Source organism: Mesorhizobium sp. M0011, assembly GCF_040324155.1.
Taxonomy (GTDB): domain Bacteria; phylum Pseudomonadota; class Alphaproteobacteria; order Rhizobiales; family Rhizobiaceae; genus Mesorhizobium.
Genome location: NZ_JAMYVQ010000021.1, coordinates 52596 through 109473 on the forward strand (window position 1 = coordinate 52596; position 56878 = coordinate 109473).

The window sequence follows — 56878 nt, forward strand, 5'->3', positions numbered from 1 at the left end:
CCTCCTGCGCCATCTTGCGGCTGAGCAGGATGGTGTCGATGCCGGCGAAGACGGCGTTGAAGTCCTGCTTCAACTCGTCGTCCCAGGCGCCCTCGTCACCCCATTCCCAGAGCTGCCAGGCATGGTCCTCATTGGCGCCGACAAAGCCGTCGACCGACATCTGCATCTGAAGGATCAGTTTTTTCATCGTCGTTCTCCTCGTCTTGTCCGGCTCAAAGCGTGCAGGCGAAATTGCGGGGCAGCATGGTCAGTGTTAAATGGTTTACATTTGGAACCATTGACATAGGACGAGAACAGTATCAATAGTAAAGTGATTTAAAAATGGAACCATAGATGTCGACGCGCGAAAAATCCGGCTGCCCGATCAACCTGTCGCTCGAACTGATCGGCGACCGCTGGACGCTGCTCATCATCCGCGACATGGTCTTCGCCGGGAAAAAGCACTTTCGCGAATTCCTGCAATCCGACGAAGGCATCTCCTCGCGCTCGTTGGCCGAGCGGCTGCAAACGCTTCAGGAGGAAGGCATCCTCACCCGAAGCGACGACCCGACGCATGGCTTGAGAACGGTCTACCGGCTGACCGAGGCAGGCATCGACCTCTTGCCGGTGCTGGCGACGCTCGGCGCCTGGGGCAGCAAGCACCGCAAGGCCGACGACAAGCTGGCCAGGATTGCCGACGAACTGGTGGCAGGCGGCGAAGCGGCGCTGGAAAAGATGAAAGCGGCGCTGCGAGCGGAGCATATTGTCTAGGCGGTTGCGTTCAGGCCGAACCGGCATGGCTGTTGCCGCACAAATCGCCCTTCCCTTGACAATGATCCATCTTTGTTCTTTATTTGTTCCAATCTATCAGCAACTGCGGATGTGCGGTCGATGGAAACGTCAGCCACCATCCTGCATGCCGATCTCGACGCTTTCTACGCCTCGGTCGAGCAGTTGCTCGATCCATCGCTGCGCGGCAAGCCGATCGCGGTGGGCGGCGGCGTCGTGCTCGCCGCTTCCTACGAGGCCCGCGCCTTTGGCGTGCGCGGCGGCATGCCCGGGCGCAAGGCGCGCGAACTCTGCCCGCATCTGATCTTCGTCGGCGGTAATTTCAGCCATTACCAGCGACTGGGCGACGCGGCGATCAAGGTGCTCGACGATTTTACCCCGGTGGTCGAGCGCATCTCCATCGACGAGGCCTTTGCCGATGTCGCCGGCTGCACGCATCTGTTCGGCTCGCCCCAAGAGATCGCGGCGACCATCCGCCGCCGCGTGCGAGCCGAACTCGGCCTGCCGATCTCGATCGGCGTGGCGCGCACCAAGCATCTGGCCAAGATCGCCTCTCAGGTGGCAAAACCCGACGGGCTGGTGGTGGTCGACCCCGGCAGCGAGCTCGCTTTCCTGCACGACCTGCCGGTCGGGCTGATGTGGGGCGTCGGCCCGGCGACCAGGGCGCGGCTGGCGGAAATCGGCGTCGAGACCATCGGCCAGCTGGCCAGGACGCACAGCGGCGCGCTGACGCGGCTGCTCGGTCCCGCCGCCGGCGAAAAGCTCGCCGCGCTGTCATGGAACCGCGACCCGCGAAAGCTCGAAACGCATCGCCGCGCGCGTTCGGCCGGCGCCCAATCGGCGCTGGGCCAAAAACCCGCAATGGCACGGATCATCGTACCGACTCTGCTGCATCTGGCCGACCGCGTCGCCAGCCGGCTGCGCGCCAAGGCGCGGCCCGGCCGCACGGTGACAGTGCGCGTGCGCTTTGCCGATTTCAGCGCGGTCACCCGCTCGATCACGCTTGACCAGCCGATCTCGGCGACCGCGATGCTGGCCGAGATCGCCGGCGATCTGGTGCGCGGGGTGCTTGCCGACAACCCCCACGAGAGAACGATCTCGCTGCTGGCGATCTCGGTCTCGCATCTCGAGGAAAGCTTCGAATTACAGCTCGAACTGCCGCTCGATCTCGCCGACGAGAAGCAGAGGCCCGGCACCAGGAAAGGCCTGGCACGCTTCGACGCCGACCGCGCCATCGACAAGATCCGCGAACGCTTCGGCAAACAGGCGGTCGGCTACGGCACGGTGGCACTGGAAGCGGCGCGCTCGGTGCCCGACGAATTCAGGAAGCTGGCGGAGAAGGAACTGTGAACCCGGGACCGCCGGGCGCTATTTCGTCTCCTCGCCATCCCAGTATCGCCTCACTGCAGCCATGTCGAAAATGCTGTCGCGCCGGCGCAAGGCGTCGACCGCCATCTTGTTGGAATCGGGATAGACGCAGACCTCGTTGGGATTTTTCTCGCCGATCATCAGATAGCGGCACGGTTCCGTACCGCTGTTGAGGAAGGAATGCCCGACCGCCAGGCCGGCGGGAAAGCAGACATAATCGCCGGCCTTCATCTCGTGGCGCTCCTCGCCAAGCAGCAGCGTCACCTGCCCTTCCAGGATCAGCGCATGCTCCTCTTCGAGCATGTGGTAGTGCCTGGGCGCCAGACGCATGCCGGGCGCCGGCGCCTCGATCAGCATGCCGACGTGATAATCGGACGGTCCCAGAGCGGCATAGGTCAGATGCCTGGAGCGGCCGCCGAACCGCGGGCCGTCACCCTCGACTTTCCATTCGATGGCATCGCTGACGATCGGCGGGATCGGCGCGGCCGGGGGTTTGGTGACACCGGTCGTTACATCCGGCGGCAACGGGTCGCCGGCGGCAAGGCCGGTGTCCTCGCCGTCCCAGTAGGTTCGGGTCGCCGCCAGATCGAAGATCGCGCGGCTGCCCAAGGCGCGCACCAGCACCTTGTTGGAGGCGGTGTAGACGACAACGTCGTTCGGGTTGCGCTCGCCGACGAGGACGTAGCGGCAGGGTGCGTCGCTGGTGTTGATGAGGCAATGCCCCGCCGCTGCACCTGCCGGAAAGCAGATGTAGTCGCCGGCCTTCATGGCGTAGGCGGCGTCGCCGACATGCGCGGTAAGCATCCCCTCGAGGATGAAGACATGCTCTTCCTCGAAAATATGGTAATGCGCCGGCGAAGTCTGCTTGCCCGCCGGCAACTCCTCGATCGCCACGCCGACATGGTAGTTTTCGCCAAGCGCGGCCAGCGACAAATGCCGATAGCGCACGCCGAAGCGCGGCACATCGGACCATTCCGTCCACGGCACCTCATCCGATGCGAATGGCACGGGCGCTTTCTCGTCAGCCATTGGGGCCTCCTGATCCTGTCGCCCTGCCCTCGTCGCAAGCCGCAGGAGGGTCTACGACAGAACAAAGCTGCCAGCTTCCGGCATCATCGCCAAGCGGTGTTCGCCACGCTCCTGACAGAGCCCGACAGGAGCCGCTCGCTTCAGCCTCGGATGGCCCTGCCGGCCTGCTGCAGCAGCTCGAACGCCGCGAAGCGCTTCGCGTGCCAGCCGGCCAGCGTAGCGTCGGGATGATAGACCTCGCCGAGTTCCGACATGCCGGCCATTGCCGCCGCCACATCCTTGTAGGTCCCGGCGGCGACGGCGCCCAGCATCGCCGAGCCGAGCAGCACCGGTTCCGGCGAAGTCGACGCCACCACCACCATGCCTGTCGTGTCGGCAAGCAGCTGGCGCACCAGCGGACTTTGCCCGGCGCCGCCACTGATGACGATGGTGTCGACGGCAATGCCTTTGTCATGCTCGGCCCGCACGATCTGGCGCGCGCCATAGCCCAGCCCGCAGACCCCGGCGACATAGAGCCCGACCAGGCTGTCGAGGCTGGTGTCGAGATCGAGCCCGGCGATCAGCGCGCGTGCGTCCGGGTCGGCGAAAGGCGCGCGGTTGCCAAGGAATTCCGGCACGACATGGATGCCGCCGACCAAGGCCGGCGTCGCCGCTGCCCCGTTGCGGCTCTGCGCCTGCAGCGACAGCCAGGCGCTGAGGCTGAGCCCCTCGGCCTGCGCCTTGGCGGTCGCTTCGCCGGCCGCCGGATGCATGCGCACTAGATGGTCGATGGCCGCACCCGCCGCAGATTGGCCGCCCTCGTTCAGCCACAGGCCCGGCACCATGGCCGAGAAATACGGACCCCAGACGCCGTCGACGAAGGCCGGCTCGGCGGTCGACGACATGGTGCAGGCTGAGGTGCCGAAGACATAGGCCATGCGCGACAGAACGCTGCCGAACGCGCCGCGCGCGCCGACCGTACCGACGCCGCCGGCATGCGCGTCGATCAGCCCCGCCGCCACGGCCGTGCCGGGGCGCAGGCCCAGATCCGATGCCGCCTGCGCGGTCAGTCCGCCGCCGAGCGCGGCACCCGCCGGCACGATCTGCGTGCCGATGCGCGCGAACCCCTCGTCGGCCAGGCTCCCTAGTCCGATGGTGCGGAAATAGGCCTCGTCCCAGCGGCTTTCATGCGCCAGATAGGTCCATTTGCAAGTCACCGTGCAGACCGAGCGGGCAAGGCTGCCGGTCGCGCGCCAGGTGAGGAAATCGGCGAGGTCCATGAACTGCCAGGCGGCGTTGAACGTGTCGGGCAGGTTTTCGGCCAGCCAAAGGAGTTTCGGCGTTTCCATTTCCGGCGAGATGACGCCGCCGACATAGTTCAGCACCGCCTCGCCGCTGCGGTTGATGCGGCGCGTCTGCTCGACCGCGCGGTGATCCATCCAGACGATGATGTTGCGTTCCGAATTGCCGGACTTGCTTACCGGCAGCGGCACGCCGCCCTCGCCCAGCACCACCAGCGAACAAGTGGCGTCGAACCCGATGCCGGCGATGGCCTCAGCTGCCACGCCCGATTGAGCGACCGCTTCCCGCGTGGCCGCGCACACCGCCCGCCAGATGTCGTTGCTCGACTGCTCGACAATGTCGCCGGCCTCGCGCCAGACCTCGATGTCCCGCTTGGCCGAGGCGAGCAAGGTGCCGGTGTGGTCGAACACCCCGGCCCGCGCGCTGCCGGTGCCGACATCGATGCCGAGATAATGGGGCATGAGGAACCTCCGGTTCAGGGAATAGGGGATAGGCAGTAGGCAGTAAGCGATTAGTTAGTAGGATAGGACGCGCGAAGCACTTTTGAGCGGGGCCTGTAAGACTGTGTCTACATCTTCCTATTGCCTATTGCCTATTGCCTATTCCCCATTGCCTACTGCCTCACAAATCATTGCTCTGCGGCAAAATCACCAAATCCCGGATCGTCACGTTGCGCGGGCGGGTCAGCATGAACATCACCGCTTCGGCCACTTCGCGCGGCTGCATCAGGCCGCCGGCGGCGAGTTCCTCTTCGAGCTTGGCCTTCGGCCAGTCGTCGACCAGCGCCGTCACCACCGGACCCGGCGCCACCGCACCGACGCGCAGGCCGTGCTTGGCGACCTGGCGGCGCACCGTGTGGACGAAGGCCTGCACCGCGTGCTTGGAAGCCGTGTAGATCGGCTCCCAGACCACCGGGACCAGACCGGCGATCGAACTGGTGACGATGATGTCGCCGGTCTTGCGTTCGATCATGTGCGGCAGCACCGCCTGGATCGAGCGGAAGCAGGCATTGATGTTGAGGTTGAGCATCCGGTCCCAGGCGTCGGGATCGCCGGTCGCTACCTCGCCGCCGACATAGGCGCCGGCATTGGCATGGAAGATGTCGAGCTGGCCGGCTTTCTCCAGAATCTGCGGCATCATGGTGGCGACGCTTGCCGGCTGCATCAGGTCGATCACCAACGGGATCGCCTTCGAACCGAGCTCGGCGCACAGTTTGTTCAGCGTCGCCTCGGCACGGTCGACCAGCACCACTGTGGCGCCGGCCGCCAGCATGTGCCTGGCGCATTCGAGGCCGATGCCTGATGCCGCGCCGGTGACGGCGGCAACTTTTCCGGACAGTTCTTCGCTCATGTCTTGCTTCCTGTTGATGGGTTCAGGCCCGGCCATGCGAGACACGCGAGCGGCGTGCCAGCGAGTCGACGATGACCGCGATGGCAAGCACGGCGCCGGTGATCATGTACCGAAGCGACGAGGACAGATCGAGCAGCGTCAGGCCGCTGGCGATCGACTGGATGACGATGATGCCGAGCAGTGCCGAATAGGCGCTGCCGCGGCCGCCGAACAGGCTGGTGCCGCCAATGACCGCCGCCGCGATGGCGTTGAGGTTCACGTCGCCGGTGCCGGCCTGCTGGCTGGCCGAGGCAAGGCGGGCCGCCGACAGCACGCCGCCGAAAGCGGCCAGCATCGAGCACAGCACGAAGGCGCTCGAATAGATCAGTCGCACATTGATGCCGGCGCGCCTCGCCGCCTCGCGGTTGCCGCCAACCGCCGACATCGAGCGGCCCCATTTGGTCCGCGTCAGCGCGTAATGCATTGATATGACCAGGCCGACGAACAGGCCGAACATCCACGGAATGCCGCGCGCCTGGTTGAGATAGAAGACGATGAGTTCGAGGATGACCGTGATCACCACCGCGCGCGTGACGAGCCCGCCGGTCGACGGCGCCGACAGATTGGCGGCGCGGCGGCGCGCGACGGTGCGCAGGCCGGTGACCAGCATGACGATGCCGGGCACGGCCGCCAGAGCGAACGAAACAAACTTCGGCATCATCAGCAGCTGGCCGAAATTCACCAGGTTCGAGCCATAGGGCAGATTGATCGAGCCGGTCGAGCCGAGGATATAGAGCTGCAGGCCGAGCACCGCCAGCAGGCCGGCAAGCGTCGAAACGAAACTCGGCATGCCGAGCCGATTGAACAGCAGCGCATAGAGCGCGCCGATGAAGCCGCCGACGGCCACAGCGGCGAGGATGGCGAGCGCCACCGGCCAGCCCTGATTGACCCACAGCGTGCCGACCATCGCCGAGGCAAAGCCGCTGATCGAACCGACAGACAGGTCGATCTCGCCGACCATCAAAACGCAGACGATGCCGAGCGCAATGACGCCGACGGTGGAGCAATCGAACAGCAGATTGACCAGATTGCTGCTCGACAGGAAGATCGGGTTGATGCTGGCGAACACCGTCCAGATGATGACCAGCCCGACGATCACCGGCAGCGAGCCGAGATCGCCCGAGCGGACCCGGTCGAAGAACCTACGGATGGCGCCGCCGAGCCCCGCCTCATGCTTGACGCGCACATCGGCGCGGTCGAGCTGCGGCGGCACGGAGGCCGCCTGTTCGGCTTCACGGCTCATGGGCGTGGCTCCCCTTTTTGATCTTGCAGGGTGGTTTGATCCTGTCGCGACTGCTTGCGCTCGGCGCGCCGTGACACCGAATTGTTCGACGCGCCGGTGATGGCGCTGACAAGTTCCTGGTTCGAGGCGTCGGGCGAGAAGATGCCGTTGTTGCGGCCAAGCCGCAGCACGACGATGCGGTCGGCGACGGCGCGCACGTCTTCCATATTGTGGCTGATGATGACGACGCCGAGGCCGCGGTCGCGCACCCGCTCGATCAGGTTGAGCACTTCCGCCGTCTGTGCCACGCCTAGCGCCGCCGTCGGCTCGTCAAGCAGGATGAGCTTGGGTTCGAGCAGCAGCGAGCGGGCGATCGCCACCGTCTGGCGCTGGCCGCCCGACAGCGACGCGACGACTTCGCGGACACTGGGGATGCGCGCCGAAAGCTCGTTGAGCAACGTCCAGGCGCGCACCTCCATCGCCACCTCGTCCAGGCGCAGCGGGTTGAGCTCACGGCCGAGAAAGATGTTGGCGACGATGTCGAGGTTCTCGCACAGCGCCAGGTCCTGGAACACGGTGGCTATGCCGAGCGTCAGCGCCGCACTCGGATCTGCAAGCGTCACCTGCTTGCCGCGAAAACTGATCGTGCCTGAGCTCGGCTGATGCACGCCGGCCAGGATCTTGACCAGGGTCGACTTGCCGGCGCCATTGTCGCCGACCAGCGCCACCACCTCCCCAGCATGGACATCGAGATCGATGTCGGTGAGCGCTGAAACGGCGCCGAAATTCTTCGAAACGCCGCGCAGGCTGAGCACCAGCTCGCCTGCCGGAACCGGTTCGTCCGGGGTATCGATCATGCCAGGAAGCCTTTCAAAACCGGTTCAAAATGTCGGATGAGCGCTGCCTGGCCACCGCGTGGGCGGCCAGGCAGCGGAGCGGGCAAGGGTCGCGGTCAGTTCCCGATGCCCAGCTTCTTGCAGCCTTCCGCATAACGATCGACGCAGAGTTCAGCCGCAGTGTTGATCTTCTTGTCGATGATCTCGGCCTTCAGGTTTTCCTGCGTCACCACGGCCGGCGTGAACAGCTGCGAGGGCGTGTCGTACAGCGTCATCTCGGCCTTCGGCGTTTCGCCCGAAAGCAGCTTGATGGCGATGTTGGCGGCGGCCGCCGCCACGATCTCGCTCGGCTTGGAGATGGTGTTGTACTGGTCGCCGGCGATGATCAGCTGCAGTGCCGCGATCGTCGCGTCATTGCCGGTCACCGGCGGCACCGGATCGACGCCGGCCGCCTTGAAGGCGGCGATGGCGCCGCCACCGGTGCCGTCATTGGCGGCGACGACGCCGAGGATTTTTGGTCCGAAGCGGGTGATCTGGCCGCCGGCCCATTGCTGCGCCTTCGGCGGCGCCCATTCCGGCGTGTCGTATTCGGCCAGGATCTTGTAGCCGCTGTTGTCAAGGCCGGCATGGATGCCCTTCTTGATCAGGCCGGCCGCCGCATCGGTCGGCGAGCCGTTGATCTGCAGCACACCGCCGCTGGCCGGATCGACCTTCAGCGCCTTCAGGTGCTCGACCAGCGAGTCGGCGATGGCCTTGCCGATGCCTTCATTGTTGAACGACACATAGAAATCGGCCGGCGCAGTCGGGATCGGCCGGTCGTAGGCGATGACCTTGATGCCCTGGCTCTGCGCCAGCTTGACCAGCGAGGCGGCGGCGGTCGAGTCGACCGGGTCGAGCACGATCGCCTTGGCGCCCTGCGAGATCACCGAGTTGAACTGCTGCTGCTGGCGCGAGGCGTCGGCATCGGCATTCTGGTAGAGCACCTTGCAGCCCGGGCACAGCTTCTTCATCTCGGCGGCGAAGCCGGGATAATCATGCTGCTCGTAGCGGGTCGAGGCCTGGTCGGGCATCAGGAAGGCGACGGTGGCGTCGGTGACTTCGGCGGCCCTGGCGATCGCGGCGGTGCCGGCCAGCAGCGACAGCGCAAGGGCTGCCATGGCGGCGGACTTCCCAGCGGACTTTAATGAAATTGAAAGTTTGGTCATTCGGTCTTCTCCGTTTTTGGATATGGTTGTAAGAAGGTCGTTGACTGCTTTGGTCTGAAGACACCCATCCGCCCTCGCCCAACTGCATTGGGAACCGGGACCCGGCGCCGGCCTTTCGAGCCGCGCCGACAACCTCCGCCGACGGAGGAATTCGAGACAAGCGTTCTCTATCGTGAACCGCTCCACGCGGCTCACGTCGTCATGCAAAAGAAAAATCCTCCCTTGGTTCCTCCCTGGCTCCTCCGTTAAGCGGCTTTGCCCGCGTTGATGTTGTCGGCCAGCAGGCGCCTGAAGCGCGAGGGCGGCATGCCCTTCTCCGCCAGGAACTGCCGGTTGAAATTGGACAGATTGTTGAAGCCGACCTCGTAGCAGATGTCGGTGATCGAGGCCTGCTCGTCGCTCATCAGTATCTGGCAGGCGAGATTGATGCGCAGCCGTTTGACATACTGCACCAGCGACATGCCGGTGTGACGGCGAAACGAGCGCGAGAAGGCGCCGGTCGACTGGCCGGCGATGGTGGCGAGGTCCGCCTCGTCGAACAGCTGCGTCAGGTTTTCCCTGATATAGGCGAGCGCCTTGTTCATGCCGGCCGTCATGTAGCCCGAGGGATCGGGCCGGTAGCTGGCACTGGCCAAAAGCTGGAATTCCTGGGCGCGGCTGAGCAGGCCGGCGATCATCATGAACAGCTCGATGCGGCGCACGCCTTGCGCCTGCATCATTTCTTCCATCAGCGGCGCCAGCGCCTTGCTGGTGCGATTGGAAAACAGCACGCCACGCCGCGACGCTTCGAGCAGATGGCCAAGCCCCGCCAGCTCCGGCAGCACATGCATGGCATCGCCGATGAAACTTTCGGAAAATTGGATGATGCGGCCGCGCAGCGGGATCGAGCTGTCCCTGGGGATGTCGCTGACCCAGTTGTGCGGCAGGTTCGGCCCGGTCAGCACCAGATTGCCCGGCTCGAACTCGCCGATGAAATCGCCGACGAAATAGCGTCCGTTGGTGAAGATCACCTGATGCAGTTCATATTCGGGATGGAAGTGCCAACGCACCGTGTGGAAGGGGTAGCCATGCGACCACGCCTTGAAGGACTCACCGCGTCGTATCTGGACTACTTCCAGGTCCGGTTCCATGTCCGTTTCCTCCCAGGCCAGCACGGATATTTGCCGCGTTCGGCCCAATTCCCTAAACCGGCCGAATTGGTTTCGGCTCTGCATTTCAAGAGCCAAGGTACCGGCTCATGACAACAGGCGCCACCACGATTCAAGACAACGGATGATACTTTTTTAACCGGGAGGCGGCGCTCAGAGGCGTTATTCGGGCAGAACAGGTCAGTCTTGCTGACACGTTCGCTCAATTGACCGACGACGATGCCGCCCGCCCGGGAAGGAATTCCGGCGTCTCCGTGTTCGCCTGGCTTATCTCAAGAACATGGTCTGCAAGCGCTGTTGAAGCGCCGCATCCGTCAGTTCACCTCGTGCACAGCACCACCGGCCGCCGTCGCGAGCGGCGTAACCATATCAGGCACCAGTATGTCGTGGCGGCGCGCGAAGCTGATCAGCGTGGCCCGCACCGTCTCCGGATCGATCTCGCCGACGATGCCCGCCTTGCAAGCGTTGAGCGCGACGGCATGGGCGCCGTTGCGGCCGGCGCTCGGCCAGTCCTGCAGCAGTGCATAGGCTTCCATCACGCTGTCGATCTTCCTCGGAAAGCCCATTCCGACCAGAAGTGTGACCGGTTCCTCAAATTGCCCGCGATTCATGGCTTGTGCCTCCTCTCGATTGTTCAGGGCCTGCAGCGGACCGAACACCGGGCAGCACGGCCCGCCGCGGATAGGTGAATGGACTGGCCGATTTCCGTTCAGCCGCTGCCGGCGGATACCTCGGATGTTGCCGACACTTGCTGTGCTGCGAGGAACATCAGTGCCGACGCCGCGGTTCGCCGATTCCAGCCGGCGGCTTCAGCCATGTCGAGCAGCCCTGCCAGCAGCGGCTTCAGCACGTTCCTGCATTCTGTTTCATAGGCCAGGAATTCCTTCGCTTGGTGCGTAGGAGCCGGTACGGATTCGATGCCAGCCATTGCGTCCATCTTTACCTCCACTCTCTCTCGACTGACGCCCGCTCCCCGCCAGGGAAGCGGGCGGATTGGCCGCGACCTCAAAAGTCCATGCCGGCGCCGGCGGGCATTGCCGGGGCGGCGGCTTCCTTCTTCGGCTTCTCGGCCACCATCGCCTCCGTGGTCACCAGCAGGCCTGCGACCGATGCCGCGTCCTGGAGAGCGGTGCGCACCACCTTGGCCGGGTCGATGACGCCCTGGCCGTAGAGATCGCCGAATTCGTTGGTCTGGGCGTTCCAGCCCCAGCCGAATTCGGTTTTCTCGCGCAGTTTGCCGACGATGATCGAGCCTTCGGCGCCGGCATTCTCGGCGATCTGCCGGACCGGCGTTTCGATGGCACGGCGCACGATGTCGACGCCAGTCTTCTGGTCCGCATTGTCGGTCTGCACGGCATCGAGCGCCTTTGCTGCCCGCAGCAACGCGACGCCGCCGCCGGGCAGCACGCCCTCCTCGACGGCCGCGCGGGTCGCATGCAGCGCATCGTCGACGCGGTCCTTACGCTCCTTGACCTCGACCTCGGTCGAGCCGCCGACCCGGATCACCGCAACGCCGCCAGCGAGCTTGGCCAGCCGCTCCTGCAGCTTCTCGCGGTCGTAGTCGGAGGTGGTCTCCTCGATCTGCGCCTTGATCTGTGCGACACGGCCCTGGATCTCTTCCTTGCGGCCGACACCGTCGACGATGGTGGTGTTTTCCTTCTCGATCACCACCTTCTTGGCGCGGCCCAGCATCTGCAGCGTCACATTATCCAGCTTGATGCCGAGATCTTCCGAGATCGCGGTGCCGCCGGTGAGAATGGCGATGTCTTCCAGCATGGCCTTGCGGCGGTCGCCGAAGCCTGGCGCCTTGACAGCCGCGACCTTGAGGCCGCCCCGCAGCTTGTTGACGACCAGCGTGGCAAGCGCCTCGCCTTCCACATCCTCGGCGATAATTAGGAGCGGCTTGCCCGACTGCACCACGGCTTCGAGCACGGGCAGCATCGCTTGCAGATTGGAGAGCTTCTTCTCGTGGATCACCACAAAAGGCTCGTCGAGTTCGACGCGCATCTTGTCCTGGTTGGTGACGAAATAGGGCGAGAGATAGCCGCGGTCGAACTGCATACCTTCCACGACTTCCAGTTCGGTCTCGGCGGTCTTGGCCTCTTCCACCGTAATGACGCCTTCATTGCCGACCTTCTCCATCGCCTCGGCGAGGAAACGGCCGATCTCGGCATCGCCATTGGCGGAGATTGTGCCGACCTGCGCGATCTCGTCGTTTCGGGTGACCTTGCGGGCATTGGTCTTCAGCTCGGCGACCACCGCGTCGACCGCCTTGTCGATGCCGCGCTTCAGATCCATCGGGTTCATGCCCGAGGCAACCGCCTTGGCCCCTTCCCTGACGATCGCCTGTGCAAGCACGGTTGCGGTCGTCGTGCCGTCGCCGGCAAGGTCGTTTGTCTTGGAGGCCACCTCGCGCACCATCTGGGCGCCCATATTCTCGAACTTGTCCTCCAGTTCGATCTCCTTGGCGACGGTAACGCCATCCTTGGTGATGCGCGGCGCGCCGAACGACTTGTCGATGACGACATTGCGCCCCTTGGGACCGAGCGTCACCTTCACCGCATTGGCAAGGATGTCGACGCCGCGCAGCATCTTCTCGCGCGCTTCGGTATGGAATTTCACTTCTTTGGCAGCCATTGGATCACTCCTCTATCTAGGCAGCATTCGTTGACTGGTTGGATACGAGGAAGCCGTCAGGCGGCCTTCTTCACTTCGACGATCTTATCGATGACACCCATCACGTCGCTTTCCTTCATGATGAGCAGGTCCTCGCCGTCGAGTTTGATTTCGGTGCCGGACCATTTGCCGAACAGGATGCGGTCGCCGACCTTGACATCAAGTTCGACAAGCTTGCCGCTGTCGTCGCGCGCGCCGGGACCGACGGCGAGCACTTCGCCTTCCTGCGGTTTTTCTTTTGCGGTATCGGGGATGATGATGCCGCCGGAGGTCTTCTCCTCGGCTTCAAGGCGGCGGACCAGAATACGGTCATGCAATGGACGGAACGCCATGTCGTTCTCCTCGTGGACAAACAGGTTTTTGAGGTTCCTCCGCACCGAACCGGCAATATCGGACCGGTGCGGAACGCCGGGACCCTTCGTCAGGCATCGCGGCGCATATCGAGCTAGTTTTGCCGTTTTCCGATTTCAAGAGACCGGCGAAAAAATTTTTACATTCGACCAGAAAGGGCGCCAACGCACTGTTATGGCGCGGCTATTTTCGGAACCCCCGAGCTTCTCGTGGCGTTGTTCGAAGACGGACCGACAGACCGATCGTCCCGGCCCGGCATCGGGCGGGTTCAATACAAATGTCGCAGGCTGGATGCCTGAACGGAGAGAGAAGGAGAAAGATATGGCCGATACGGTCAGCAGCGAATTCCGCCTGCAAATGGAAGGTTATGGCCTGACGACGGCCGAAATCCACTATCACCTGCCCGATCATCCGAGCCTGCTTCAGCTCTATGTCTGGCAGGACTATGATCTCGCTCCGGCCTTCCCCGAACTCAAGGGCTTTCTCCAATATTGGGAGCGCGAACTCGACGGTCCGCTGCACTCGGTCCGCGTTGCTCATCACCGGCTCATCCAGCCTTCGGAATGGCGGGCCGTCGAGGGCATCATCACGGTCCACTAGGGTCTTTGCGACGGCCTCCGCTCCTGCTTCGCCTGGAGCGGCGGCGTTAGGGCAGGCTCTCGCCGGCCTCACGCAGCAACAGCCAACAGCCTCCCCTCCAAAATTTCCAATTTCCATGTTGTAAAACGATCGTGCCGCGCTAGCCTGAAACCAGATGCGATGCGGGGAAGAGGAATGGAGCTTCAACTCAATGGCAAGGTGGCGCTGGTCACCGGCTCGACGCAAGGCATTGGCCGCGCCATCGCCGAGACCTTGGCGCGTTCCGGCGCCGGCGGCCTGCTCGTCACCGGGCGTGATAAGGCCCGCGGCGATGCGGTGGCGGCGGAGCTTTCGCAGCTTGGCACACCAACGCTCTTCGTCGCCACCGACCTCGCCGACCCGGCCGCCCCTGCCCTTTTGGCGCAAGCGTGCATCGAGCGCTTCGGCCGCATCGATGCGCTGGTCAACGCCGCAGGGCTGACCGACCGGGCCTCGTTCCTCGATGCCGATCTCGACGGCTGGGCCTCGCTGTTCGCCGTTAACGCGCGGGCGCCGTTCTTCCTCATGCAGGCGGCCATCGCCGACATGAAGAAGCGCGGTCAGGGCGGCGCCATCGTCAACATCCTGTCGATCAACGCCCATTGCGGCTCGCCGGAGCTCGCCGTCTATTCCGCCAGCAAGGGCGCGCTGGCCACGCTGACCAAGAACGCCGCCAACGCCCATCGCTTCGATCGCATCCGCGTCAACGGCATCAATGTCGGCTGGACCGACACGCCGGCCGAACGTGCCATGCAGGCCGACACGCTGGGCAACGGGCCGGGCTGGCTCGATGCCGCGAACGCCTCGCAACCCTTCGGCCGCCTGTTCTCGACGAGCGATATCGCCAACCTCGCCGTCTTCCTGCTCTCGGATGCTGCCGGGCCGATGACCGGCACGCTCGTCGACCAGGAACAGTGGGTGATCGGGGCGAACCGGTGAGCGCCATCGAAACGCATGCGCCCTGCATGACGCATTTCGGCGTCGGCGCTTTCACCGTTGCCCTCAGAAGTTGGTCGATGACGGTGACTGAAAACGCCTATCGCCCCATTCGCTCAAAGCACCCGCGCCGCCTCACAGCGCCAGGCTCCCCTGCTCCACCTCCTCGGCATTCGGATCTCCCGGTGCGGTGGCCCAGGCCAATTCGACCAGCGTCACGGTGCGCCGGCCTGTCCCGTCGAGTTGGCAGACGATGAGCCCCTGCTCCTCGATATAGGTCAAGAGGCGCCGGGCGCGGCGCAGCGAGTGCGAGCCGTAGGCGCGGGCGATCGCGGCGTCGCTCGGGCACGGCCAGCCCTCTTTCGCCGCACGGGCGATCATCATGAACACGCCCTGCATGTCGTCGGGCAGCAGCGACGCGCGGACAGAAACGTCCCGCCACGCGTCATCCTGCGTCGTCTCGGAACCAAGGCCGGCACGGGCGCGCGTCAGCATGCGGCGGAACTCCGGCAGGTCCGGCACAACCGACGCGAGGCCTTCTATGCGGCAGCGGACCACGAATTCCTGATAGAGCACGCCGATCACGCGAAAACCCGCATCGGGTTGCGCCAGGATGGCGCGCAGCACACGGTCGACGCGCTCGCGGCGCTCGGCCAGATCCTCCGCGCTGATTTGCGGCTCCGCCGGCTCGGGACGCATTTCCAGTGCCGCCGATTTGGCCGCCATCAGCTGGTCGAGCAGGTCCGGCGACGCCGGGCGGCGCGGCGTGCGCACCGTCTCGGGGGGCGGCGCCGCCAGGATGATCGCGCGTGCGTCTTCCAGCGCGGATTCCGGCATTGCCATGAGCCGCGGCGTGCCGTTGCGCGGGCTGGTGTCGGTCGGGCCGATGCGCAGCCCCAGCGGACGGCGCGACAGCGCCGGACCGAGCGCCATGAACTGCCCGCGTTCCAGATCGCGGAACGCTTCCGCCTGGCGCCGTTCCATGCCCAGAAGATCGGCGGCACGCGCCATGTCGATATCGAGGAAGGTGCGGCCCATGAGAAAATTGGACGCCTCGGCTGCGACGTTCTTGGCGAGCTTGGCCAGCCGCTGGGTGGCAATGATGCCGGCCAGCCCGCGCTTGCGGCCACGACACATCAAATTGGTCATGGCGCCGAGCGAGAGCTTTCGCGCTTCGTCCGACACCTCTCCGGCCACCGCCGGCGCGAACAGCTGCGCCTCATCCACCACCACAAGCATCGGGTACCAGTGGTCACGGGCGACCTCGAACAGCCCGCCGAGGAAGGCGGCGGCACGCCGCATCTGGTTCTCGGCGTCGAGCCCTTCGAGATTGAGCACGGTGGAGACGCGATGCATGCGCGCCCGCTCACCAGCCGCCTGCAGGCCGCGCTCGGTATGCTGCTCGGCATCGATCACCAGATGGCCGTAATGATCGCCCAGCGAGACGAAGTCGCCCTCGGGATCGATGATGGTCTGCTGTACCCAGGGCGCGCTCTGCTCCAGCAGGCGCCGCAGCAGATGCGACTTGCCGGAGCCTGAATTGCCCTGCACCAAAAGGCGCGTCGCGAGCAGTTCCTCAAGATCCAGCTTCGCCGGGGCGCCTGCGGTCGTCTGTCCCATCTCGATCGCAACGGTCATCTCGACTCAGGCGCTCCTTCGCAGACGGGCTTATCAACTGGGTCACAGCCCGTCGAGCGTGCATGACCGCCTGCGGCGTGTTGCGCACAACTGTGCAGGCACCGCCTGGAGGGTCATCAGCCGATGCCTGGCGCAAACTTTGGGTTGACCCCTTCGGACCACGAGGCGACACTCCACCCAACGCTAGGAGTACGAGGAGAAAAGCGATGGACGAGCCCGAACGGTGGCGCCACATGTCGACGGCGCCGAAGGATGGCAGCCGCATCCTGGTCACTGTGCGTCCGTCCGAACAGGGGCCGGCGGAAGTCGACCTTGCCTATTGGTCGCGTGCCGACCAGTTCGCCTCGGAAGGCTGGCGCGCATCGGACTCCTCGCCGGGGCGCGTTATCGAATACGCTGACCCGGAACTGAAGTGCTGGATGCCGCTGCCGACGGCCAACCTCAGCCGCGCGTCGATGCCGGCGCCGTGGGAAGGCGAAGACGCCCAGCAGCTGGATGGGTCCGGGATTTAAGAGCGCGGAGAGGCCGGAGATTGGCAACTCCACGGTCGGCGTCTCTAACCTGCTCCTCTCAGAACAGGAACGCGGCCGTGGCGGGGTTGGGCCCGTTGCGGCCTTCGGGCGAATCCATGCCGCGGATCGTCTGCAGGTCCTGCGCATCCAGTTCGAAATCGAAGACATCGAAATTGGCGGCGATGCGATCCCTGCGGATCGACTTTGGAATGACGATCAGCCCCTCCTGGAGATGCCAGCGGATGATCGTCTGGGCGACGGACTTGCCATGTTTTTTGGCGATGTCTGCAATGGTCGGATCGCCGAGCAGCCGGCCGCTGCCCAACGGGCTCCAGCTTTCGATACGGATGTCGTGCTTGGTGTGAAAGTCCCTGACACCGCGTTGCTGGAACTGGGGATGCAGCTCGATCTGGTTGACGACGGGCGTCACGCCGGTTTCCGCGATGATCCGCTCCAGATGGTCCGGGTTGAAATTCGAAACGCCGATCGACTTGATGCGGCCGGCCTGCCGGAGTTCGACCAGCGTCTTCCAGGCCTCGACATACTTGTCTTGGCTGGGCACAGGCCAGTGGATCAGGAACAGGTCGATCTGCTCAATGCCGAGCTTGGCCATGGTGTCATCGAAGGCGCGTAGCGCCGCATCGCGCTGGTGTGCGCCGTTGCGCAGTTTCGAGGTGATGAACAGCTCAGCCCGCGACACGCCGGCGCTGCGGATCGCCTTTCCGACCCCTTCCTCGTTCTGGTAGCCTTCGGCGGTGTCGATCAGGCGATAGCCGGCCTCGATGCCCCAACCCACCACCTCGGCGGTGATGTCCTGGTCGACCTGCCACACGCCAAGGCCGAGTTGGGGAATGGCGGAGCCGTCGTTCAATGCAATCTGTTCGGGCATGGGGAATCCTTTGCAAAGCGGGTCCGGGCGTTCTGCCCGGTGCACAGCCTATCTAGGTCCGACAGGGTGCGACGACCAGCCGACAGCGGACAAATTGCCGTGTGAAGTGCGCCTGCAAGTGTGACTTCGGTGTCGGCCGCATCCTTACCGCGGCCGGCGCACCGCCCGCACCACACCGGCCGAAGTGCTGCCGCAATAGAGGCGGTCGCCGCCATCGGATTCCAGCCCCGACACGCCCATGCCCGCCGGCATGTCGAGCTTCTCCAGAACCTTGCCTGATTGCGGGTCGACGCGGCGCAGGTCGCTCTGCTCGCCTTCCCAGGTGGCGTGCCACAGCTCGCCCTCGACCCAGGTCACCCCGGTGACGAAGCGGTTGGATTCGATGGTGCGCAGGATTGCACCCGTCTCCGGGTCGATCTGATGGATCTTGCGCTCGCGGTATTGCCCCACCCACAGCGTCCCTTCGGCCCAGGTCAGCCCGGAGTCGGCGCCGCCGCCGGGCGCCGGGATGGTGGCGAGCACCTGGCCGGTATCTGGGTCGATCTTCTGGATGCGGTCATTGGCAAGCTGGAAGAAATGCTGGCCGTCCCAGGCGGTGCCGGCATGCGCCGCGACATCGATCGAGCGCAGCGCCTGCCCGCTTTCCGGATCGAAGGCGTTCAGCTTCTCGCCCGATGCAAACCAGACGTTGTTGCCGTCAAAGCTCACCCCATGCACCCTCTCCACATCTGGAAAGGGTCCGTATTCGCGCAGGATTTCGGCTGCTGACTGTTTCATGTCCTTGTCCTCACGAGATGATCTGATGTGCCTTACTAACCACTCGGCAGCGGGGCCGGGAGTAACAAGGTGGTCGTGAATCCCGCCACCGGCGGCGTCATCCAGCGGCGCGCCCGGCCGTGACCGAAAAACTGCACCTTGCCGGCCTCGCCGAGCTGCTCCAGCGCCCGCTGCACGCTGCGCTGGCCGGTACCGAGCGCCAGTGCCAGCGCCGAACTCGCCCAGGATTCACCATCGGCAAGGAAGGCCAGCACTGCCGCGTGCCGCTCCTCGATCGGCCGGGCCAGCACCAGCACCTCGCGTGCGTGGCGCGGCGCCAGCGCGAAGCCCTGCCTGGTCGCGCCGATGTCGGCCAGCCCGCGCAATTCGGCGCGCAGCCGGCCGATCTCGACCCGCAGCCGCGCCCGGTGCGATTCATCGGCGTGCCTGCCGCCGAAGGCTTCAGCGATCAGCCTCGCCCTCGACACATCGCCTGGCCACGCTTCGGCGAGCGTACGGGCCAGCGCAAACAGCACCGGGCGCGTTGCCAGCGAGACCGTTTTCTCCTGTTGGCGCACGACGTAGCGAAAGCTATCGACCAGCAGCGCCGGCGACGCCTGCAACGCCTCGACGTCCTCGAGCAGCAACGGGCGCTGATTGCCAGCCGCGATCAGCCGCGCCGCCGGCGTGTCCAGCGCCAGGAATGCGCGATCGACTTCAGCGATGAGCCCCGCAATGCCCGCCTGGCGGGCGGCGTGGCGTGCCCACTCCAACGCCCTGCGCGCCGGCTTCGTCTTGAGGCGCCGCATCGCGATGCCGGCAACGGCGAGCTCGTGCGCGGCCCTCGAGGCCGGTGGAAGCGGCATCGGATCGAGCCCGGCCAGCACGTCTTCAGCCTCATCGAGACGGCCGATCAGCAGCAGACGCCGCACCTTGAGGTGGCCGGCATGCGCGGCGTTCAGCCGGTCGCCATGCTTTTCCAGCGTCGTCCGCGCCGCATCCAAAGCCTTGGCCGGCCAGCCGAGGTCACGCGAAACCAGCGCGATCTCGGCCTCGGCGACGACGCATCTGGCGTGCGCCACCGCCTCTTTGGGGCCGAAGCCACGCGCGGCCCGCCGCAGCAGCGCCTTGGCGCGATCAAGATCGCCGAGTTGCGCCATGGCGATGCCGCGCAGCGCCAGCGCCGGCGCATCCTCACGCAAGGCAACGCGGTCCAGCGCGCCAAGCGGATCACCTGCCGCCAGCGCCAGTCCAGCCGCGGTGATCAGCGAGTCCATTCAAATCCCGTCACACTTGTAACTCCCACCCCCAGCGCTCAGCGCCCTAACTTAAGTCATGGCCGCCAACCAGCAAGCCGTATCGGCAGCGGCACAACAAAGGAGAACCACGCGATGAACGACACTGTCGGGGGCACTGAGCGGATGCGCCACCCCTGCTGCGGCGGGCCGGCTCTTTCAAATCCCGTCACACTTGTAACTCCCATCCCCGCGATTGACCGCCCTATTCTAGCTCACGGCAAGCAACCGCACGTCGCAACAGCGCGACAACAGACTGGCAAAGGAAACGACCAATGACCAAGCACATCGCAATGAAGACCCCGCCGATCGTTTCGCGGCAGGACTGGGAAGCCGCCCGCGAACAGATGCTGGTGAAGGAAAAGGCAACGCTGCGCGCCAAGGACGCATTGGCCGCCGAGCGCCGGCGCATGCCCTGGATGGAAGTGGACAAGGCCTATGTGTTTGAGGGGCCGAACGGCAAGGCGAGCCTGCTCGATCTGTTCGAAGGCCGCCGCCAGTTGATCGTCTATCGCGCCTTCTTCGAGCCAGGCGTGCATGGCTGGCCAGATCACGCGTGCCGCGGCTGTTCCCTTGGCGCCGACCAGGTCGGCCACCTCGCCCATCTCAATGCCCGCGACACCACGCTTGCCTACGCTTCACGTGCCCCGCAGGCCGACATTGCGCGGCTGAAGCAGCGGATGGGCTGGGAGATGCCGTGGTACACAATCACCGACAGTTTCGACAAGGACTTCGGCGTCGACGAATGGCACGGCCACAACGTCTTCATCCATGACGGCGACCGCATCTTCCGCACCTACTTGATCAACAGCCGCGGCGACGAGGCGATGGGCACTGTCTGGAGCTATCTCGACGCAACGCCGCTCGGCCGCCAGGAAATTTGGGAGGATTCGCCCGAAGGCTATCCGCAGACCCCGCTCTACTCCTGGTGGAACTGGCACGACAATTACGACGCCGGTGCCGACAAGAAATGGGAAGAAGTGTCTGCTGCCGGCGAGGCGGCGTTCCGCGACAAGGGCGAATAGTAACGGTTGTCCAGCCTGGGTTCCTCTCCCCGCTCCGTGAGGAGAGGAACCTGTCGTGGCTGGCATATCATCAGGGATCAAGACCATGAGCGATATTCACACAGGTGCCGGCAGCACGATCCCGGAAGCCACCACCCTCGGGCTGGCCGACTGGCTTTGCCTTGCCGCGGCACCGACCTTCGCCGTGATGGCGCTGCTCACCTGCATCTTCAGCGGCGATGCGGCCATGCAGTGCATGGGCACCGACGCCTCGCCCCTCACGGGTATGGCCGCGATGTATCTCCTGATGAGCGCCTTCCATGTGGCGCCCTGGCTGCGGGTCATTTCCGGCAGGCAGATCCGCTAGGCGCAGCGCGCCGTTCCAATTCCAAACACCCCACACATCGGAGAAGACAATGAGACTGGTCAGGCTGAGAGCGCCGGGCGGCTTGGGCAATCTCGACCTGGTCGAGGAAGATCCGCCCCAGCCGGGGCCGGGCGAGGTGCTGGTCAGGATCCGGGCCTGCGCGTTGAACATGCGCGACGACTTTGCCGTGCAAGGCAAGATGCCTCTCGCCGACGGCCGTGTTCCGCTCTCCGACGGCGCCGGCGAGGTGATTGCCTTCGGCGACGGTGTCGATGCACTCAAGCCCGGAGACAGCGTCGTCAGCGTCTTCTATCCCTGGTGGCTGGGCGGCGACATGACGCCCTCGACCCGGCGCGATATTCCGGGAGACAGTTTCGACGGCTTCGCCAGCGAGTATGTCTGCATGCCGGCGCACGCTTTCACCAGGGCACCGGCAGGCTATACGCATGTCGAGGCGGCGTCGCTCACCTGCACCGGCGTTACTGCCTGGCGCGGCCTGGTTGTGTGCGGCAAGGTGAAGCCGGGCGACGCGGTGCTGGTCCTCGGTTCGGGCAGTGTATCGCTGTTCGCGCTGCAATTCGCCAAAGCCGCCGGCGCCCGGGTCATCGCCACCTCATCCGACGAGCAGAAGCTGGAGCGGCTCAAGCGCCTCGGAGCCGACGCCATCATCAACTACAAGTCCGTCCCGGACTGGGGCCGCAAGGCCAGGGATTTGACCGACGGACGCGGCGTCGATCACGTGATCGAGGTCGGCGGACCCGCCACGCTGGCGCAGTCCATTGCGGCCTGCAGAACGGGCGGTCACATCGCGCTGGTCGGAGTCCTGACCGGCTTTGCGGCGGAAGTGTCTATCCCCGCCCTGTTTTCCAACCAGATCCGCATCAGCGGCATTTCCATCGGCAGCCGGGCCGACCAGGAGGATATGATCCGGGCGATAGAGGCTATCAGGCTGAAGCCCGTCATAGACCGCCATTTTCCGCTGCAGGACATCGCCACCGCCTTCGCGCACTACGAATCCCAAAAGCATTTCGGCAAGGTCTGCCTCGACGTTTGAGCGGCTTCAGCCAGCAGCACGATGAAGGGGACCGTCGGGTCCGCGCCTTCGTCGTGATCCTGCCTAGGTCGCGATGTCGTCGTTGACCGGCAGCAGGGGCTTGGGAAGATCGGCCTCGCCGAGCCCGCTGCGCAACTCGATCTCGATGTCGCGGCAGATCTGCGAGATCGGGACGTCGTTGGCGTTGCCCTCGAACGGGTTGGCGCTGCTTTCGCCGACCTGGTCGAGGGACATGTAAGCCCAGCCCAGCAGCGTGCTAAACGAGATCGTCAGCCAGATTGCGATCGACCCGAGTACATCGGTCCCCTCAAATCGACAGGTCTGGTTTTGCACGGCCGGAATCTGGTGTCCTCATTGTGCCTTTGCAGCCCCGAACCGCAACCCGTCCATCAACAGCTTGACCAGCCGGCGCGAGCGGTCACGCCATTCGGGGGTGTCGGGCGCTGAATAGATGCCGCCCAGCGCGTGCAGCACGTCGGAAGCGTCGACGTCGCCGCGGATGGTGCCGTCGGCCACCGCCGCCTCGACCAGTCGTCGCAAGGCTTGCGACACCCGGCCGAACGTGTCGGAAAACAGCGTCGAATTGGTGGTGAGCACAATGCGCAGGCTGGTCGCCAGGCCGCGCTTGGTGGCGATGTAGTCGACGAAGCGCTGCATCCACTGTTCCAGCGCGACATCGGACGGATGTTTTTGGGCAAGCTCGCCGGCGGCCGCGCACAGCGCCTCCACCTCGCGGCGATAGACCACCTCGACCAGATGCTCGCGCGTCGGGAAATGCCGGTAGAGCGTGCCGATGCCGACGCCGGCGCGGCGCGCGATCTCCTCCAGCGAGCCATCGATGCCGCGCTCGGCAAAGACTGACACCGCCACCTCGACCAGCCGGTCGCGGTTGCGCCGCGCATCGGCGCGCAGCGGCTTTGCGTCTACGGCCTCGGCCTTCTGTTCAGCAATGGCGGACGGCTCGCTGGCCAATTTTTTTCTCCACATCGTGTCAGGGGGCTTGAACCCGGCCGGGTCAGCCACCACGTAATAAACGGAGGCGCCTCCGTTTTAGTGGAGCACCTTTATCATATAATCAGGGGAACCGGTATGTCACGTCTTTCGAACACGCAAGCCGACATCTCCCCTGCCCGCCTGCCTCGCGGGAGACCCGCTGCCATCTCCGCTTTCGCCGTCAAGACCTGACCGAACGGTTACCTTGCCCTTCTGCGGCAAGGCACCAGTTCAATCCCATCCGCGTCAAGCAACTGGAGCCAGACGCCCATGACCAGCCTTCCCATCACCCTCACCATCAACGGACACAAACACGAACTGGAGGTCGATCCACGCGTAACCCTGCTCGACCTGCTTCGCGAGCGGCTCGATCTCACGGGCACCAAGAAGGGCTGCGATCGCGGCCAGTGCGGCGCCTGCACGGTGCTGGTCGACGGCAAGCGCATCAACTCGTGCCTGGCGCTGGCGGTCAGCCATGACGGCGCCCAAGTCTTGACCATCGAAGGCGTCGCCCACGGCGAGGAACTGCATCCTGTGCAGGCCGCCTTCATCGCCCATGACGGCTTCCAGTGCGGGTTCTGCACGCCCGGCCAGATCATGAGCACGCTCGGCCTGATCGCCGAGGGACAGGCCGGCGACGATCCCGAACGCATCCGCGAGGGGCTGAGCGGCAACATATGCCGCTGCGCGGCCTATGGCGGCATCGTCGAGGCCGTCCTGGAAGCCCAGCAACAGCTTGTCAAAGCCGACCGGAGGACCGCGGCATGAGAGACTTCGACTACATCAGGCCCGCCACCATCCCCGACGCCATCGCCGCGGCAGCCGAGCCGGGTTCGGCCTATCTCGCCGGCGGCACCAATCTGCTCGACCTGATGAAAGGCGGCATCACCAGTCCCGAGCGTATCGTCGACATTTCCCGGTTGCCGGAGCTCAACCGCATCGAACGGCTGGACGATGGTGGCCTGCGCATCGGTGCGCTGGTTCGTAATGCCGACCTTGCCTACGATCCGGCGTTCGCCAAATCCTATCCGGCGGTGGCCGAGGCGCTGCTGTCGGGCGCTTCGGCTCAGCTTCGCAACGCCGCGACCGTCGGCGGCAATCTGTTGCAGCGCACGCGCTGCAGCTATTTCTACGACACCGCCAGCGCCTGCAACAGGCGCGAGCCTGGCGCCGGCTGCGACGCGCTGGAAGGCGAGAACCGCCTGCACGCCGTGCTCGGCTGGAGCGATGCCTGCATCGCCACCCACCCGTCGGACTTCTGCGTGCCGCTGGTGGCGCTCGATGCGGTGGTCGAGATCGAGGGCAAGAAGGGCCGGCGCCATGTGACGCTGGAGGAATTCCACCGGCTTCCCGGCGAAACGCCGCAGCGGGAGAATGCACTGGAACCCGGCGACCTGATCGTGGCGGTGCGCCTGCCGGCGGAGGCGGCCTCCTTCTCCGCCAATGCCCGCTACCTGAAAGTCCGCGAACGCACCTCTTATGCTTTTGCCGTCGTATCGGCCGCGGCAGCGCTCGTCGTCGATGACGGCAAGATCCGCGCCGCAAGGCTGGCGCTGGGCGGCGTCGCGGCCAAGCCGTGGCGGGCACGAACGGCGGAAGCCGTCCTGCTTGGCGCGGACGCCAACGAGGTGAACTTCGCCAGCGCGGCGGAGGCCGCCCTGGCCGATGCCAGCCCATCCGGCGACAATGCGTTCAAGATCGAGCTTGCCCGACGCATCGTGGTCAGGGCGCTGATGTCTGCCCAGGCGGGAACGCCCGAGCGGCTGCCAGCCCTTCCTGCCTCCCCGTTCTCAAACATTCCCGGAGCGCGCCATGACGCTTGAACTCAGCCTCAACCAGCAACCCGCCCATGCCCGGCAGGGCTCCAGCATCGGCCAGCCGCTGACCCGTCGCGACGGCTTTCTGAAAGTCACCGGAGCCGCGCGCTATGCCGCCGACAACCATCCGCCCGGCATGCTTTACGCCGTGCTCGCTGTCTCTAGCATCGCGCGCGGCCGCGTTGCCGCGCTGGATATCGAGGCGGCCAAGGCGCACCAGGGCGTGGTCGAGGTGATGACGCCCAAGAACCGGCCGGCGCTCGCCGCCGATCCGGATGCCAAGGACCATCCCTTCATGTTCCGGCTCGACCTGCTGCAAAACGATCAGGTCCGCTACCCCAACCAGAGCATCGCCGTGGTGATCGCCGAGACGCTGGAGGCGGCGACCGAGGGGGCGGCGCTGCTGTCGCCGCGTTATGAAGTGCTGCCGGCGCGCGTTGGCCTCGACGGCGCTGAAAGCTTCGTGCCGCGCGGTGTCGGCGTCGGCGGTCCGGCGGTGCAGCACAAGGGCGATGTCGAGGCCGGCCTCAAATCCGCAAAGACGCGGATCGAAGCCACCTACGAGACGCCGGCCCAGTACCACAACGCCATGGAGCCGCATGCGATCGTCGTCGCCTGGGATGGCGACACATTGTCGATCGACACGCCGAGTCAGGGCCTTGCCATGGCGCAGGGCCGCATCGCCGGCCTGTTCGGCATCGCGCCGGAAAACGTCCACATCCGGAGCCCGTTCCTGGGTGGCGGCTTTGGCTCGAAAGGCATGATCTCCGGGCCGCAGGTGCTCGGCATTCTGGCGGCGCGCCTCGTCGGCCGTCCGGTCAAGCTGGTGCTGCGGCGTGAGCAGATGTACGGCCCGGTCGGCCACCGTGCGCCGACGCGCCAGACGCTGCGCATGGGCATGGATGGCGAAGGGCGGCTGACGGCACTCGACCATCACGCCAAGACTGCGTCGAGCACGTTCGACGATTTCTTCGAACCGGCGGCGGATGCCTCGCACACGCTCTATGCCAGCCCGGCCATCGCCACCTCGCACGATGCGGTGCGGTTGGACACCGGTACGCCGCTGTTCATGCGGGCGCCCGGCGAAGCCACCGGCTCGATCGCACTCGAAAGCGCCATCGATGAGGCGGCACACGCTTGCGGCATGGACCCGCTGGAGTTCCGGCTGCGGAACTATGCCGAGGTCGAGCCGATGACCGGCAAGCCGTTTTCCTCCAAGGCGCTGCGCGAGTGCTACAGGCAAGCGGCCGAGACGTTCGGCTGGGCGAGCCGCCCGCTTCAGCCTCGGCTGATGCGCGACGCCGACGGTTTCCTCACCGGCTGGGGCATGGGCACGGCGACCTTTCCAGCGCTCATGTTCCAGGCCGAAGCGCGTGCGGTGCTGAGGGCCGATGGCAGCGGCCTGATGGAGACCGGCGCGCAGGACATGGGGCAAGGCGCCTGGACCGCCTTCGCCCAGATCGCGGCCGACGGACTGGGACTGGATATCGACCAGGTCGATTTCAGGGCCGGCAGTTCCGACCTGCCCAATGCAGGCATTGCCGGCGGCTCCGGCCACACGGCGACGGCCGGCATGGCGATCCACAATGCGGGTGCCGCCGTCATCGCCAGGCTTGCCGATCTCGCCACCGGCAACGAGGCCTCGCCGCTGTTCGGCGCCGGCAATGAAGGCGTGCTGGCGCGCGGCGGCCACCTCTATCGGCGCGACGATGAAAGCCGCGGTGAAAGCTATGCCGAGATCCTCAAGCGCGCGGGCCTCAGCGAGATCGAGGGCCATGGCAAAGGCGCTCCCGACCCGGCATCCCAGGAGACCTATGCCAAGCACGCGCACGGCGCCGTGTTTGCCGAGGTGAAGGTCGATCCGGATTTCGGCCAGATCCGCGTCACAAGGCTGGTCGGCGCGTTCGCCGCCGGGCGGATCATCAATCCCAGGCTGGTGCGCAGCCAGTATTATGGCGGCATGATCTGGGGCGTCTCGTTCGCGCTGAATGAGGAAGCCATCACCGACCGGCGCTCGGGCCGGATCCAGAATGCCAACCTCGCCGAATATCATGTCCCGGTGAATGCCGACGTTCCGTCGGTCGAGGCGCTGCTGGTCCACGAGGACGACCCTCATGTCAACGCGCTCGGCATCAAGGGCGTTGGCGAAATCGGCATCACCGGCACGGCCGGCGCCGTCGCCAATGCAGTCTGGCATGCGACCGGCGTGCGGCCGCGGCGCTTTCCGATCCGCATCGAGGACCTGCTGGGGTGAGGAGTGGTCCGCGTAGCGGACGGGAAGCCAATTGCTTGGCTCCCGTCCGACGAACGGTGAAAGCCCGGTCTGCCTTCGGGCGGATCAAAAGGTCCAGTGGACCTTTTTAAGGGGCTGAACGCCCGAAGGACAGGGAGCGGCAGCGAAGGGCCGCACAGCCGGCGCGAGGTCCCGCCGGCCAACATGAGTCAACCGACTTCGCGTCAAGCACTGGAGCCAGACGCCCATGACCAAAACAACGATCCCAGTTCATCTCGATATCAACCGCCGTCATCACGATCTGCAACTCGAGCCGCGTGTGACGCTGCTCGACGCCTTGCGCGACCGGCTCGGCCTGACCGGCACCAAGAAGGGCTGCGACCACGGCCAGTGTGGCGCCTGCACCGTGCATATCGATGGCGAGCGCGTGCTGGCCTGCCTGACGCTGGCCGCCCAAGCCGAAGGCCGCACCGTCACCACCATAGAGGGGCTTGCACGGGAGGGCGAAATGCATCCCGTGCAGGCTGCCTTCCTTGAGCACGATGCCTTCCAGTGCGGCTATTGCACACCGGGCCAGATCATGTCGGCGGTCGCTTGCATCCGCGAAGGCCATGCCGGCTCCACCGACGAGATCCGCGAATACATGGCCGGCAATCTCTGCCGCTGCGGCGCCTATCCGCACATCGTCGCCGCCATCCGCCAGGCCGCCCTGGAGGCCGCATCATGAGGGATTTCTCCTATCTGCGCGCCAATTCACTCGATGCCGCACGCCAGGCGGCCGCCCTGCCCGGCGCCATGCTCTTGGCCGGCGGCACCACGCTGATCGATCTCGCCAAATGCGGCGTCGCCGAGCCCGAGACGCTGGTCGACATCGCTCATCTCAAGGGGTTGGACAGCATCGAGGTGAACGAACGCGGCGCTACCATCGGCGCGCTGGCCAGAATGAGCCATGTCGCCGACCATGCCGACATCAAGAGCCGCTTCCCCGCCGTCTCCAAAGCCCTGTGGCAGGCGGCTTCCGCGCAGATCCGCAACATGGCGACCATCGGCGGCAATCTGATGCAGCGCACGCGCTGCCCCTATTTCCGCGATCCCGCGAATTTCCCTGCCTGCAACAAGCGTGAGCCCGGCTCTGGCTGTTCGGCGATCGGCGGCGTTACCCGTGGCCATGCCGTACTCGGCACCAGCGAGGCCTGCATCGCCATGTATCCGGGTGACCTGGCCGTGGCGCTGGTCGCCTTCGATGCGATCGTGCATCTGGGCGAGCGCCAGATCCCGGTCGACGACTTTTTCCTGCTGCCCGGCACCACGCCGGATAGGGAACATGCGATTGAACCGGGCGAGATGATCACCGCCATTGAAATCCCCGGCTCGGCCGCTGCCCGGCGGTCGACCTACCTGAAAATCCGCGACCGGCAATCCTATGAGTTTGCCGCCGCGAGCGCGGCGGTCGGTATCGAGTTCGAACCTGACGGCCGAACGATCCGCGATTTGTGCGTCGCACTCGGCGGTGTCGCGACGAAACCATGGCGGGCGCGGACCGTGGAAGACGCGCTGAAGGGCAAGGCGCTGGAGCCGAACACTGTGCGCGCCGCCAGCCTGCTCGCTATCCAAGGCGCCGTCGATCATGGCGCCAACCGCTACAAGGTCGAACTGGCGCCGCGCGTCGTCGCCCGCGCCATCCTCAAATTGGGAGAGACGGCATGACCGTTCACAACATCAGGCATGGGGATGCGTCCGACGGCGCTTTTGCCGAAGCCGTCGGCGGCCGGCTGTCGCGCGTCGACGGCCCGGCCAAGATCACCGGTGCGGCGAAATACGCCGTCGAGCAGCAACTCCAAGGGCTCGCCTACGCCGTGCTGGTCGAAAGCACGATTGCATCTGGCAAGGTGCGCTCGATCGACACAACTGCCGCCGAGGCGGCGCCCGGCGTGCTGAGGGTGCTGACGCCGGACACCATCACCAGCCTGAGGACCGCGGCGGACTGGTTCGGCACACCGCCGCCCGACAAGCCCTATTGCCCGCTCGCGCGCGACATCACTTTTTCGGGCCAGCATGTCGCCGCCGTCGTCGCCGAGACCTTCGAACAGGCGGTGGCGGCGGCAGCACTGGTCAAGGTCAGCTATGACGAGACGCCTGCCATCGTCGACCTCAGCGATGCCAAGGCCGGCGACGGCATCCCGATCGACGCCATGACCAAGGAATGGGGCGATGCGCAAGGTGCGTTCGCGTCGGCACCGGTCCGCATCTGCGCCGCCTACAACACGCCGCGCGAATACCAGGCGCCGATAGAGCCGCATGGGCTGATCGCGCGCTGGGAAGGCGATAAGCTCACCGTATGGGAGCCGAGCCAGTGGCTGGACGGGATGGCGCGCACCTATGCCGAATGGTTCGGCGTGCCGTTCGAGAATGTGCGGCTGGTCTCGCCCTATATTGGCGGCGGCTTCGGCTCCAAGGCGCTGGCGCTCAGCCATGGCGCGGTGGCCGCATGTGCGGCCAAGATGCTCGGCCGGCCGGTGCGGCTGGTGATGACGCGGCCGCAGACTTTCACCGGCTATGGCGGCCGTGCCGCAACGCGGCAGACGGTGACGATCGGCGCCGACGCGCAAGGAAAAATCCAGTCGATCGTGCATCGCGGCGTCAATGAAACATCCATCGACGGCATGTGGGTCGAGCCGCTGGGATCGGTCACCTCGATCATGTATGCGACGCCAAATTTCTCCTCGAAGCAGAATGTCGTGCGGGTCAATTCGGTGGTGCCGGGCGCCATGCGCGCGCCGGGCGAAAACCCCTCTGCCTTCGGCATCGAAAGCGCCATCGACGAGCTCTCTTACGAGGTCGGCATCGACCCCCTGGAGATCCGGCTGAGAAATTATGCCGAGCAGGATCCGCATGCCAAGAAAGCCTGGTCGACCAGACAGTTGCGCGAGGCTTTTGCCGCAGGCGCGGAGCGCTTCGGCTGGGCCAGGCGCTCGCCCGAACCGCGCTCGATGCGCGACGGCAACCAGCTGATCGGCTGGGGAGTCGCGGCCGGCACCTATCCGGTTCGGCGCGCCTATGGCGAGGCGATCGTGCGTATCCTGGCGGACGGCTCGGTCGAGGTCGAGAGCTCCTCGATCGACATGGGCCAGGGCACGTACACAATCCTGGCGCAGACCGCCGCCGAAACGGTCGGCGTGCGAGCCGACGACGTGGTGGTGAAGCTCGGCGACTCCCGTTTCCCCCGCGCCGGCGTCACCGGCGGTTCGCGGCTTGCCGGCGTCATGACGGGTGCGGTCTACAAGGCGGCGACCTCGGCGCTCGACCAGCTGATCGGCCTCGCCATCAGCGATCCGCGCTCGCCCTTCCATGCGCTGCAGGCCAACACCTTGGTCGTCGCCAACGGCCGCATCGCCTCGCCGCGCGGCGACGGTCCCGATGTCTCGATCGCCGAACTGCTCAAAAGCGTCGGCCGCGACCATATCGAAGCCATCGGCGACACCATGCCGGCCAATTCGACGCCAGAGGATCGCTACAAGAACTACACCACCATCGCCATGGCGCTGCCGCACACCGAGGGCGACTACTCCCGCCACTCATGGTGCGCGCATTTCATCGAGGTGCGGGTCGACGAGGACTTCGGCACGGTGCGCGTGTCACGCGTGGTGTCGGCACTGGATTCGGGCCGGCTCTACAATCCCAAGCTGGCCGAAAGCCAATGGAAGGGTGGCATCATCATGGGCATCGGCCAGGCACTGCTGGAAGAAGGCATCGTCGACCGCCGCCACGGCCGCGTCGTCAACAACAACCTCGCCGATTACCTGGTGCCGACCAATGCCGACATTCCCGACATCGAGGTGATCTCGGTCGGCGTCCCCGACCTGCACTCCTCGGTGCTCGGCGGCAAGGGCGTCGGTGAACTGGCCATCGTCGGCGTCGCACCGGCGATTGCCAACGCGGTGTTCCATGCGACGGGAAAGAGAGTAAGGGATTTGCCGATCACACTGGAGAAGCTAATCTGAGGGCGGTGGCTGATCTCCCACTCGAGGGAGATGTCGCCAGAGGCAACAGAGGGGGGTCGCCGCGTGTAGTGCGCCGACCCCGTCTGCGGCAGCAGGCCGAGCCCCGCCGCCCCTGGCCTGCCGGCCATCTCCCGAGGGAGATTTGGAGCACCAGCAATCAGAACTTGTAGCTGAGCCCGACCCGGATATCCTGCGTCTGGAGGTCGACATGGGTTTCCGTGGGCAGGCCGGCGGCTACCGAGAGGTCCTGGCTGCCGAAATCCGAGTAGCGATATTCGGCTCGAGCGATCCACTTGTCGGTGAAGGCGTGCTCGATGCCGGCGCCAACGGTCCAGCCGACATGGCTGTCGCTGTGGAGCGTTACTTCGGCGGCAGGGCCACCGGCGCTGACCGCAATAAGCTCATACTTGGCCGCGGCGACGCCGGCAGTGATGTAGGGCAAGGTCCGATCGAAAGCATAGCCGGCCCGCAACCGCGCCGACCCCGACCATTTGAGTTCGCTCTTGAGCAAGGTGGTGACACCGCCGCCGCCGGCGTCGAGGGCCGTCAGCCCATCTATATTGCTGTACACAATGTCGGCCTCGGCGCCGATCACGAAGCTGTTCTCCATCTGGTAATTGGCGCCTATATGGACACCGCCGATAAATCCGTTCGGATCGGTGGAGACATTGAGATCGGTGGCCCCGCCCAGTCCGCCGCCGGCGATGAACAGATTGGATTTTCCGGCCGCGTAGCCGATGTCGACGCCGGCATAGAGTCCGGACCAGTCGTAGCCGGATGCAACAGGCGAAACCTCATTGATATCAGCCGCACACGCCATACCGAGCGGCGCGAGAATCAAGGCCGTTGCGAGAAGAAGAGTTTTCATTGTTGTCTACCGCCCCAAGAATGTTGTGGTCCCCGCCGCGAATGCCTCGCGGAGATCCGGTGTTGTCGCCGCCCCGATGTCGCATTGTCCGTCGGACGTGTCTTGGGCTGGGCCGCACGCGAATTGTCCTGAAATGCAATGCCACGCTTTTTCGGCCGGTGTGGCCATTCAGCCTCAGTCGAATGACACCAGCTGGCACTGCCCAGCGCGGAGCCTGACGGCAACCATTCCCGCTACGGCTGGCGCGCGTTCATCGAGGTGCGCGTCGACGAGGATGTTGGGTCCCCGGCGATCGGCGCCCTTCACTGAGCTGCCAGCGGCGTGCCTATGTCGAAACGAGTTTGACGAGATCGGCTTGGCGTCTCGTACCGGTTTTGGCGAAGATGCGGTTGAGGTGGGTCTTCAAAGTGTTTTCGCCGACACCGAGCGCCAGCGCGCTCTTCGACGCGGACAATCCGCTGCCGATGTGCAGCAGGACCCGCGCCTCCGCGGGCGTAAGGTCGAACAGAGTGGCGAGAACGGCTTCCGGGAGTGGAGAAGAAGACGTCGTGGTCGAAATGAAGACGGCGGCACATGCGGGCCGGAAAGCAGCGCGTGCGGTTCCTTCGGTCAACGGCAATATATAGGCGACGGCGGGGGGCTGACCTGGGGCCGAAATGGGCAGGCCTATACCGCGGGAGCCAAGCGAGGCATCCGCGCTCGCGGCACTGGCGATTGCATCCAGCAGGGCGCGGGCCACCGCCGAATTCTGCACCTGGAGCAGACCGTTCCTGGAAAAAATGGGCCCTTGCAGCGAAAACATCCGTTCGGCAGCCCCATTCGCATGGAGGATTGCTCCGTTGGCGCCGGTAAGCACGACAGGCACGGCGAGATGATCGAGCGCCTGGCGGTAAAGGTCGGCGGTAACGCGAGCCTGATCGAGCAGATCTCCAATCAGCGACGCACGGCGCAGGTGCGGCGAGAGCAATGCCAGGAAGCGCTGTTCTTCAGCTGATATGATTCCCCTGTCGGCCCGCGTAGTGCAGCCCATGAGCCCGATCCGGTCCGGCGTATGGACGAATTTGGTGATGCAGGCTTCGCGCAATCCCTGCGGTTTGGCCCAATTCTGGAAAAATGGCGTCTGCTGGAGTTCGGCTTCGCTCATATGCGACAGCGTCGCAACGGGTGTGTCGATGTCGCCGACAACCGCGGCCTTCAGTCCGGGAATTGCGTCAAAGTCATAGTCCTCCTGGAGCACGCGCATTTGCACGGGATCCCAGGGCGATTGGGCCGCGAAGCGGCCATGATTGCCGGCAGTGCTGGCAAGCGCGACGGTGGTATAGGCTGCGTCTACAGCCTCCGTAATCCGGATCATTACCCCGGCCCAGCCTTCCGGATTCAAAACGCAATCGTAGATATCGCCGAGGATCGACGAAAGGACTTCGCTGCTCAGTCTCTCCACCACGCCCCCAGTTTCCTGACGTGCCCACCTCCCCGGATGGCGGGCCGCCGTTCGTTGTAAAAGAGGCAATCTCACCTCGGAGGATTTGCCGCGTCATACTTTCGGGTGACGCCATGCGTGATCATGCTGGATTATATATCTAATTCGATCAGTTGAACGCCAAACGATCAATGTTCCAGATCAGGAAACATTTCGTTTCGATATTCTCTGAAGCTGTGGGTATCGGGGTGTTCCATTGTCACGAAAGACGGTGTTTTCATCGGCTCAACTGCCGTCGCATCTCAATGATCGCGATCGATTTTCCCTCTGGCAAGACATCCATGTCGCGCAGATATGGTCGGTCGAATACGGCATGTCGGACAACCTGCCTTTCGAAGCTGCGATCGAAGCCACAGCTGTCGGATCACTGGTTCTTGGCCAGATGTCCGGAACGATCAAGCATGCGACGAGGAACGCGAGCAATATCGCCGATGACGGCAACGGCGGTTATCTCCTGCTGATCAACAAATCCGACACACTGTTGACCGGCGTCCAGGCCGGCCGCGACTATGATGTCGGGCAGGGAGAAGCGGTGCTGGTCACAGCATCGGAAGCGCTGAAAATGGCCGGCGCCCACAGCAATGTGTGGACAAACGTGGTGGTCCCGCGCAGCGTCCTCGCACGGGCCTTCCCGCAGATCGACGACAGGCTGGCGTTGAAGATCGGCGCCGAGAACGAAGCTCTCGATCTTCTCAAGCGTTATTGCCAACTTCTTGAAACCGGCCGCCCTCTCATCTCGCCCGATCTGATTGCGCACGCGACGGAAACGATCGTCGATCTGATCGGCCTGGTGACAGGCGCCAAGGGTGAGGTTGCCGAACTGGCCGGCTTGCGCGGTCTGCGGGCAGCCAGGTTGCAAGCGGTCCTGGTGAAGATCGCGGACAATTTCGCCAAGCCGGCATCTCGGCGCAAGGCGTCGCACAGGAACTCGGCCTGTCGGCGCGCTATGTTCACAATCTTTTGCAGAAGTCGGGTATCAGCTTCTCCGAGCGTGTTCTCGAACTGCGCCTGCAGACGGCCCACAAAATGCTTTCGCAGAGACAGAATGGCGAGATGCGCGTCAGCGAAATTGCCATGACCAGTGGCTTCAGCGATGTGTCGTACTTCAATCGCTGCTTTCGCCGCCGCTTCGGCTACACGCCGACGAGCGCCAGATAAAATCCGGATACCCGGAAACCTACACACGACTCGATTCCGATTACCTCTCCGTCAAAAGCCGAGATCCCGCGGCGATCAATGGCGCCTCCGAATGCGATGGCCGATCGACGGCTTCAGCGAAACGGGCGGATCTGCGGCGCTGACCAGCGCGAATTCAACCACCGACGCCACCTTCATCACGCTCAGCCTGCGTGCTTCCACCGATTTGGGCCTCGGCGAATCAAGGCGACGGCGCGCGGCATGCTCGGCTGACGCCATGCCTTCGGTGATGTCACGCCGACCTCGACGTTCGCTTTTGCCGGCGGCGATCTCTTCACCATCGCCGGCGAATGTCCTGCCAAGCGCGAAGCGCGCGCGATGATCCAGATGCGACGGCAAATCCGCCGATGAGAAGACGTTCTTTTGCAAGGAACGACCGGGCTTTTCCACAATCGCAGTCTTCATTTCGACACGCACCGTATTGGACCAGATCACGGTCTGTCCAGAGCCGGAAATACTTGTGCGCCAGGTGACAACTTCAGTGCCGTCCTGGACAAGGGTTGACTTAAGTTTTTTAAATTTGGCCGGTTGATTCCAGAAATAAAACACCGCCCTCGCAACTGAACCACTCCCGTACGACGTTCAGCGATTCGAAATCGAAATTTGAGAAGCTCACAGTGACGTCTGCACGATAGCGTTGCTAGTTATTCCTCGAAGAAGAGTTTGGAATGGAACGTTTTGTATTTGGTATCTTTCTCAGGTACTCAGTTGACATAACTCCAAGCATCACATTAGAGATTTCTATCAGGCAAGTCAGCCCCGGACTGATCCGGGGTCGCATGAATTGGCTGCGAGGGGCAAATCATGGGGCGTGTTCAAGATTCCGCCGGTCTTAGGCCTTCGGACCTAAGCCAGACCCCCTCGAATTCAGCCCGACAGAGCAACCTGCGTTCACAGGCGAGCCAGCTTGCGCTGCGATCCGCCATCGGGATTGCTGCGGCCGCGGGCGTGAGTCTGCTGGCGTCCGGCCAAGCCTGGGCGGATTGTCTCGTCGGTGCCGTCACTGTCCAATGCGACACGACCTCCACCACCGACACGACATTTCCCGCTGACGCACCCAACGACCGCAACTATCAGAACTTGTCGCCCACGCGTCCATACCGATGGCTTCACCGAAGACGGTGGCGATGCGGCACTGACCAGCGCCGGCTCGAACGATGATGCGACCTTCACCACGCTGGGCCTGCGCGGTTCGACCGATTTCGCGCTCGGCGGCATGAACGCCACGGCGCGCGGCATGCTCGGCTGGCGCCACGCGTTCGGCGACGTCACGCCGACCTCCAGCTTCGCCTTCGCCGGCGGCGATCACTTCACCATCGCCGGCGTGCCGATCGCCAGGGACAGCGCCATCGTCGAGGCTGGGCTCGACTTCAACATGTCGGCCAACGCGACGCTAGGCCTGTCCTATTCCGGCCAATTCGGCGGCGGCACGGTCGATCAGGGCGCCAAGGTCGATCTCGCCGTGAAGTTCTGAACAGCAACGAAGCGCGCCGGCCGGACAAAGGCAACGCCCGAACGGCGGTCGGCGACGGGACCGGCTTTACGGCACGATCCCGCATATCCCTCCCACCCTACTCCGCCCCACCCTACTCCGGCGACGGCACTGGCGGCCGTGATGTCAGCGCCGTGCCGAAGGCGGCGACAACGACGGCTGCGATCCCGGCCAGTTGCGTTACGGTCAGGCTTTCATGCAGGAACAGGAAGCCGGCCAGTGCGCCCAGCCCCGGCTCCAGGCAGGTCAGCGTGCCGTAGATGCGCGCCGGCATGCGGGTCAGCGCCACCATCTCCAGGAAGAATGGCAACGCGCTGGAAAACAGGCCGACCAGCAGCGCGCTGACCAGGATCGACGGCGCCAGCAGCGCGGTTCCCGCCTGTGCCACACCGAAGGGCAGCACCAGCACGGCGGCGATGGCCATGCCGTAGGCGGTGGTGCGAGTGCCAAGCTCCGCGCCGGCCTTCTGGGCCAGCACGATGTAGAGCGCCCAAAACCCGCCGGCCGCCAGCGCCAGCATCACCCCGATCGGATCAAGCGGCGCGAGGGAATGAACGAAGGGCGACAACAGCAGGATGCCGGCCACCGCCAGCGCGATCCAGGCAAAGTCGCTGGCGCGCCGCGAGCTCAAGGTCGCCACCAGAAGCGGGCCGGTAAACTCCAGCGCCACCGCGATGCCGAGTGGGATCCTGGCCAACGCTGCGTAGAACAGGAGGTTGAGCGCGGCGAGCGTCACCCCATAGGCGACCAGCCACGGCATGGTGGCACGCGAGGGCCGCATCTGCCAGGGCCGCAGCACCGCGATCAGCATCAGCGCACCGATGACCAGCCTGAGCGTCGTCGTGCCTTGCGCGCCGATCTGCGGGAACAGGCCCTTGGCGAAGGTGGCGCCGATCTGGATCGACACCATGGCGCCCATCAGTGCCGCGACCGGTAAGGGCGCCGCTTCGCGACTGGCAATCGGGGTCGATGTCACGTGATCCCATCCTCCATACCGCCTGGTCCAAACCCGACCGGCGGCATGGAGATAGGGCGAACCGGCCGACCTGTCGTGAGGCAGCCGCAACTGGCTGCTGGGGCAAGGACTGCAGGCACGCTATGAGCCTCCCGGGCCGCGAAGCGTTCATTTCCGCGGCGGACAAGGAATAGCTGGAGATGATCCTGTAGGTGTGAGAGCGCAACGACAACGCTTTAGGCGGTGGCAGCCGAGCGCTTGAAGACGATGGTGACCCGCGTACCCTCGGCAGCGCTCGACTTCACGTCGAACTCCGCCCTGGCATTCTCGGTTAGCGAGCGGGCGATCAGCGCGCCGAGCTTGCCGCTCTTGGGCCAGGTCTCGCCGTCCGGCAGGCCGATGCCGTCATCGGCGATCACGATGCGGCAGCCATCACCGTCGACGATGCTGTGCAGCGTGATCGTGCCGCCGTCTCGCCCCTGGAAGGCATGTTTGAGCGCATTGGTCAAAAGTTCGTTCACCACCAGTCCGGTCGGCATGGCGACATTGATCGACACCGGATAGGTGTCGACCTTCATGTCGAGGCGGATGCCCTCGACCGCATGCGAGTTCATCACCGCCGACGCGATCTGGCTGAGATAGACGCCAAGATCGACCTCATCCTTGCCATCGTCCCCCGACAGCGTCTGGTAGAGGATCGCCAGCGCGTCGACGCGCCCTGCCAGCCTCTCGAAACGCTTCTGGTCCGGCTCGGCCGCGTTTCGCGTCTCCATCCGGATCAGTGCGGTGATCATCTGCAGATTGTTCTTCACCCGGTGCTGCAGTTCGCGCAGCAGCGTGTCCTTCTCGCGGATGCGCTCATCGATCGATCGCGCATCTTCGGTTTCGCCATGGGCAGAGACGTCGACCAGCGCCACCAGCCGGAAGCAGGCCTTGCCATTGTCGTCCTCGATGACATTGGAATAGACGTCGACGATCGCCTGTTGGTCTTCCTTCCGCTCCAGCCGGAACGTGCCGATGAAATCGGTGTCCTCGACCACGGCCTCGAACAGCGGCCGGCCCTTCTGCTTGTGCAGGCCGGTGCCGGAAAGCGCCGCCCAGTGTTGCCGAGCGAGCGTCGCCGCCTTGAGGCCGGACAGTTTCTCGAATTCCGGATTGGCATAGACGACACGCTCCTTCGCACCGAGGTCGGAGACGGCAATGGCGATCGGCACCTGGTCGAGGAACTTCTTGAACTGTTCGCTTTCCAGCGCGCTGGCAAGGTCCGGCGTTTCGAGCAGCTGCCCGACCGCTTCGGCCTTCTGTGTATCGGATGTCATCTGCGACGCCTGTGCTGTGTGATCACCATCAATAACAGCGATGCGATCACGCCGCCATCGCCAAAGCACGAGGCGGCATTTCACGCGCCGCCACGAGCGGTGTGTCGCACAATCTCGAAATCTGCGTAGCCGCCTCGAAATACTTGACCGAGGCCTTGGAAACCGCTCAGGCCGCCGGCTTCGACGCCAGCCGTGGACCGGTTTTGACGTCGACGACCTCAGGCTTGGTACTGTCGACCGCACCGTCCCAGCCGCCGCCGAGCGCCTTGTTGAGGGCGATGTAGTTGGTCGCCAGCAGGACGCGGCTTTGCAGCAGCGAGTCCTCGGCCGAGTAGAGAGAGCGCTGGGCGTCGAGCACATCGAGAAGGCTTGTCTCGCCGGCCTTGTAGAGCGTGCCTTCGAGACTTGCCGCCTCGCCATAGGACCTCGCCGACGAGGCGAGCTTGCCGATCCGGATGCGCTCCTGCGACAACAGCACCAGCGCATTCTCGACATCCTCGAGCGCCGTCAGCACCGAAGACCGATATGCGATGAAATATTGATCGCGCTGCGCCGTGGCGACCTCGACGGCGGCCTGCAATTGGCCGGCATTGAACACCGGCACGCTGAGCGTCGGCCCGAACGACCAGCCAATCGACGAATCCTTGCCGAGATCGCCAAGCTTCAGCGCCGCCGTGCTGATGTCTCCCGTCAGGCTGACCGAGGGATAGCGGGCGGCCTCTGCCTGGCCGATCTTGGCGGTGTATTGCGCATATTGGCGCTCCGCCATGCGCAAATCGGGCCGCGACAGCAGGAGGTCGGCGGGAATTCCGGTGGGCATCGGCAGGCGTGGTGCAGGGATCGGGGCGACCCGCTTCAGCCGCTCGCTGAGCCAGGCAGGCGGCCGGCCGGCCAGCACCGCGAGACGATGCACGGCCTGGGCATAGCTTGCCTCCAGCGTCGGCACCGCGGCTTCGGTGCTCGCTGCCTGCCCCATCGCCTTGGCGACATCGGCGGCGGTCGCCGTGCCCGCCTGCGCCATGGTGCGGGTAAGTTCGGCGGTCTGCCTTTGCGACGCGGCCGAGCGCCGGGCGAGCGCGATGCGGGCCTGGTAGCCGCGCGCCTGGGTATAATAGGAAGCGACATCGCCGACCAGGGTGAGAAGCGTCGAGCGCAGTTCCTCCTGCGAGGCGTCCAGCCCGTAACGCGCGGCCTCGACGCCCCTGCGGTTGGCGCCGAACAGGTCGAGTTCCCAGCTGGCGTCAAAGCCGGCCTGATACTCGCTGTAGGTGGCATCAGAGCCAGACGTGGCTTCTGACGACTTGTTGCGGGAGACCGAGCCGGAGCCCTCGGCCGACGGCAGCAACGTGCCTGCACTCTGGCGATAGCTGGCGCGCGCCTCGCGGATCCTGGCCTTGGCGGTGGCGACATCGAGATTGCCGGCAACCGCTTCCTCGACAAGCGTGTTCAACTCGGGATCGCGCAGCCGCTGCCACCATTTCGACAGTTGCGCCGGCTGGGCAGGCTTTGTCGGCTTCTGGCCGCTCCAGCTTGCAGGCATCGCCAATATCGGCGTCTGATAATCCGGACCGACGACGCATCCCGCGAGCAGGACAGTGGTAAGCATAGGCGCAAGGAGCCGCCTCGCGGCCACCGAGCCACGTTCCAAGCCTGTCATGTGAAGTTTTCCTTATTGCTGGTTGGCCGTCACCGGCGTCTCGCCCGTATCTGGTTTGACCGCCCTGCCCTTGAAGATGCGCCGCACGGTGACGAACAACAGCGGCACCAGGAAGACGCCGATCACGGTCGCCGCGATCATGCCGCCCATGACGCCGATGCCGACGGAGTTCTGCGCGCCGGAGCCCGCACCGCTGGCGATCGCCAACGGCAGCACGCCGAGGATGAAGGCCAGCGACGTCATAAGGATCGGCCGCAATCGTTGTCGCGCCGCCTCAAGCGTCGCCTCGACGAGACCCATCCCGGCGGTCTGCCGCTCGATGGCGAACTCGACGATGAGGATGGCGTTCTTGGCGGCAAGGCCGATCGTGGTCAGCAGGCCGACCTTGAAATAGACGTCGTTGGACTGGCCGAACAGGCTCGCCGCCAGCAGCGCGCCGAAGATGCCGATCGGCACCGAGAGCATGACCGCGAACGGGATCGACCAGCTCTCGTAAAGTGCTGCCAGGCACAGGAACACGACCAGTGCCGAGATCGCATAGAGCGACAGTGCCTGGTTGCCGGAAAGCTTCTCCTGGTGCGACAGCCCTGTCCATTCGTGGGAATAGCCGGCGGGCAGTTGCGCGACAAGCTTGTCGATCTCGTCCATGGCGGCACCCGAGCTGATGCCCGTGGCCGCCGCGCCCTGGATCTCGACCGCCGCCGACCCATTGTAGCGCTCCAGCCTGGGCGAACCGAATGTCCAATGGCTGGAAGCAAAGGCCGAGAACGGCACCATTGCCCCGCTGGCATTGCGGACCTGCCATTTGTCCAGGTCTTCCGGCTGCATGCGGAAGTTCGGGTCCGACTGCAGATAGACCGGTTTCACCCGCCCGCGATCGATGAAGTCGTTGACGTAGTCGCTGCCCCAGGCGGTGGAAAGCGTGTTGTTGATGTCGGCCAGGCTGACGCCCAGCGCGCTGGCTTTTTCCTGGTCGATGTCGACCGAGAATTGCGGCTGGTCTTCCTGCCCGTTGGGCCTTGTGTTGGCGAGCAGCTTGCTCTGCCCGGCCAGGGCCAGAAGCTGGTTGCGCGTCTGGATCAGCGCGTCATGGCCAGCGCCGTTGACGTCCTGCAGGTAGAAGTCGAAGCCGTTGGTGTTGCCGAAGCCCTGGATGGCCGGAGGCGCAAGCGCAAAGACCTGAGCATCCCTGATCTTCGAAAACGCGCCCATCGCCCGGCCGGCGATTGCCTGTGCGGCCGAAGCCGGCGATTTGCGCAGGTCGAAATCCTTCAGCCGCACGAAAGCGATGCCGACATTCTGCCCTGCGCCGCCGAAGCCGAAGCCGGAGGCGGTGAACACCCCGTCGACGACGTCCTTCTCCTGGTTGAGATAATGGTTGGTCACCTCTGCCAGCACGCGCTCCGTGCGATCCTGCGTCGCGCCGACCGGCAGCTGCACGCTGGTGATCAGGATGCCCTGGTCCTCTTCCGGCAGGAACGAACTCGGCAGCCGGGCAAACATCCAGCCCACGGCAACGACGATGGCCAGGAACACGACGAGGAAGCGCCAGGACCGGTTGATGATGCCGTGCGAGCCGTCGCGATAGGCAAGCGTGCCGCGATCGAAGACGCGGTTGAACCAGCCGAACGGACCGGTCTGCGTCGCATGGTCCTTGGGCGGCCGCAGGATCGTGGCGCAAAGTGCGGGCGTCAGCACCAGTGCGACCAGCACGGACAGCACCATCGCCGAGACGATGGTCACCGAGAATTGCCGGTAGATGATGCCGGTCGAACCGCCGAAGAAAGCCATCGGCACGAACACGGCCGAAAGCACGGTGGCGATGCCGATCAGCGCGCCGGTGATTTCGTGCATCGACTTGCGCGTCGCCTCTTTCGGCGGCAGGCCCTCTTCCTGCATCACGCGTTCGACATTCTCGACCACGACGATGGCGTCGTCGACCAGCAGGCCGATCGCCAGCACCATGGCGAACATGGTCAGCGTGTTGACGGAATAGCCGAACAGCGACAGCACGCCGAACGTGCCGAGCAGCACCACCGGCACGGCAATCGTCGGGATGATGGTGGCGCGCAAATTCTGCAGGAAGATGAACATCACCAGGAACACCAGCACGATCGCTTCGGCCAGCGTCTTGACCACCTCCTCGATCGACAGCCGCACGAAAGGCGAAGTGTCGTAGGGATAGACGACCTCGACGCCTTGCGGGAAGGTCGAGCTCAGCCGGGCGATCGTCGAACGCACCGCTTCGGCGGTGTTGATGGCATTGGCGCCGGTCGCCAAGTTGACGGCGACGCCCGCCGCCGGCTTGCCGTTGTAATTGGCCTGCGTCGTATAGCTTTCGGCGCCGAGTTCGACGGTGGCGACGTCGTTGAGGCGTACCAGCGAGCCGTCCGTCTGGCTCTTCAGGATGATGTTGCGGAACTGTTCGGCGGTCTGCAGCCGGCTCTTGGCCGTCACCGTGGCATTGAGCTGCTGGCCCTTGCGCGCCGGCAGGCCGCCGAGCTGGCCGGCCGAAACCTGCGTGTTCTGCGCTTCGATGGCGGTAGCCACGTCGCTCGGCATCAGGGCGTATTTGGCGAGTTGGTCCGGGTCGAGCCAGATGCGCATGGCATAGCCGGAGCCGAACAGCTGCGTCGAGCCGACGCCCTCGACGCGCTTCAGCGTGTCGTTGACGGTGGCGTCGACATAGTCGGCGAGATCGGTAGAGTTCATCTTGCCGTCGGTCGAGACGAAGCCGATGACCATCAGGAAGCCGGTCGAGGATTTGGAGACGGTGATGCCATTGCTTTGCACCACCTGCGGCAGCTGTGACTGCACCAGTTGCAGCTTGTTTTGCGTCTGCACCTGGGCGGTGTCGGGATCGGCTGATGTGGTGAAGGTCAGCGTGATCGAGGCCGAACCGGTCGAGGTCGACGTCGCCGTCATGTAGTCGAGATTGTCGATGCCGGTCATGCCTTGCTCGATGACCTTGGTCACCGAGTTCTCGACGGTCTGCGCGTCGGCGCCCGGATAGGTGGCGCTGATATTGACCGTGGTCGGCGCGATCTGCGGATATTGCGAGATCGGCAGCGAGGTGAGCGCCAGAAGCCCGCCCAGCATGATCACGATGGCGATCACCCAGGCGAAGATCGGCCGGTTGATGAAGAATACGGACATCGCTCAGTTCCCGGTCGCGGCGGCAGGCGCCGGTTTGGCAGCGTTGGACGCGGCGGGCGCGGCGGAAGTGCCCTGCCCGCGGTCCTTGACCTCGCCTGTCGTCTCGTCGATCGTCACTTCGACGCCCGTCGCGTCGCCGCCGGGGCGCACCAGCTGCATGCCCTCGACGATGACGCGGTCGCCGTCGCCGACACCCGAATCCACCAGCCAGTTGTTACCGACGCTGTTGCGCACTGCGAGCACGCGCGTCTCGACCTTGCCCTGCGCATTGATGACCATGGCGGTGGCCTCGCCCTTGGTGTTGCGGCTGACGGCGCGCTGCGGCACCAGGAAACTATTCTGCGCGACGCCCTCCTCGACCAGCGCCCGCACATACATGCCGGGCAAAAGCAGGCGGTCTGGATTGGGGAATTCGGCCCTGAGCGCGAAGGTGCCGGTGGTCTGGTCGACATTGGCGCCGGCGAATTCCAGCTTGCCGGTCTGTGTGTAGATGGTGCCGTTCTCGAGCTTCAGCTTGACGCTGACATTGGGGCCGCTGAACTTCAGCCGCCCTTCCGAGATCGCCTGGCGCAGGTTGAGCAGGTTGGTGCTCGACTGTGTGACGTCGACATTGATCGGATCGAGGGCACGGATGGTGGTCAGCACAGTGTCCTGGTTGGCGGTCACCAGCGCACCCGGCGTCAGCGTGGACTTGTCGATGCGGCCGGCGATCGGCGCGGTGATCGAGGTCCGGTCGAGGCTGATGCGCGCCGTCTCGGCACTGGCCTTGGCCGAGGCGACATCGGCTTGCGCCTGCGCCAGCGTGGCGGCGGCATCGTCATAATCCTGTTTGGAAACAACGTTCTGCTTCAACAGACCGGCATAACGGTCGAACTTGGCCTGTGCGGTGGGCACCGCCGCTTGCGCCTTCTGCTGTGCGGCGACCGCGCTGTCATACGACGCTTTGTAGCTCGCCGGATCGATGAGGTAGAGCGGCTGTCCAGCCGCCACCTCGCTGCCCTCCTTGAACAGGCGCTGCTGGATGATGCCGTTCACTTGCGGGCGCACCTCGGCAACCAGCGAGGCCGCCGTGCGTCCCGACAGCTCGGCGGTGATCGCCACCGATTGCGGATGCAAGGTGACGACACCGACTTCCGGTTTGCCGGGCGCGCCCATGCCGGCGGGGGCGCTGCCCTCCTGCGAGCAGGCCGCCAGCAGAAGAGTGGCGGCGAACATCGCGGCCCAGGGCGCCAGACGGCGCGCCGAAAAACGAGGCTGGCTAGACTTGGAAATCATGGCCTGGATCTTTCCCTGGAGTTGCGTACGCGCTGGCAATGGACCGCTTGGTCGAGGGCATGCCGATCCATATGATGATAGGCCGCACCCGTCGGCGGGCGGCGACGAGCAATGCTTCGAAGCGGCTCATGTCGCGCTCCTTCTCGTCGGCCGGAGCTGCTCGAAGGTCGAGTAGCTGGCCGCGATGCCCACCAACATCATTATGCCGATCAGCGAGGACATGCCAAGCGCCTTGCCGGAGTTCACGCGATCTTGCGGTCATGATGTCCATGATTGTCGAGCGGCTGCGAGAGCGGAAGCGGCACCCGCCAGGCGGCGAAGCGCAGGCGGATCGCGCCCTTCAGCGTGTCGGCCGGCAGAGCCAGTGGCAGGCCGCGTCCGGACAGCGGAAGACCGCGTCCGGACAGCGGAAGACCGCGTCCGGCATGGTCGAGTGACAATCTCGGGCTGGCGGATGCGAGCAGCCGCAGCAGTATCATGACTTCCCACATCGTCGTGCTTCCGTTTGATTTGAACTGGGCATGATTTGAAAAATAGGGATGGCGAAGATACGCCCGCCATCCCTGAAAGAGACCGGCCGGCCCGAGAACGGGTTGGGTACCGGGCCGGCCGGCGCAGCCGGTCAGAGTTCTCAGCCGTTCCCGGGCTGGGGCGGCGGACTGCCATCGTTGGGCAGACCTCGGGGGCCGGCTGCATCATCCGGCGGACCGCCCCAGGGACCGGGGGGTGGTCCGTGGGGACGTTCCGCCGAAGCGAGGATTTCGAGCTGTTCGGGCGTCAGCTTGGCGCGCAGTGCCGCGATCGCGTCTTTCAGCTTGCCGGCCGAAACCGCGCGGGCCGTGACGTCGTCGGCCAGTTTTTCCTGGAAGGCGAAGGGATCGCGCTTGCCGTCAGGGCCGGCTGAGTCGGAGCCCTTCGCTTCAGGACCGCCGGAGCCATCAGGACCACCGGGCCGCCCATGATCGGGCCGTGGCGGCGCCAGCACGGCCTGCAGCGCGCTGGTGTAGTCGCGCCAGGCGTCGAGCTGTTCGGAGCGGATGCCGACGCGGGTCTCGAGCGCGGCCAGCCGGGCGGCCAGCATGAATTCCGGCGGCGGACCCATGCGGCGGGGGCCAAAGCCTTCCGGGCCAAAACCTCGCGGGCCAAACCCCTGCGGACCATGCCGCATCGGCCCGTGCGGGCCGGGTCCGGCCATCGGGCCATGGTCGGGTCCATCCTGCATTGCCGCACTCTGCTGGGCCATGACCGGTGGCGGCTCGCCGGGGGCGGCACCCGGATCGCGCTGTGCCGCCAGCACGGGGTGAATTGCGGCGACGGAAAACAGGCCGAGCGCAAGAAGTCTGCTTCGCATGACGGTGTTCCTTTCTCTCATGCTTCGGACAAATGAGAGGATAGGAAGCGTGTTTGTCCGCTTCGCGTCGGCGTATTGCCGAAGGTTTCCGCAAGAGGGCAATTTGTAACTGAATGTTTCCCACGGCCTGCCGGAAACATTCAGTTGCAATTTTTCCGTGCCGCTTGGACGCGGCTCTCCCTATAATCGCGGCCACAGGCAAGGGTACGGTCATGCAGTCACAACCCCATATCCTCGTCGTCGACGACGACCGCGAGATCAGGACGCTTCTCCAGCGCTATCTCGACAGCCAGGGCTTTCGTGTCACAGCTGCGGCGGACCGGCGCGAATGCGAGCAGAGGCTGGGCGCGGGCCAGTTCGACCTGATCGTGCTCGACGTCATGCTGCCGGACGGCTCGGGGCTCGATATCTGCCGGGCCTTGCGTGACCGCAAGCCGCATATCCCGGTCATCCTGCTGACGGCGCTGAAAGAAGATGTCGACCGCATCATCGGCCTGGAACTCGGCGCCGACGACTATCTCGGCAAGCCGTTCAACCCGCGTGAGCTCATTGCCCGCATCCGTGCCGTGCTCAGGCGCTCGGCTCCCGAGGAGGCGCCCGCCTCCGCGCGCGCGCGTACCTACCGCTTCGCCGGCTACAGGCTGGAGCCGGACACCCGCAAGGTGACGGATGCACAAGGCGTGGCCGTCGACCTTACGGGCGCCGAGTTCGACCTCTTGCAGGTGTTTCTCGACCGCCCCGGCCGGCTTTTATCGCGCGACCAGCTTCTCGACCTGACGCAAGGCCGCGAGCGCGACCCGCTCGAGCGTTCGGTCGATGTGCTGGTGAGCCGGCTGCGCCGGAAATTTTCCGACACCGGCGACGGGCCGCTGTTCAAGACCGTGCGTAATGGCGGCTACCAACTCACCGCGCGCGTCGAGAACGTGGAGAGCCACGCGTGAATTCGCTGCGCCGCCGTCTCATCCTGCTGCTGGTCGCCTCGATCGTCGGCGTCGTCGGCCTGGCGACGGCCGCCGTCATCAGCGTGCGCGGCGGCGGACCGCCGCCGGAACTGACCGTGCCCTGGATTGCCCAACAGATGGAACTGGTGGTGCGGCTTTTGCCGGGGCCGATCCCCGACGTCCTGCGGGTGCAATTCGCCGACCATCCGGCGGGCGGCAAGGTGGCTCGTGCGGAAACGGCGATGCTCAACGACATCCTGCACCGCCGTGGCCTCGACTTTCCGGCGGTCGTCAACGAGAAGACGGACGAACCCGGCCAGATCGCATCGATGCACCTGCCTGACCGCCGCTGGGCGATCATGGAGGTGCCGCATCTCAAGCCGCCAAGGCGCGAATGGCTGGTCTTGGCCGGCTGGATCTCGCTGATCGTCGCCGGCGCCACGGCGGTGTCGGTCTATTTCACCTCGGTGCTGATCCGCCCGCTCGAGATGCTGGAGGCCGCCGTCTCCAAGATCGGATCGGACGGCGTGCTGGCGGCGGTGCCGGAAGTGGGCTCGGCCGAGGTCAAGGCCACCGCGCATGCGCTGAACCAGCTCTCGTCGCGGCTGCGGACCGCCATGGAAAGCCGAATGCGGCTGGTCGCCGCCGCCGGCCATGATCTGCGAACGCCGATGACGCGCATGCGGCTGCGCGCCGAATTCCTCGACGACGAACGCGACAAATGGCTTCACGACCTCGACGAACTCGACCGCATCGCCGATAGCGCCATCCGCCTGGTGCGCGAAGAAGTGAACCAGGACGCCGTCGAACCGGTCGACCTGGCAAAGACGGTGCGCGATATCAAAGCCGAGATGGTATCGCTCGGCCATGCCGTCTCGATCGGGCACCTGGACAAGGTTTGCGTGCGGGCCGGCGCGCTTGGCCTGCGCCGCGCCTTGCGCAACCTGATCGTCAACGCCGCCACCCATGGCAAGGCGTGCCGCATCGACCTGGCCACAGCCGACAATCGCGCCGTGCTGACCATATCTGACCATGGCCCGGGCATACCCACGGAACTCCTGAACAAGGCGTTCGAGCCCTTCTTCCGCGTCGACCCCGGCCGCCTGCAATCCGTCCCCGGAGCCGGTCTTGGCCTCGCCATCGCCAAGGAAATCATCGAGCGCTACGGCGGCATCGTGACGCTGCAAAACCGCCGGGGCGGCGGGCTGGAACAGACGGTGGTGTTCGAGGCCGTGTGAGGGGCGTTACGTGCGAGTTCCCGTTGGGCGGAATGCCTGCCTCGGGAGCAGTGAGCCTTGCGGCAAAAAGACGGCGACGATGCTGCACCGCGCAAAGCCAATGGTTCCAGCCCATTTCTCGGCGCAACCAGAGCCAATCCACTCGGCAAAAAAATACAGACTCCGAAATTTCGCCTGGTTTAACAAATGATTAGGCCTATCTTATTGCGTCAGCCTACGACGACCTTCCCAATCAGCCGAAGCAGGAATCTTTAGCGCTTGCTCACATAAGTATTTCATCCCGGTAGATTTTTTGTGTTGCGCCGCACAATAGGGTGGCCGAACCATTCCTTTGGGGTTCGTTTGCGACTGGACATACGCTGTGGAGGATTCCGGCACGTTGACCAACTTGTGCTGTTCGTCCGTCGATTTCGAGCCCGGCCCGATCGGACTCGCCGCGATCGGACCCGCAAAGCGAAGGTTTGACGGTGCCGGTGCCCTGGCGGATCTCGTCCGCCTGGTGCCCGAAACGACCGGCTGGCGGATACGTCGCGGACATCAATGCCGCGGAAGCCGCTGATGGGAAGCGCCCGTGACATCCAACTTGATGCGTTGAGAGCCATCGCCGTAACGATGGTGTTGTATTCCCATTTCTTCGCGGAGGGACCTTCGTTCTGGGGCCATATCGGCGTGCGGCTGTTTTTCGTGCTGAGCGGCTTCCTGATCACGCGCCTGCTCCTGGAGGCGCGTTCGGCCACCGAATTCGAAACCGGCCCCGCGCTGCGATCCTTCTACATCAGGCGGATGTTGCGGATATTCCCGCCCTATTTTGCCGTCCTGGGTTTCGTCTGGCTGGTTGACCTGGATCAATCCAGAGGATCGCTGGTCTGGCATGCGCTTTATCTGTCGAACTTCTGGTATGCGCAGCACAATAACTGGAACCCTTGGGTGCTGGGCCATTTCTGGAGCCTGAGCATCGAGGAGCAGTTCTATCTTGCCTGGCCGCTGGTCGTCCTGCTGGCCCCACGCCGCCGCTTCGAGGCCATCTGCATCGCCGTCATCGCACTGTCGCTGGCCTATCGCTTCTATTGGCCGATCACTGCCACGCCGGCGCTGGCGCGCGACCTGCTGCCGCCGGCATCCATGGACGCGCTGGCTTCGGGCGCGCTGCTTGCCTGCTGGCATTTTAGGGGCGCCGGCATGCCGCACTGGATGCGGCTGGGCTGGCCTGCCTTCGCCGCCGCATTCCTGGCGATTGAGTGGTTAGTCCCAGAGCCCGCCGATCCGACATTGGAATGGGCCCGCTGGGTGCTGCGAGAAGTCCTGCCCCTGGTGCCACTGATGGTCATCGTAGCCGCCTGTTCGCGCGGCCTTGGCGGCATCCTGGGCAGGCTTGCGGAACTGCCGCCGCTGCTTGGCCTCGGCCGCATCAGCTACGGCGTCTATCTCTATCATCCGATATTGCTGTCGCTCGCCGTCAAGGCGCAGCCCTGGATTCCGCTCAACGTCTCTGAGCAAGGGCCAGGGCGATTCCTGGTCGCGGGCGCCGCCACGATTGTCGCGGCCTGGATTTCCTGGGTGGTTTTCGAGAGGCCGCTCAACAGCCTCAAGCGCCACTTTCCCTATGTCGCGCGCACCCGCCCCGCACAGGGCAGCCATGGCGGCTGGCTCGCGACGGCGGCCGTCGGACCGCCGGATGACCGCACACCGGCGCTCGAACTCCAGCGCACGGATACAAGACGATGACCGCCGCGCCGCTCGTCTCCGTCCTGTTGCCGGTCTACAATGCCGGCCCCTATCTCGCCGCCGCGCTGGGAAGCATCCTGCGGCAGGATTACGGCCGCCTGGAGATCATCGCGATCGATGACGGTTCGACCGACAATTCGCTCGAGATACTCGAGCGCTGCCAAAAGGCCGACAGCCGCATTTCGATCGTCTCGCGTGAAAACCGCGGCCTTGTCGCGACGCTCAACGAAGGGCTGGCGCTCGCCCGGGGCGAACTGGTCGCGCGGATGGACGCCGACGACGTCGCCTATCCCTGGCGTTTGTCGCGCCAGGTGGCGCTGTTCGAGCGGCGGCCCGAACTGGGCTTCTGCGGCGCCGGCGTCGACATGTTGATCCGCGGCCGCATCGCCATCGGCAGGCCGGATCCGGTGTTCCAGTTCGGCCGCATCCCTGTATTGGCGATGTTCTTCACGATCTTCATGCACCCGACGGTCGTCTACAACAGGAAGGTCATCGACGACGGCGTTCTCCACTACGACCAGACCTACAGGCACGCCGAGGACTTCGATCTTTTCAGGCGGCTGGCCAGCCGCTACCCGGCAGCCATGATGCCCGAAAACCTGGTCGTCTACCGCGTCCATGAGGCAAGCGTGACCAGCCGGCACGTCAAGGAGATGCGCAGGACGCATTTGCGCATCGTGGCCGAGAACCTCGAGCGCGAGGGCCTGGCGCAGGCCACGCGGGACCTGCGCGACATCGGCGATGCGGTCAGCCACGACACGGTCGCCCGTGCGGCCAGCTTCATCGTCGCGCTGGAGGAGGAAATCCGCTCGCTGCCGGCGGCGACGCGGCCGAGCTTCGAGGCTGGCGCGCTGAACCTGTTCTATTTCCTTTACCAGCTGGTGGCCGACGAAAAGCAGCCCGCGCTGACGCATGAATTGCTGACGCGGACCGCGAAATGGAATGCCATCCGGCGCCGCGAGCAATATGCGCTGCGGCCCGGCGCCTGGGCGCCCTGGCTCAGCCTTGCCTCGCTGTCGGCCGCCAGACAAGCCGATGCCATGGCATACTTCTTCAAATCCGCGCCCGCCGCGGCGGTTCTGGCGTCTCATCGGTTGAGTTAGGGGCATGATCGTCAAAGCCAACCAACCTCTGCAGCGCGATCGTTCGACGGCGCTTGACCCTGCCCCGACCGGTCGCGGCCGTGACCGATCGGCGCCGGAAGTCAGCTTCATCATCTGCACGCGCAACCGCGTCGCGGTGCTCGATGCCTGCATCAAGTCGGTGCAAGCCGCTTGCCGCGCACATGCCGGCTTCGCCGCCGAACTCGTGGTCGTCGACAACGGTTCGAGCGACCGCACGGCCGAACGCCTGGCCAGCATCGCCGCTGCGTCGGACATTCCGTTCACGCCGGTCTGCGAGCCGCGCCCCGGGCTGGCGGCCGCGCGCAACGCCGGGCTGAGGCGCGCGCGCGGCCGTGTGCTGGTCTTCGTCGACGATGACTGCGCGGTCCATCGCGATTACCTGCGCGATCTGGAGCGACACTATGCGTCCGGGGAACAATGGCTCATCCGGGGCGGACGTGTCGAGCTTGGCGATGCCAGGGATTTGCCGTTCACCATCAAGCGGTCGTGGGCGCGCGAGCGGCTGACGCCAGATGTTCATCCCGGCGGCTTCGTGCTGGGCTGCAACATGACGATGCACCGCGATGTCGCGGCCCGCATCGGCTATTTCGACGAACGCTTCGGCGCCGGCGGACCATTGCGGTCGGCCGAGGATACCGATTATCTCGTGCGCGCGATGCTGCTCGGCATCGCAGTCGAGTATGTGCCTGATATGACGATATTCCATCATCATGGCCGGCGGGATCGCAAAGCCATCGAGAAGCTGCACCGCGACTACAGCCTGGGCAATGGCGGACTCTGCCTGAAGCATGTTCGCCACGCGCCCTGGCTGCTTCGCCATTTCTACTGGGCCGCAAGAGGGGCTATCAGGGAATTGGCGGGAGGACCCGCCTTCGATCGTGAACTCAACCTGCCGCACTGGCCGATCGTCGCCATGAATTTGCTCGGCGCGGCCAGATTCGCGGTTCTCCTGCTGGCCAGACGGCCGCGGGCCGAGCCAGTGCGGCAAGATCAGCAAGCCAATGCCCAGGCGAGGTGAAACGCAATAATGCCAATGCTGCCGCCAAACCTGCCGATGCTGTTCCGGGCGTTCGGAAAGCGGCAACTGCGCCTGCTTCCGGCGGTGGTGGTACTCGGCCTGCTCAGCGCCGTCCTCGAAGGGTTCGGCATCGGCCTGATCATCCCGTTGCTGGGCATCATCATGGGACACGGGGATGCGGCCGGAATGGGCGGCTTCTCCGCTGTCCTCCAGCATGTCGGATCGGGCTTGAGCGAGCGCGACCGGCTGATCGTCATTTCGGTCGCCATCCTCGGCTCGATCATCCTGAAGAACGTCTTCGCCTTCGCCAACACGCTGCTGACGACCTTCATCTCCGGCAAGGCAAGCCATTCCATCCGTGGCGCCCTGTCGGAGCAGCTGTTGCGGGTCGGCTACCCATTCTTCCTGCGGCAAAGCCCCGGACGCTTGCTCAACATCATCTCCAACGAGTCCTGGCGGGCCTCCGATGCGATCCAGATCATGCTGTCGGCCATCGTCAGCGCATCGGCCGCCATCATCCTGTTGGCTTTCCTGTTGCTGCTTTCGTGGCGCATGACGCTGCTGGTCACGCTCGGACTGGCGCTCGTCCAGATCGCGCACGCCATCCTCTCTGCCAATCTGAAGGAGCCCAGCCGCAGCGTCGCTTCGCGCAACGGCCACCTCGCCTCGCAGATGCTTCACCTTGTGCATGCCGGACGGCTGATCCGCATCTTCGGACAGGAGAACCGGGAAAAGGCGATATTCGACACGGCGTCGGATGCGGTTCGCCGCGCCTCCTTCGCGCTGCTCGTGCGCCAGGGAGCGCTGCCGCCGCTGACGGAGGTTCTCCACGCCATGCTGTTCCTGGCGGTGGTGATCGGCGCCTGGCTGGCGCAGGTGAGTTTCCCGCTGATCATCGCGTTCGTCATCCTGCTCTACAGGCTGCAGCCGCATATGCGGGCCCTGCAGGGGTCGTGGAGCCAGTTGCAGGGCCTGAGCGGATCGCTCGAAGAGGTGACATGGCTGCTGGATCCCGCCGGCAAGCCGCAACCGCCGCAAGGCGACGAGCCGTTCCACGGCCTGCGCCAGGGCATCAAGTTCGACGATGTGACATTCACCTATTCCGGTACGGACCGGCGCGAGGTCGTGCTGCATGCGGCGACATTCGAAATCCGCGGCGGCCGCTCGACGGCGCTGATCGGCCGCTCGGGCGCCGGCAAAACGACGATCGTCAATCTCCTGTGCCGCTTCGTCGAACCGGACACTGGCAGCATCCTCGTCGATGGATCGCCGCTCGACGGGATCGACGCCAGCCAGTGGCGACGGCACATCGCCCTGGCCAGTCAGGAACTGGAACTGGTCGATGGCAGCATTTTTGAAAACATAACCTACGGGCAGGATACGGCGACAGCCGGCGACGCCGAGGCCGCCGCAAGACTGGCCGAAGCGCACGAGTTCATCGAAAGGCTGCCTCAGGGCTACGAGACGCTGGTCGGCTACAGGGGCGTCAATCTGTCGGCGGGACAGAGGCAGCGGATCGCCTTGGCGAGAGCCCTGGTCCGCGATCCCGATCTCCTCATCCTGGACGAAGCCACCAATGCGGTGGACGGGCTGTCGGAAGCGGCCATCGTCGAGACCCTGAAGTCGAGAGCCGGCCGCCGCACGACTATCGTCATCAGCCACCACCACAGCACAATCTCGTTCTGCGACGACGTGGTCATCCTGAGCGGCGGCCGCGTGAAAAAGCAGGCCCCTTTCGGCGCCCTGGCCTCGCTCAGCATGGACGAGCTTTATCAGCACGAGCCGCTCGACTGAGGAGGCACCGGGCCGGCCGCGATCGTTTCCCGGGCGTGTTTGCAGCCTCCGGCCGGCGGGCCGTCGCAAAGGTTCGAATCAGAAGCTTGGGGAAGTGCCGCTGGCACCTTCCGTGATCGCACCAATGCCGTGCGGGACCGAGGCGCGCTACCTTGCCTGTGCGGCGGACCTGTCGATCCGCCTGGCCGGTGCCCCATTGGGCTTACTCTCCGGGTGAGGTGCCGGCCTCCCATGCACAAAAGACCTGAAGCGGGTCACCTGAAGCCCTTCAGCGCCACACTTCAGCTAACGGCGCCAACATTCCTGCGCATGCGCCGCCTGCCCGTCGTCCGTGCTTTCTTCGCCATCGCCCCGGCTATCTCGACCACGCCGTCCTCGCGCGGCCTGCCATTGGTGGCCTTGTGGAGCCGCTCGTAGGGCAGCAGTTCCTTGATGCGGGCATTGAGCGATGCGATTTCAGCTTTGAGGTCCTCGCATTCCTGCCTCTGCACGTCGAACTGTATTTGTTCGGACGCCTGTTGCAGCGTCAGCTGAGAAAGGTTGGCGTTCACCTTGGAAAGACTCATCTTGTCGCTTTCGCTCTCCTGGGTCAGCGCGGACAATCTTTCATCGGCGATCTTCTTTTCGGCCAAGGCATCGTTCAGTTCGCTCTTGAGCCTGGCGATCTCGCCTGCGGCTTCGCTGTTTTCGGTCGAGGTTTGCTCCAGCCGCGATTGCAGGTTCTGGATCTCCGAGCTCAACCCGCGCATTTCCGCCTGGCTGCGAGCCAGCTCGGCTTCCTTGTCGCCTTCCATCATGCGTGCTGCTTCGTTCGTTTCCGACAGCTTCGCCTGTGCGGCCTCGAGCGACTTCTGGAGCCGCATCTCCTCTTTCTCGCTCTTGCCGAGCGCGGCCAGCAGCTCCGCCAGCCGCGCTGCTTCGCTGGCATGGATCGTCGAGAGCTCGTCGAGCCTGTGGCGCGCCTGCGATTCCCGCTTCAGCGCCTTGTCGAGTTCGATCGAGAGGTTGACGTGCTTTTCGCGCAGCATCTTGCTTTCGCGCAAGCGCCTGTTGGCCTCGACCGTCCTGGCGGTCAGCCGCTTGGCGATGTCGCCGAACTCCGCTTCGCGTTTGGCGCTCGCATTGGCTGTCTCCACCAGTTCCAGCCTTACCGCGGCAAGCGCCGCACGAAGCGTCTCCCGGTCCTGAACCAGGCTTGTCTCGCGCTGCTGCAGCGCTTCGAAAGCGCCTTCACGCTCGCGCAGCTTTCTCGTCGCATCGTGCAGCTTCTCCGACAACGCCCTCTGTTCGACGGCCAGGGCGGCATTGGCAACCTCCAGCTCGTTGGCGCGCAGGATGTCGCTGTGCAGGATGTTGAGGAATTCACGCGTCAGATGGTGTGAGGTGCCGATCTCCGACAGCTTGTCGTTGATCTCCTCCAGATAGTCCCTGGCGTCATGGAAGAGACCCTCGAAGGCGCTCAATGCAGCCAGCCGGGTTTGTGTATGGGCCGTCAGTCGTGGCGCGGTTTCGGAACTGTCCGCATCGCCCGCAGCGTCGGCCTTCCTGGCGTTGTCGTCATTTGCCGCGTCGGCCTGGGGTGGCCCGTCATCGGGTGCCGCCTGGGCATCCGGCACATCGTCGCTCTCCGACGGCACCAGGTCGTCGGCGTCGAGACTTGCATCCAGCGCGTCCGCCAAATCGATCTGCAGGTCCTGGATCGCTTTATCCACGTCTTCAGCACGCTTGATCAGGCCTCTGAAGTTCATCACCAAACTCCCCTTACGCATACCTCGCTTCGAACTTAACAAATTGCTAATATATCCTTACATCCGCTGCTTGCGCAGGGGAAGCCCCGTCGGCACAAAGGTAAATTTGGGACATTTGGGGGTTGGATGCTGCAAGCGACGCGATGCTGCGGCCGTGGAAAAGCCTGCAGCGCCGCGCTGACCCCACCCCGCCGCTTCGCAGCGACTTGCCGGGGTGAGCCAAGGGTCTCTGCGCAAAAAACCGGGCGCCCTACCTCGCCCTTGTGGGGAGGTCGGACCGCAGGTCCGGGTGGGGGTGCTGGCGCCAACCCCCACCCCGATCCGCTTTGCGGATCGACTTGCCGGGGCGAGCCACCGGTCTCGCCCGTCCTTCGGCCCCCCACAAGGGGGAGGGAGACTTCCGTTGGCGCTGACCAGGAGAATCGCCTGTCTTTTCGGCGCTAAGAAGAATTAAAGGCGCGCGGCAGCGTTCCCTCCCCCTTGTGGGGAGGGTTAGGGTGGGGGTTCTTCTTCGCAAGAATCCATATGCGATAGCCCTCCCCACAAGAGGGAGGGTAAAAAAGTCACCCCGCCATGGCCATCGGCACGGCGCTCTTGTTGGGGATCTGGATGTCGATTTCCAGCGTCGACATGGTCTCGCCGCGGTCCATCGAGACCTGCAGATAGTCCTGGTCGATCTGCACATGCTTGGCGATGACGGCCATGATCTCCTCGCGCAGGATGGAGACGAGGTCGGGCTGGCTGCGGTTGCGGCGCTCATAGGCGAGCAGCACTTGCAGCCGCTCGCGCGCCACCGGGGCGCTGGAGCGCCGCTTGAAGATGTCGAGCAGGTTCATGCCGCCCTCCTTCCCAAAAGACGATCGAGGAAGCCCTTGCGCTCGAAGGGCACGATGACAGGCAATTCCTCGCCTTCCAGCCGCCTGGCGGCATCGAGATAGGCGCGTGCGGCCGCATTGAGCGGCTCTGACAGTGTCACCGGCGAACCGAGGTTGGAGGCGCGCAGCACGTCCTGGCTTTCCGGAATGATGCCGAGCAGCGGCACGGACAGGATTTCCAGCACGTCATCGATGGAGAGCATTTCGCCACGCGAGGCGCGCGCTGCATCGTAGCGCGTCACCAGCACATGCTTGGCGATCTGCTCGCCCTGCTCGGCC

54 protein-coding genes (2 of these 54 only partly in view) are annotated in these 56878 nt (G+C 64.9%); 22 read left to right on the forward strand and 32 right to left on the reverse strand.

The window, feature by feature from the left end; genetic code table 11:
- Positions 1–187, reverse strand: partial view of a dihydrofolate reductase family protein gene (locus NKK51_RS21875; RefSeq protein ID WP_352554544.1) — the start only. It extends 413 nt beyond the left edge of the window; the window shows 187 of its 600 coding nt (coding positions 1–187); the start codon lies at positions 185–187; the stop codon falls past the left edge of the window.
- Positions 188–333: 146 nt separating this feature from the next.
- Between NKK51_RS21875 and NKK51_RS21880 the strand changes: the two genes are divergently transcribed.
- Positions 334–750 carry a winged helix-turn-helix transcriptional regulator gene (locus NKK51_RS21880; RefSeq protein ID WP_352554545.1) on the forward strand — a complete coding sequence of 139 codons (417 nt, stop codon included), beginning with the start codon at positions 334–336 and terminating at the stop codon, positions 748–750.
- A 120-nt stretch (positions 751–870) separates the two neighbouring features.
- Complete coding sequence (dinB, locus tag NKK51_RS21885; protein ID WP_352554546.1) at positions 871–2118, forward strand: DNA polymerase IV; 1248 nt, start codon at positions 871–873, stop codon at positions 2116–2118.
- An 18-nt stretch (positions 2119–2136) separates the two neighbouring features.
- On the opposite strand, the gene NKK51_RS21890 is transcribed toward dinB, so the two are convergent.
- The 11 genes from NKK51_RS21890 to groES all read right to left on the reverse strand — a co-directional run bounded on the left by NKK51_RS21890 (position 2137) and on the right by groES (position 13254).
- Positions 2137–3165, reverse strand: coding sequence for a cupin domain-containing protein (locus NKK51_RS21890; RefSeq protein WP_352554547.1), 1029 nt, complete (start codon positions 3163–3165; stop codon positions 2137–2139).
- 140 nt (positions 3166–3305) lie between these two features.
- Entirely contained in the window at positions 3306–4907 is a 1602-nt protein-coding gene (locus NKK51_RS21895; RefSeq protein WP_352554548.1) for an FGGY-family carbohydrate kinase, read from the reverse strand.
- 160 nt (positions 4908–5067) lie between these two features.
- Positions 5068–5796 carry an SDR family oxidoreductase gene (locus NKK51_RS21900; protein WP_031214035.1) on the reverse strand — a complete coding sequence of 243 codons (729 nt, stop codon included), beginning with the start codon at positions 5794–5796 and terminating at the stop codon, positions 5068–5070.
- A gap of 22 nt (positions 5797–5818) precedes the next feature.
- Positions 5819–7078, reverse strand: coding sequence for a sugar ABC transporter permease (locus NKK51_RS21905; protein WP_352554549.1), 1260 nt, complete (start codon positions 7076–7078; stop codon positions 5819–5821).
- The gene (locus NKK51_RS21910; protein WP_352554550.1) at positions 7075–7914 is read right to left on the reverse strand and encodes an ATP-binding cassette domain-containing protein; all 840 of its coding nucleotides are present in this window, start codon (positions 7912–7914) and stop codon (positions 7075–7077) included. The genes NKK51_RS21905 and NKK51_RS21910 overlap by 4 nt, the downstream gene beginning before the upstream one ends.
- Before the next feature lie 95 nt (positions 7915–8009).
- Positions 8010–9098, reverse strand: a complete 1089-nt coding sequence (locus tag NKK51_RS21915; protein WP_352554551.1) for an ABC transporter substrate-binding protein — start codon at positions 9096–9098, stop codon at positions 8010–8012.
- 245 nt (positions 9099–9343) lie between these two features.
- Positions 9344–10228, reverse strand: a complete 885-nt coding sequence (locus tag NKK51_RS21920) for an AraC family transcriptional regulator (RefSeq protein ID WP_128305756.1) — start codon at positions 10226–10228, stop codon at positions 9344–9346.
- A gap of 332 nt (positions 10229–10560) precedes the next feature.
- A complete protein-coding gene (locus NKK51_RS21925) occupies positions 10561–10857 on the reverse strand; it encodes a DUF982 domain-containing protein (protein WP_031214038.1) in 297 nt (98 codons plus the stop codon).
- 98 nt (positions 10858–10955) lie between these two features.
- A complete protein-coding gene (locus NKK51_RS21930; RefSeq protein WP_023814433.1) occupies positions 10956–11174 on the reverse strand; it encodes a hypothetical protein in 219 nt (72 codons plus the stop codon).
- A gap of 77 nt (positions 11175–11251) precedes the next feature.
- Positions 11252–12883, reverse strand: a complete 1632-nt coding sequence (gene groL, locus NKK51_RS21935; RefSeq protein WP_352554552.1) for a chaperonin GroEL — start codon at positions 12881–12883, stop codon at positions 11252–11254.
- Positions 12884–12939: 56 nt separating this feature from the next.
- The gene (gene groES / locus NKK51_RS21940) at positions 12940–13254 is read right to left on the reverse strand and encodes a co-chaperone GroES (protein WP_127297072.1); all 315 of its coding nucleotides are present in this window, start codon (positions 13252–13254) and stop codon (positions 12940–12942) included.
- Positions 13255–13594: 340 nt separating this feature from the next.
- Here groES and NKK51_RS21945 point away from each other — a divergent pair, with 340 nt between their 5' ends.
- Both NKK51_RS21945 and NKK51_RS21950 read left to right on the forward strand, forming a co-directional pair.
- On the forward strand, positions 13595–13873 hold the full coding sequence (locus tag NKK51_RS21945) for an usg protein (RefSeq protein WP_127809820.1): 279 nt from the start codon (positions 13595–13597) through the stop codon (positions 13871–13873).
- 174 nt (positions 13874–14047) lie between these two features.
- The gene (locus NKK51_RS21950; protein WP_128305760.1) at positions 14048–14830 is read left to right on the forward strand and encodes an SDR family oxidoreductase; all 783 of its coding nucleotides are present in this window, start codon (positions 14048–14050) and stop codon (positions 14828–14830) included.
- 132 nt (positions 14831–14962) lie between these two features.
- On the opposite strand, the gene NKK51_RS21955 is transcribed toward NKK51_RS21950, so the two are convergent.
- Positions 14963–16465, reverse strand: a complete 1503-nt coding sequence (locus NKK51_RS21955; protein WP_352554553.1) for a helicase HerA domain-containing protein — start codon at positions 16463–16465, stop codon at positions 14963–14965.
- A gap of 206 nt (positions 16466–16671) precedes the next feature.
- Between NKK51_RS21955 and NKK51_RS21960 the strand changes: the two genes are divergently transcribed.
- Positions 16672–16977 (forward strand): hypothetical protein, encoded by a 306-nt coding sequence (locus tag NKK51_RS21960; RefSeq protein WP_013530714.1) that lies wholly within the window; start codon positions 16672–16674, stop codon positions 16975–16977.
- Positions 16978–17035: 58 nt separating this feature from the next.
- On the opposite strand, the gene NKK51_RS21965 is transcribed toward NKK51_RS21960, so the two are convergent.
- The 3 genes from NKK51_RS21965 to NKK51_RS21975 all read right to left on the reverse strand — a co-directional run bounded on the left by NKK51_RS21965 (position 17036) and on the right by NKK51_RS21975 (position 19899).
- Positions 17036–17866, reverse strand: coding sequence for an aldo/keto reductase (locus NKK51_RS21965; protein ID WP_127297075.1), 831 nt, complete (start codon positions 17864–17866; stop codon positions 17036–17038).
- A gap of 144 nt (positions 17867–18010) precedes the next feature.
- Positions 18011–18643: a Vgb family protein gene (locus tag NKK51_RS21970; RefSeq protein ID WP_352554554.1), complete on the reverse strand. Its 633-nt coding sequence runs from the start codon at positions 18641–18643 to the stop codon at positions 18011–18013.
- 35 nt (positions 18644–18678) lie between these two features.
- Positions 18679–19899 (reverse strand): helix-turn-helix domain-containing protein, encoded by a 1221-nt coding sequence (locus tag NKK51_RS21975; protein WP_352554555.1) that lies wholly within the window; start codon positions 19897–19899, stop codon positions 18679–18681.
- Positions 19900–20192: 293 nt separating this feature from the next.
- Between NKK51_RS21975 and NKK51_RS21980 the strand changes: the two genes are divergently transcribed.
- From NKK51_RS21980 to NKK51_RS21990, 3 genes are all read left to right on the forward strand, one after another.
- Positions 20193–20942, forward strand: coding sequence for a DUF899 domain-containing protein (locus NKK51_RS21980; RefSeq protein ID WP_352554556.1), 750 nt, complete (start codon positions 20193–20195; stop codon positions 20940–20942).
- 85 nt (positions 20943–21027) lie between these two features.
- Positions 21028–21288: a hypothetical protein gene (locus tag NKK51_RS21985; protein WP_352554557.1), complete on the forward strand. Its 261-nt coding sequence runs from the start codon at positions 21028–21030 to the stop codon at positions 21286–21288.
- Positions 21289–21337: 49 nt separating this feature from the next.
- Positions 21338–22342: a zinc-dependent alcohol dehydrogenase family protein gene (locus NKK51_RS21990; RefSeq protein WP_352554558.1), complete on the forward strand. Its 1005-nt coding sequence runs from the start codon at positions 21338–21340 to the stop codon at positions 22340–22342.
- A gap of 63 nt (positions 22343–22405) precedes the next feature.
- Here NKK51_RS21990 and NKK51_RS21995 read toward each other — a convergent pair whose 3' ends face one another.
- The gene (locus NKK51_RS21995; protein WP_352441797.1) at positions 22406–22675 is read right to left on the reverse strand and encodes a bestrophin family protein; all 270 of its coding nucleotides are present in this window, start codon (positions 22673–22675) and stop codon (positions 22406–22408) included.
- A gap of 18 nt (positions 22676–22693) precedes the next feature.
- Positions 22694–23314 (reverse strand): TetR/AcrR family transcriptional regulator, encoded by a 621-nt coding sequence (locus NKK51_RS22000; RefSeq protein WP_024501664.1) that lies wholly within the window; start codon positions 23312–23314, stop codon positions 22694–22696.
- A 291-nt stretch (positions 23315–23605) separates the two neighbouring features.
- Here NKK51_RS22000 and NKK51_RS22005 point away from each other — a divergent pair, with 291 nt between their 5' ends.
- The 6 genes from NKK51_RS22005 to NKK51_RS22030 all read left to right on the forward strand — a co-directional run bounded on the left by NKK51_RS22005 (position 23606) and on the right by NKK51_RS22030 (position 31386).
- Positions 23606–24103: a (2Fe-2S)-binding protein gene (locus tag NKK51_RS22005; protein WP_023814339.1), complete on the forward strand. Its 498-nt coding sequence runs from the start codon at positions 23606–23608 to the stop codon at positions 24101–24103.
- Positions 24100–25158, forward strand: a complete 1059-nt coding sequence (locus tag NKK51_RS22010) for an FAD binding domain-containing protein (RefSeq protein WP_352554559.1) — start codon at positions 24100–24102, stop codon at positions 25156–25158. Before NKK51_RS22005 ends, NKK51_RS22010 begins: the two co-directional genes overlap by 4 nt.
- Positions 25148–27406, forward strand: coding sequence for a xanthine dehydrogenase family protein molybdopterin-binding subunit (locus NKK51_RS22015; RefSeq protein WP_352554560.1), 2259 nt, complete (start codon positions 25148–25150; stop codon positions 27404–27406). Before NKK51_RS22010 ends, NKK51_RS22015 begins: the two co-directional genes overlap by 11 nt.
- 226 nt (positions 27407–27632) lie before the next feature.
- Entirely contained in the window at positions 27633–28112 is a 480-nt protein-coding gene (locus NKK51_RS22020; protein WP_352554561.1) for a (2Fe-2S)-binding protein, read from the forward strand.
- Positions 28109–29092: an FAD binding domain-containing protein gene (locus tag NKK51_RS22025; RefSeq protein ID WP_352554562.1), complete on the forward strand. Its 984-nt coding sequence runs from the start codon at positions 28109–28111 to the stop codon at positions 29090–29092. The genes NKK51_RS22020 and NKK51_RS22025 overlap by 4 nt, the downstream gene beginning before the upstream one ends.
- Positions 29089–31386 carry a xanthine dehydrogenase family protein molybdopterin-binding subunit gene (locus NKK51_RS22030; RefSeq protein ID WP_352554563.1) on the forward strand — a complete coding sequence of 766 codons (2298 nt, stop codon included), beginning with the start codon at positions 29089–29091 and terminating at the stop codon, positions 31384–31386. Before NKK51_RS22025 ends, NKK51_RS22030 begins: the two co-directional genes overlap by 4 nt.
- Before the next feature lie 157 nt (positions 31387–31543).
- Here NKK51_RS22030 and NKK51_RS22035 read toward each other — a convergent pair whose 3' ends face one another.
- From NKK51_RS22035 to NKK51_RS32430, 3 genes are all read right to left on the reverse strand, one after another.
- Positions 31544–32254 carry an outer membrane protein gene (locus NKK51_RS22035; protein ID WP_023814333.1) on the reverse strand — a complete coding sequence of 237 codons (711 nt, stop codon included), beginning with the start codon at positions 32252–32254 and terminating at the stop codon, positions 31544–31546.
- A 325-nt stretch (positions 32255–32579) separates the two neighbouring features.
- Positions 32580–33698: a helix-turn-helix transcriptional regulator gene (locus NKK51_RS22040; protein WP_352554564.1), complete on the reverse strand. Its 1119-nt coding sequence runs from the start codon at positions 33696–33698 to the stop codon at positions 32580–32582.
- 400 nt (positions 33699–34098) lie between these two features.
- The gene (locus NKK51_RS32430) at positions 34099–34593 is read right to left on the reverse strand and encodes a hypothetical protein (RefSeq protein ID WP_502902477.1); all 495 of its coding nucleotides are present in this window, start codon (positions 34591–34593) and stop codon (positions 34099–34101) included.
- 101 nt (positions 34594–34694) lie between these two features.
- On the opposite strand from NKK51_RS32430, the gene NKK51_RS22050 reads away from it, so the two are divergent.
- Positions 34695–34892, forward strand: a complete 198-nt coding sequence (locus tag NKK51_RS22050) for a helix-turn-helix transcriptional regulator (protein ID WP_352554565.1) — start codon at positions 34695–34697, stop codon at positions 34890–34892.
- A gap of 75 nt (positions 34893–34967) precedes the next feature.
- Here the strand turns inward: NKK51_RS22050 and NKK51_RS22055 are convergent, their stop codons facing one another.
- Positions 34968–35480 (reverse strand): hypothetical protein, encoded by a 513-nt coding sequence (locus NKK51_RS22055; RefSeq protein WP_352554566.1) that lies wholly within the window; start codon positions 35478–35480, stop codon positions 34968–34970.
- A 445-nt stretch (positions 35481–35925) separates the two neighbouring features.
- Here NKK51_RS22055 and NKK51_RS22060 point away from each other — a divergent pair, with 445 nt between their 5' ends.
- Positions 35926–36405: an autotransporter outer membrane beta-barrel domain-containing protein gene (locus NKK51_RS22060; RefSeq protein WP_352554567.1), complete on the forward strand. Its 480-nt coding sequence runs from the start codon at positions 35926–35928 to the stop codon at positions 36403–36405.
- A 112-nt stretch (positions 36406–36517) separates the two neighbouring features.
- Here NKK51_RS22060 and NKK51_RS22065 read toward each other — a convergent pair whose 3' ends face one another.
- From NKK51_RS22065 to NKK51_RS22095, 7 genes are all read right to left on the reverse strand, one after another.
- The gene (locus tag NKK51_RS22065) at positions 36518–37399 is read right to left on the reverse strand and encodes an EamA family transporter (RefSeq protein WP_352554568.1); all 882 of its coding nucleotides are present in this window, start codon (positions 37397–37399) and stop codon (positions 36518–36520) included.
- Between the two features lie 215 nt (positions 37400–37614).
- Entirely contained in the window at positions 37615–38697 is a 1083-nt protein-coding gene (locus NKK51_RS22070) for a sensor histidine kinase (RefSeq protein WP_023814325.1), read from the reverse strand.
- Positions 38698–38863: 166 nt separating this feature from the next.
- On the reverse strand, positions 38864–40354 hold the full coding sequence (locus NKK51_RS22075; protein ID WP_352554569.1) for an efflux transporter outer membrane subunit: 1491 nt from the start codon (positions 40352–40354) through the stop codon (positions 38864–38866).
- A gap of 12 nt (positions 40355–40366) precedes the next feature.
- The gene (locus NKK51_RS22080; RefSeq protein ID WP_352554570.1) at positions 40367–43510 is read right to left on the reverse strand and encodes an efflux RND transporter permease subunit; all 3144 of its coding nucleotides are present in this window, start codon (positions 43508–43510) and stop codon (positions 40367–40369) included.
- A gap of 3 nt (positions 43511–43513) precedes the next feature.
- The gene (locus tag NKK51_RS22085) at positions 43514–44785 is read right to left on the reverse strand and encodes an efflux RND transporter periplasmic adaptor subunit (RefSeq protein ID WP_502895259.1); all 1272 of its coding nucleotides are present in this window, start codon (positions 44783–44785) and stop codon (positions 43514–43516) included.
- Positions 44786–45027: 242 nt separating this feature from the next.
- The gene (locus NKK51_RS22090) at positions 45028–45276 is read right to left on the reverse strand and encodes a hypothetical protein (protein WP_352554571.1); all 249 of its coding nucleotides are present in this window, start codon (positions 45274–45276) and stop codon (positions 45028–45030) included.
- Positions 45277–45416: 140 nt separating this feature from the next.
- Complete coding sequence (locus tag NKK51_RS22095; protein WP_352554572.1) at positions 45417–46136, reverse strand: hypothetical protein; 720 nt, start codon at positions 46134–46136, stop codon at positions 45417–45419.
- Positions 46137–46348: 212 nt separating this feature from the next.
- On the opposite strand from NKK51_RS22095, the gene NKK51_RS22100 reads away from it, so the two are divergent.
- The 6 genes from NKK51_RS22100 (at position 46349) to NKK51_RS22125 (ending at position 53976) form a co-directional block, all read left to right on the forward strand.
- Positions 46349–47077: a response regulator gene (locus NKK51_RS22100; protein WP_352554573.1), complete on the forward strand. Its 729-nt coding sequence runs from the start codon at positions 46349–46351 to the stop codon at positions 47075–47077.
- Positions 47074–48315 (forward strand): ATP-binding protein, encoded by a 1242-nt coding sequence (locus NKK51_RS22105; RefSeq protein WP_352554574.1) that lies wholly within the window; start codon positions 47074–47076, stop codon positions 48313–48315. The genes NKK51_RS22100 and NKK51_RS22105 overlap by 4 nt, the downstream gene beginning before the upstream one ends.
- Positions 48316–48873: 558 nt before the next feature.
- Positions 48874–50040 carry an acyltransferase family protein gene (locus tag NKK51_RS22110; protein ID WP_352554575.1) on the forward strand — a complete coding sequence of 389 codons (1167 nt, stop codon included), beginning with the start codon at positions 48874–48876 and terminating at the stop codon, positions 50038–50040.
- Positions 50037–51143, forward strand: a complete 1107-nt coding sequence (locus NKK51_RS22115) for a glycosyltransferase family 2 protein (protein WP_352554576.1) — start codon at positions 50037–50039, stop codon at positions 51141–51143. The genes NKK51_RS22110 and NKK51_RS22115 overlap by 4 nt, the downstream gene beginning before the upstream one ends.
- 4 nt (positions 51144–51147) lie before the next feature.
- Positions 51148–52182: a glycosyltransferase family 2 protein gene (locus NKK51_RS22120; RefSeq protein ID WP_352554577.1), complete on the forward strand. Its 1035-nt coding sequence runs from the start codon at positions 51148–51150 to the stop codon at positions 52180–52182.
- A gap of 9 nt (positions 52183–52191) precedes the next feature.
- Positions 52192–53976 carry an ABC transporter ATP-binding protein gene (locus NKK51_RS22125; protein WP_031213654.1) on the forward strand — a complete coding sequence of 595 codons (1785 nt, stop codon included), beginning with the start codon at positions 52192–52194 and terminating at the stop codon, positions 53974–53976.
- A 281-nt stretch (positions 53977–54257) separates the two neighbouring features.
- On the opposite strand, the gene NKK51_RS22130 is transcribed toward NKK51_RS22125, so the two are convergent.
- The 3 genes from NKK51_RS22130 to minD all read right to left on the reverse strand — a co-directional run.
- Complete coding sequence (locus NKK51_RS22130; protein WP_352554578.1) at positions 54258–55724, reverse strand: coiled-coil domain-containing protein; 1467 nt, start codon at positions 55722–55724, stop codon at positions 54258–54260.
- 563 nt (positions 55725–56287) lie between these two features.
- Entirely contained in the window at positions 56288–56560 is a 273-nt protein-coding gene (gene minE / locus NKK51_RS22135) for a cell division topological specificity factor MinE (protein WP_023813379.1), read from the reverse strand.
- A protein-coding gene (gene minD, locus NKK51_RS22140; RefSeq protein WP_127255721.1) for a septum site-determining protein MinD crosses the window boundary here: on the reverse strand, positions 56557–56878 show its 3' end. The gene runs 494 nt beyond the window's last position; 322 of the gene's 816 nt are visible here — the last part of the coding sequence; the start codon falls outside the window, past its right edge; the stop codon is at positions 56557–56559. The genes minE and minD overlap by 4 nt, the downstream gene beginning before the upstream one ends.

Bases quoted from the DNA above. Each gene is read 5' to 3' on its own strand.
- NKK51_RS21880 (WP_352554545.1), top strand. From the start codon at position 334: ATGTCGACGCGCGAAAAATCCGGCTGCCCGATCAACCTGTCGCTCGAA.
- dinB (WP_352554546.1), top strand. From the start codon at position 871: ATGGAAACGTCAGCCACCATCCTGCATGCCGATCTCGACGCTTTCTAC.
- NKK51_RS21890 (WP_352554547.1), bottom strand. From the start codon at position 3,165: ATGGCTGACGAGAAAGCGCCCGTGCCATTCGCATCGGATGAGGTGCCG.
- NKK51_RS21895 (WP_352554548.1), bottom strand. From the start codon at position 4,907: ATGCCCCATTATCTCGGCATCGATGTCGGCACCGGCAGCGCGCGGGCC.
- NKK51_RS21900 (WP_031214035.1), bottom strand. From the start codon at position 5,796: ATGAGCGAAGAACTGTCCGGAAAAGTTGCCGCCGTCACCGGCGCGGCA.
- NKK51_RS21905 (WP_352554549.1), bottom strand. From the start codon at position 7,078: ATGAGCCGTGAAGCCGAACAGGCGGCCTCCGTGCCGCCGCAGCTCGAC.
- NKK51_RS21910 (WP_352554550.1), bottom strand. From the start codon at position 7,914: ATGATCGATACCCCGGACGAACCGGTTCCGGCAGGCGAGCTGGTGCTC.
- NKK51_RS21915 (WP_352554551.1), bottom strand. From the start codon at position 9,098: ATGACCAAACTTTCAATTTCATTAAAGTCCGCTGGGAAGTCCGCCGCC.
- NKK51_RS21920 (WP_128305756.1), bottom strand. From the start codon at position 10,228: ATGGAACCGGACCTGGAAGTAGTCCAGATACGACGCGGTGAGTCCTTC.
- NKK51_RS21925 (WP_031214038.1), bottom strand. From the start codon at position 10,857: ATGAATCGCGGGCAATTTGAGGAACCGGTCACACTTCTGGTCGGAATG.
- NKK51_RS21930 (WP_023814433.1), bottom strand. From the start codon at position 11,174: ATGGCTGGCATCGAATCCGTACCGGCTCCTACGCACCAAGCGAAGGAA.
- groL (WP_352554552.1), bottom strand. From the start codon at position 12,883: ATGGCTGCCAAAGAAGTGAAATTCCATACCGAAGCGCGCGAGAAGATG.
- groES (WP_127297072.1), bottom strand. From the start codon at position 13,254: ATGGCGTTCCGTCCATTGCATGACCGTATTCTGGTCCGCCGCCTTGAA.
- NKK51_RS21945 (WP_127809820.1), top strand. From the start codon at position 13,595: ATGGCCGATACGGTCAGCAGCGAATTCCGCCTGCAAATGGAAGGTTAT.
- NKK51_RS21950 (WP_128305760.1), top strand. From the start codon at position 14,048: ATGGAGCTTCAACTCAATGGCAAGGTGGCGCTGGTCACCGGCTCGACG.
- NKK51_RS21955 (WP_352554553.1), bottom strand. From the start codon at position 16,465: ATGACCGTTGCGATCGAGATGGGACAGACGACCGCAGGCGCCCCGGCG.
- NKK51_RS21960 (WP_013530714.1), top strand. From the start codon at position 16,672: ATGGACGAGCCCGAACGGTGGCGCCACATGTCGACGGCGCCGAAGGAT.
- NKK51_RS21965 (WP_127297075.1), bottom strand. From the start codon at position 17,866: ATGCCCGAACAGATTGCATTGAACGACGGCTCCGCCATTCCCCAACTC.
- NKK51_RS21970 (WP_352554554.1), bottom strand. From the start codon at position 18,643: ATGAAACAGTCAGCAGCCGAAATCCTGCGCGAATACGGACCCTTTCCA.
- NKK51_RS21975 (WP_352554555.1), bottom strand. From the start codon at position 19,899: ATGGACTCGCTGATCACCGCGGCTGGACTGGCGCTGGCGGCAGGTGAT.
- NKK51_RS21980 (WP_352554556.1), top strand. From the start codon at position 20,193: ATGACCAAGCACATCGCAATGAAGACCCCGCCGATCGTTTCGCGGCAG.
- NKK51_RS21985 (WP_352554557.1), top strand. From the start codon at position 21,028: ATGAGCGATATTCACACAGGTGCCGGCAGCACGATCCCGGAAGCCACC.
- NKK51_RS21990 (WP_352554558.1), top strand. From the start codon at position 21,338: ATGAGACTGGTCAGGCTGAGAGCGCCGGGCGGCTTGGGCAATCTCGAC.
- NKK51_RS22005 (WP_023814339.1), top strand. From the start codon at position 23,606: ATGACCAGCCTTCCCATCACCCTCACCATCAACGGACACAAACACGAA.
- NKK51_RS22010 (WP_352554559.1), top strand. From the start codon at position 24,100: ATGAGAGACTTCGACTACATCAGGCCCGCCACCATCCCCGACGCCATC.
- NKK51_RS22015 (WP_352554560.1), top strand. From the start codon at position 25,148: ATGACGCTTGAACTCAGCCTCAACCAGCAACCCGCCCATGCCCGGCAG.
- NKK51_RS22020 (WP_352554561.1), top strand. From the start codon at position 27,633: ATGACCAAAACAACGATCCCAGTTCATCTCGATATCAACCGCCGTCAT.
- NKK51_RS22025 (WP_352554562.1), top strand. From the start codon at position 28,109: ATGAGGGATTTCTCCTATCTGCGCGCCAATTCACTCGATGCCGCACGC.
- NKK51_RS22030 (WP_352554563.1), top strand. From the start codon at position 29,089: ATGACCGTTCACAACATCAGGCATGGGGATGCGTCCGACGGCGCTTTT.
- NKK51_RS22035 (WP_023814333.1), bottom strand. From the start codon at position 32,254: ATGAAAACTCTTCTTCTCGCAACGGCCTTGATTCTCGCGCCGCTCGGT.
- NKK51_RS22070 (WP_023814325.1), bottom strand. From the start codon at position 38,697: ATGACATCCGATACACAGAAGGCCGAAGCGGTCGGGCAGCTGCTCGAA.
- NKK51_RS22075 (WP_352554569.1), bottom strand. From the start codon at position 40,354: ATGACAGGCTTGGAACGTGGCTCGGTGGCCGCGAGGCGGCTCCTTGCG.
- NKK51_RS22080 (WP_352554570.1), bottom strand. From the start codon at position 43,510: ATGTCCGTATTCTTCATCAACCGGCCGATCTTCGCCTGGGTGATCGCC.
- NKK51_RS22085 (WP_502895259.1), bottom strand. From the start codon at position 44,785: ATGATTTCCAAGTCTAGCCAGCCTCGTTTTTCGGCGCGCCGTCTGGCG.
- NKK51_RS22090 (WP_352554571.1), bottom strand. From the start codon at position 45,276: ATGTGGGAAGTCATGATACTGCTGCGGCTGCTCGCATCCGCCAGCCCG.
- NKK51_RS22095 (WP_352554572.1), bottom strand. From the start codon at position 46,136: ATGCGAAGCAGACTTCTTGCGCTCGGCCTGTTTTCCGTCGCCGCAATT.
- NKK51_RS22100 (WP_352554573.1), top strand. From the start codon at position 46,349: ATGCAGTCACAACCCCATATCCTCGTCGTCGACGACGACCGCGAGATC.
- NKK51_RS22110 (WP_352554575.1), top strand. From the start codon at position 48,874: ATGGGAAGCGCCCGTGACATCCAACTTGATGCGTTGAGAGCCATCGCC.
- NKK51_RS22115 (WP_352554576.1), top strand. From the start codon at position 50,037: ATGACCGCCGCGCCGCTCGTCTCCGTCCTGTTGCCGGTCTACAATGCC.
- NKK51_RS22120 (WP_352554577.1), top strand. From the start codon at position 51,148: ATGATCGTCAAAGCCAACCAACCTCTGCAGCGCGATCGTTCGACGGCG.
- NKK51_RS22125 (WP_031213654.1), top strand. From the start codon at position 52,192: ATGCCAATGCTGCCGCCAAACCTGCCGATGCTGTTCCGGGCGTTCGGA.
- NKK51_RS22130 (WP_352554578.1), bottom strand. From the start codon at position 55,724: ATGAACTTCAGAGGCCTGATCAAGCGTGCTGAAGACGTGGATAAAGCG.
- minE (WP_023813379.1), bottom strand. From the start codon at position 56,560: ATGAACCTGCTCGACATCTTCAAGCGGCGCTCCAGCGCCCCGGTGGCG.